The organism is Roseateles sp. PN1 (assembly GCF_038419725.1).
GTDB lineage: Bacteria > Pseudomonadota > Gammaproteobacteria > Burkholderiales > Burkholderiaceae_C > Paucibacter_A.
On sequence record NZ_JBCARA010000016.1, the window covers coordinates 1 to 55,064 of the forward strand.

57 protein-coding genes and 6 tRNA genes (1 of these 63 running past the window's edge) are annotated in these 55,064 nt (G+C 61.3%); 36 read left to right on the forward strand and 27 right to left on the reverse strand.

Features of this window, described 5'->3' with window-relative positions; all coding sequences use genetic code 11:
• The first annotated feature begins 386 nt into the window (after positions 1–386).
• Positions 387–3,557 carry a hypothetical protein gene (locus tag AABB87_RS20285; RefSeq protein WP_341973126.1) on the forward strand — a complete coding sequence of 1,057 codons (3,171 nt, stop codon included), beginning with the start codon at positions 387–389 and terminating at the stop codon, positions 3,555–3,557.
• Positions 3,558–3,657: 100 nt separating this feature from the next.
• On the opposite strand, the gene AABB87_RS20290 is transcribed toward AABB87_RS20285, so the two are convergent.
• Together AABB87_RS20290 and AABB87_RS20295 are read right to left on the reverse strand one after the other, a co-directional pair.
• Entirely contained in the window at positions 3,658–4,569 is a 912-nt protein-coding gene (locus AABB87_RS20290) for a hypothetical protein (RefSeq protein ID WP_341973127.1), read from the reverse strand.
• A 125-nt stretch (positions 4,570–4,694) separates the two neighbouring features.
• Positions 4,695–7,127 carry a sodium-translocating pyrophosphatase gene (locus tag AABB87_RS20295; protein ID WP_341973128.1) on the reverse strand — a complete coding sequence of 811 codons (2,433 nt, stop codon included), beginning with the start codon at positions 7,125–7,127 and terminating at the stop codon, positions 4,695–4,697.
• A gap of 253 nt (positions 7,128–7,380) precedes the next feature.
• Between AABB87_RS20295 and ppa the strand changes: the two genes are divergently transcribed.
• Positions 7,381–7,920, forward strand: a complete 540-nt coding sequence (ppa, locus tag AABB87_RS20300; protein WP_058719014.1) for an inorganic diphosphatase — start codon at positions 7,381–7,383, stop codon at positions 7,918–7,920.
• Between the two features lie 55 nt (positions 7,921–7,975).
• Here the strand turns inward: ppa and AABB87_RS20305 are convergent, their stop codons facing one another.
• Positions 7,976–9,088 carry a GNAT family N-acetyltransferase gene (locus AABB87_RS20305; protein ID WP_341973129.1) on the reverse strand — a complete coding sequence of 371 codons (1,113 nt, stop codon included), beginning with the start codon at positions 9,086–9,088 and terminating at the stop codon, positions 7,976–7,978.
• 71 nt (positions 9,089–9,159) lie between these two features.
• On the opposite strand from AABB87_RS20305, the gene AABB87_RS20310 reads away from it, so the two are divergent.
• Both AABB87_RS20310 and AABB87_RS20315 read left to right on the forward strand, forming a co-directional pair.
• Positions 9,160–10,848, forward strand: a complete 1,689-nt coding sequence (locus tag AABB87_RS20310; RefSeq protein ID WP_341973131.1) for an NAD+ synthase — start codon at positions 9,160–9,162, stop codon at positions 10,846–10,848.
• 42 nt (positions 10,849–10,890) lie between these two features.
• On the forward strand, positions 10,891–11,229 hold the full coding sequence (locus AABB87_RS20315) for a P-II family nitrogen regulator (protein WP_058719017.1): 339 nt from the start codon (positions 10,891–10,893) through the stop codon (positions 11,227–11,229).
• A gap of 4 nt (positions 11,230–11,233) precedes the next feature.
• Here the strand turns inward: AABB87_RS20315 and AABB87_RS20320 are convergent, their stop codons facing one another.
• The 4 genes from AABB87_RS20320 to AABB87_RS20335 are packed head-to-tail and all read right to left on the reverse strand — an operon-like array spanning position 11,234 to position 13,638.
• Entirely contained in the window at positions 11,234–11,785 is a 552-nt protein-coding gene (locus AABB87_RS20320) for an RDD family protein (RefSeq protein ID WP_341973133.1), read from the reverse strand.
• Positions 11,782–12,612: a DUF3106 domain-containing protein gene (locus AABB87_RS20325; protein ID WP_341973135.1), complete on the reverse strand. Its 831-nt coding sequence runs from the start codon at positions 12,610–12,612 to the stop codon at positions 11,782–11,784. The genes AABB87_RS20320 and AABB87_RS20325 overlap by 4 nt, the downstream gene beginning before the upstream one ends.
• 13 nt (positions 12,613–12,625) lie before the next feature.
• A complete protein-coding gene (locus AABB87_RS20330; protein WP_341973136.1) occupies positions 12,626–13,075 on the reverse strand; it encodes a DUF3619 family protein in 450 nt (149 codons plus the stop codon).
• The gene (locus tag AABB87_RS20335; RefSeq protein ID WP_058719020.1) at positions 13,072–13,638 is read right to left on the reverse strand and encodes an RNA polymerase sigma factor; all 567 of its coding nucleotides are present in this window, start codon (positions 13,636–13,638) and stop codon (positions 13,072–13,074) included. The genes AABB87_RS20330 and AABB87_RS20335 overlap by 4 nt, the downstream gene beginning before the upstream one ends.
• Before the next feature lie 256 nt (positions 13,639–13,894).
• Here AABB87_RS20335 and AABB87_RS20340 point away from each other — a divergent pair, with 256 nt between their 5' ends.
• The 7 genes from AABB87_RS20340 to pbpG all read left to right on the forward strand — a co-directional run bounded on the left by AABB87_RS20340 (position 13,895) and on the right by pbpG (position 23,091).
• Positions 13,895–15,688: an acetolactate synthase 3 catalytic subunit gene (locus AABB87_RS20340; protein ID WP_341973137.1), complete on the forward strand. Its 1,794-nt coding sequence runs from the start codon at positions 13,895–13,897 to the stop codon at positions 15,686–15,688.
• A 158-nt stretch (positions 15,689–15,846) separates the two neighbouring features.
• Positions 15,847–16,338, forward strand: a complete 492-nt coding sequence (gene ilvN / locus AABB87_RS20345) for an acetolactate synthase small subunit (protein ID WP_058719022.1) — start codon at positions 15,847–15,849, stop codon at positions 16,336–16,338.
• A gap of 55 nt (positions 16,339–16,393) precedes the next feature.
• Positions 16,394–17,410: a ketol-acid reductoisomerase gene (gene ilvC / locus AABB87_RS20350; protein ID WP_341973139.1), complete on the forward strand. Its 1,017-nt coding sequence runs from the start codon at positions 16,394–16,396 to the stop codon at positions 17,408–17,410.
• Between the two features lie 87 nt (positions 17,411–17,497).
• Complete coding sequence (gene pssA / locus AABB87_RS20355; protein ID WP_341973141.1) at positions 17,498–18,340, forward strand: CDP-diacylglycerol--serine O-phosphatidyltransferase; 843 nt, start codon at positions 17,498–17,500, stop codon at positions 18,338–18,340.
• A 221-nt stretch (positions 18,341–18,561) separates the two neighbouring features.
• Positions 18,562–20,253 (forward strand): 2-isopropylmalate synthase, encoded by a 1,692-nt coding sequence (gene leuA / locus AABB87_RS20360; RefSeq protein ID WP_341973142.1) that lies wholly within the window; start codon positions 18,562–18,564, stop codon positions 20,251–20,253.
• Positions 20,254–20,318: 65 nt separating this feature from the next.
• Complete coding sequence (locus AABB87_RS20365; protein WP_341973143.1) at positions 20,319–21,860, forward strand: 2-isopropylmalate synthase; 1,542 nt, start codon at positions 20,319–20,321, stop codon at positions 21,858–21,860.
• Between the two features lie 172 nt (positions 21,861–22,032).
• Positions 22,033–23,091 carry a D-alanyl-D-alanine endopeptidase gene (gene pbpG, locus AABB87_RS20370; RefSeq protein WP_341973144.1) on the forward strand — a complete coding sequence of 353 codons (1,059 nt, stop codon included), beginning with the start codon at positions 22,033–22,035 and terminating at the stop codon, positions 23,089–23,091.
• A 94-nt stretch (positions 23,092–23,185) separates the two neighbouring features.
• Here pbpG and AABB87_RS20375 read toward each other — a convergent pair whose 3' ends face one another.
• Positions 23,186–23,956 carry an IclR family transcriptional regulator gene (locus tag AABB87_RS20375; protein ID WP_341973145.1) on the reverse strand — a complete coding sequence of 257 codons (771 nt, stop codon included), beginning with the start codon at positions 23,954–23,956 and terminating at the stop codon, positions 23,186–23,188.
• A gap of 111 nt (positions 23,957–24,067) precedes the next feature.
• Between AABB87_RS20375 and AABB87_RS20380 the strand changes: the two genes are divergently transcribed.
• Positions 24,068–25,204, forward strand: a complete 1,137-nt coding sequence (locus AABB87_RS20380) for a TIGR03790 family protein (RefSeq protein WP_341973146.1) — start codon at positions 24,068–24,070, stop codon at positions 25,202–25,204.
• Between the two features lie 33 nt (positions 25,205–25,237).
• Here the strand turns inward: AABB87_RS20380 and hpnE are convergent, their stop codons facing one another.
• The 3 genes from hpnE to hpnC are packed head-to-tail and all read right to left on the reverse strand — an operon-like array spanning position 25,238 to position 28,232.
• A complete protein-coding gene (gene hpnE / locus AABB87_RS20385; RefSeq protein ID WP_341973147.1) occupies positions 25,238–26,539 on the reverse strand; it encodes a hydroxysqualene dehydroxylase HpnE in 1,302 nt (433 codons plus the stop codon).
• Complete coding sequence (gene hpnD, locus AABB87_RS20390) at positions 26,536–27,384, reverse strand: presqualene diphosphate synthase HpnD (protein WP_341973148.1); 849 nt, start codon at positions 27,382–27,384, stop codon at positions 26,536–26,538. Before hpnD ends, hpnE begins: the two co-directional genes overlap by 4 nt.
• On the reverse strand, positions 27,381–28,232 hold the full coding sequence (gene hpnC, locus AABB87_RS20395) for a squalene synthase HpnC (protein WP_341973149.1): 852 nt from the start codon (positions 28,230–28,232) through the stop codon (positions 27,381–27,383). Before hpnC ends, hpnD begins: the two co-directional genes overlap by 4 nt.
• Before the next feature lie 218 nt (positions 28,233–28,450).
• Here hpnC and AABB87_RS20400 point away from each other — a divergent pair, with 218 nt between their 5' ends.
• From AABB87_RS20400 to AABB87_RS20460, 13 genes are all read left to right on the forward strand, one after another.
• Positions 28,451–29,611: an efflux RND transporter periplasmic adaptor subunit gene (locus AABB87_RS20400; protein WP_341973150.1), complete on the forward strand. Its 1,161-nt coding sequence runs from the start codon at positions 28,451–28,453 to the stop codon at positions 29,609–29,611.
• 17 nt (positions 29,612–29,628) lie between these two features.
• The gene (locus AABB87_RS20405; protein WP_341973151.1) at positions 29,629–32,775 is read left to right on the forward strand and encodes an efflux RND transporter permease subunit; all 3,147 of its coding nucleotides are present in this window, start codon (positions 29,629–29,631) and stop codon (positions 32,773–32,775) included.
• Positions 32,776–32,978: 203 nt separating this feature from the next.
• Positions 32,979–33,065: transfer RNA gene (locus AABB87_RS20410), tRNA-Leu, on the forward strand.
• A 23-nt stretch (positions 33,066–33,088) separates the two neighbouring features.
• Positions 33,089–34,405 carry a trigger factor gene (gene tig, locus AABB87_RS20415; RefSeq protein ID WP_058719035.1) on the forward strand — a complete coding sequence of 439 codons (1,317 nt, stop codon included), beginning with the start codon at positions 33,089–33,091 and terminating at the stop codon, positions 34,403–34,405.
• Between the two features lie 325 nt (positions 34,406–34,730).
• Entirely contained in the window at positions 34,731–35,339 is a 609-nt protein-coding gene (gene clpP, locus AABB87_RS20420) for an ATP-dependent Clp endopeptidase proteolytic subunit ClpP (RefSeq protein ID WP_058719036.1), read from the forward strand.
• 118 nt (positions 35,340–35,457) lie between these two features.
• Entirely contained in the window at positions 35,458–36,726 is a 1,269-nt protein-coding gene (gene clpX / locus AABB87_RS20425; RefSeq protein ID WP_058719037.1) for an ATP-dependent Clp protease ATP-binding subunit ClpX, read from the forward strand.
• A 122-nt stretch (positions 36,727–36,848) separates the two neighbouring features.
• Positions 36,849–39,257 (forward strand): endopeptidase La, encoded by a 2,409-nt coding sequence (gene lon, locus AABB87_RS20430; RefSeq protein ID WP_058719038.1) that lies wholly within the window; start codon positions 36,849–36,851, stop codon positions 39,255–39,257.
• 207 nt (positions 39,258–39,464) lie between these two features.
• Positions 39,465–39,540, forward strand: a tRNA-Gly gene (locus tag AABB87_RS20435).
• Positions 39,541–39,615: 75 nt separating this feature from the next.
• Positions 39,616–39,689, forward strand: a tRNA-Cys gene (locus AABB87_RS20440).
• 10 nt (positions 39,690–39,699) lie between these two features.
• A tRNA-Gly gene (locus tag AABB87_RS20445) sits at positions 39,700–39,775 on the forward strand.
• 66 nt (positions 39,776–39,841) lie between these two features.
• Positions 39,842–39,917 (forward strand) — tRNA-Gly (locus AABB87_RS20450).
• An 88-nt stretch (positions 39,918–40,005) separates the two neighbouring features.
• Positions 40,006–40,092: transfer RNA gene (locus AABB87_RS20455), tRNA-Leu, on the forward strand.
• Between the two features lie 145 nt (positions 40,093–40,237).
• On the forward strand, positions 40,238–41,248 hold the full coding sequence (locus AABB87_RS20460) for a tyrosine-type recombinase/integrase (protein ID WP_341973153.1): 1,011 nt from the start codon (positions 40,238–40,240) through the stop codon (positions 41,246–41,248).
• On the opposite strand, the gene AABB87_RS20465 is transcribed toward AABB87_RS20460, so the two are convergent.
• From AABB87_RS20465 to AABB87_RS20540, 16 genes are all read right to left on the reverse strand, one after another.
• Positions 41,245–41,430: a helix-turn-helix transcriptional regulator gene (locus AABB87_RS20465; protein ID WP_341973154.1), complete on the reverse strand. Its 186-nt coding sequence runs from the start codon at positions 41,428–41,430 to the stop codon at positions 41,245–41,247. The two genes, AABB87_RS20460 and AABB87_RS20465, sit on opposite strands and share 4 nt — an antisense overlap.
• Positions 41,427–41,726, reverse strand: coding sequence for a hypothetical protein (locus tag AABB87_RS20470; RefSeq protein ID WP_341973155.1), 300 nt, complete (start codon positions 41,724–41,726; stop codon positions 41,427–41,429). The genes AABB87_RS20465 and AABB87_RS20470 overlap by 4 nt, the downstream gene beginning before the upstream one ends.
• Positions 41,723–42,040 (reverse strand): hypothetical protein, encoded by a 318-nt coding sequence (locus tag AABB87_RS20475; RefSeq protein WP_341973156.1) that lies wholly within the window; start codon positions 42,038–42,040, stop codon positions 41,723–41,725. Before AABB87_RS20475 ends, AABB87_RS20470 begins: the two co-directional genes overlap by 4 nt.
• Complete coding sequence (locus AABB87_RS20480; RefSeq protein WP_341973157.1) at positions 42,034–42,288, reverse strand: hypothetical protein; 255 nt, start codon at positions 42,286–42,288, stop codon at positions 42,034–42,036. The genes AABB87_RS20475 and AABB87_RS20480 overlap by 7 nt, the downstream gene beginning before the upstream one ends.
• A gap of 240 nt (positions 42,289–42,528) precedes the next feature.
• Complete coding sequence (locus AABB87_RS20485) at positions 42,529–43,101, reverse strand: hypothetical protein (protein WP_341973158.1); 573 nt, start codon at positions 43,099–43,101, stop codon at positions 42,529–42,531.
• A gap of 441 nt (positions 43,102–43,542) precedes the next feature.
• Positions 43,543–43,776, reverse strand: a complete 234-nt coding sequence (locus AABB87_RS20490) for a hypothetical protein (protein ID WP_341973159.1) — start codon at positions 43,774–43,776, stop codon at positions 43,543–43,545.
• 157 nt (positions 43,777–43,933) lie between these two features.
• Positions 43,934–44,149, reverse strand: a complete 216-nt coding sequence (locus AABB87_RS20495; protein WP_341973160.1) for a hypothetical protein — start codon at positions 44,147–44,149, stop codon at positions 43,934–43,936.
• Complete coding sequence (locus AABB87_RS20500; RefSeq protein ID WP_341973161.1) at positions 44,146–44,415, reverse strand: hypothetical protein; 270 nt, start codon at positions 44,413–44,415, stop codon at positions 44,146–44,148. The genes AABB87_RS20495 and AABB87_RS20500 overlap by 4 nt, the downstream gene beginning before the upstream one ends.
• Positions 44,412–44,864, reverse strand: coding sequence for a hypothetical protein (locus AABB87_RS20505; RefSeq protein ID WP_341973162.1), 453 nt, complete (start codon positions 44,862–44,864; stop codon positions 44,412–44,414). The genes AABB87_RS20500 and AABB87_RS20505 overlap by 4 nt, the downstream gene beginning before the upstream one ends.
• Positions 44,865–44,875: 11 nt before the next feature.
• Positions 44,876–46,093, reverse strand: coding sequence for a hypothetical protein (locus AABB87_RS20510; RefSeq protein ID WP_341973163.1), 1,218 nt, complete (start codon positions 46,091–46,093; stop codon positions 44,876–44,878).
• Positions 46,094–46,107: 14 nt separating this feature from the next.
• Positions 46,108–46,860, reverse strand: a complete 753-nt coding sequence (locus tag AABB87_RS20515; RefSeq protein ID WP_341973164.1) for a hypothetical protein — start codon at positions 46,858–46,860, stop codon at positions 46,108–46,110.
• A gap of 217 nt (positions 46,861–47,077) precedes the next feature.
• Complete coding sequence (locus AABB87_RS20520; RefSeq protein ID WP_341973165.1) at positions 47,078–47,329, reverse strand: hypothetical protein; 252 nt, start codon at positions 47,327–47,329, stop codon at positions 47,078–47,080.
• Entirely contained in the window at positions 47,326–47,841 is a 516-nt protein-coding gene (locus tag AABB87_RS20525; protein WP_341973166.1) for a hypothetical protein, read from the reverse strand. Before AABB87_RS20525 ends, AABB87_RS20520 begins: the two co-directional genes overlap by 4 nt.
• On the reverse strand, positions 47,838–48,071 hold the full coding sequence (locus tag AABB87_RS20530) for a hypothetical protein (RefSeq protein WP_341973167.1): 234 nt from the start codon (positions 48,069–48,071) through the stop codon (positions 47,838–47,840). Before AABB87_RS20530 ends, AABB87_RS20525 begins: the two co-directional genes overlap by 4 nt.
• Positions 48,072–48,208: 137 nt before the next feature.
• A complete protein-coding gene (locus AABB87_RS20535) occupies positions 48,209–48,412 on the reverse strand; it encodes a hypothetical protein (RefSeq protein ID WP_341973169.1) in 204 nt (67 codons plus the stop codon).
• A 15-nt stretch (positions 48,413–48,427) separates the two neighbouring features.
• Entirely contained in the window at positions 48,428–49,054 is a 627-nt protein-coding gene (locus AABB87_RS20540) for a LexA family transcriptional regulator (RefSeq protein ID WP_341973170.1), read from the reverse strand.
• Between the two features lie 64 nt (positions 49,055–49,118).
• Here AABB87_RS20540 and AABB87_RS20545 point away from each other — a divergent pair, with 64 nt between their 5' ends.
• The 11 genes from AABB87_RS20545 to AABB87_RS20595 form a co-directional block, all read left to right on the forward strand.
• On the forward strand, positions 49,119–49,322 hold the full coding sequence (locus tag AABB87_RS20545; protein ID WP_341973171.1) for a transcriptional regulator: 204 nt from the start codon (positions 49,119–49,121) through the stop codon (positions 49,320–49,322).
• A complete protein-coding gene (locus AABB87_RS20550; protein WP_341973172.1) occupies positions 49,323–49,556 on the forward strand; it encodes a hypothetical protein in 234 nt (77 codons plus the stop codon). It begins immediately after the preceding gene.
• Positions 49,557–49,725: 169 nt separating this feature from the next.
• Positions 49,726–50,130, forward strand: coding sequence for a hypothetical protein (locus AABB87_RS20555; RefSeq protein ID WP_341973173.1), 405 nt, complete (start codon positions 49,726–49,728; stop codon positions 50,128–50,130).
• 151 nt (positions 50,131–50,281) lie between these two features.
• A complete protein-coding gene (locus tag AABB87_RS20560; protein WP_341973174.1) occupies positions 50,282–50,491 on the forward strand; it encodes a hypothetical protein in 210 nt (69 codons plus the stop codon).
• A 262-nt stretch (positions 50,492–50,753) separates the two neighbouring features.
• Positions 50,754–51,023, forward strand: coding sequence for a hypothetical protein (locus AABB87_RS20565; RefSeq protein WP_341973175.1), 270 nt, complete (start codon positions 50,754–50,756; stop codon positions 51,021–51,023).
• Between the two features lie 136 nt (positions 51,024–51,159).
• The gene (locus AABB87_RS20570) at positions 51,160–51,945 is read left to right on the forward strand and encodes a hypothetical protein (RefSeq protein WP_341973176.1); all 786 of its coding nucleotides are present in this window, start codon (positions 51,160–51,162) and stop codon (positions 51,943–51,945) included.
• Entirely contained in the window at positions 51,942–53,270 is a 1,329-nt protein-coding gene (locus AABB87_RS20575; RefSeq protein ID WP_341973177.1) for a replicative DNA helicase, read from the forward strand. Before AABB87_RS20570 ends, AABB87_RS20575 begins: the two co-directional genes overlap by 4 nt.
• A gap of 31 nt (positions 53,271–53,301) precedes the next feature.
• Positions 53,302–53,613 carry a hypothetical protein gene (locus AABB87_RS20580; protein ID WP_341973178.1) on the forward strand — a complete coding sequence of 104 codons (312 nt, stop codon included), beginning with the start codon at positions 53,302–53,304 and terminating at the stop codon, positions 53,611–53,613.
• Positions 53,614–53,625: 12 nt separating this feature from the next.
• On the forward strand, positions 53,626–54,135 hold the full coding sequence (gene ssb, locus AABB87_RS20585) for a single-stranded DNA-binding protein (RefSeq protein ID WP_341973179.1): 510 nt from the start codon (positions 53,626–53,628) through the stop codon (positions 54,133–54,135).
• 12 nt (positions 54,136–54,147) lie between these two features.
• A complete protein-coding gene (locus AABB87_RS20590) occupies positions 54,148–54,570 on the forward strand; it encodes a hypothetical protein (RefSeq protein ID WP_341973180.1) in 423 nt (140 codons plus the stop codon).
• Positions 54,567–55,064 carry the 5' portion of a recombination protein NinG gene (locus AABB87_RS20595; RefSeq protein WP_341973181.1) on the forward strand. Its footprint extends 81 nt past the window's final position, so 498 of the gene's 579 nt are visible here — the first part of the coding sequence; its start codon is at positions 54,567–54,569; the stop codon falls past the right edge of the window. Before AABB87_RS20590 ends, AABB87_RS20595 begins: the two co-directional genes overlap by 4 nt.

Genomic DNA, 55,064 nt, shown 5'->3' on the forward strand with positions numbered 1-55,064 from the left:
TGAAAGTAGGTCATCGTCAGGCTAATATTAAGCAAAACCCCCAGCTCGCAAGAGTTGGGGGTTTTTTGCTTTGGGGCGCCGCTGTTACTTTTGCTCTTGGTATTCAGTCGCCCCGGCTGTGTTTGGTCATCTATCGTTTTGATGGCCTAAAGGTGCTTCACTTCATATCGCTTAAATGGCCTACTCGGGCGAACTGGGGTAGCCTTCTCGGCCGTACCTGCATAATCGGTTCATAGTTCAGCCGCCGCGTCTACAACGTGAAATTTGGGTCTGCCCGTTGGCGGTAGGGGCACGGCCGGGCCGCGTTGGCGCGGCAGTGCCAGCGAGCTGCGGTTTCGTCTTATTGGGGCATTGAGCGAAGTTGGCTCAATGATGAGGAGCGTCAAGTGAGGTTGATTCGAAGCGATGTCGTGGGGGCGTTGATATCGATGGCGATGGCCATGATGTCTTTGTCGAGTTCAGCGGATCAACCAACGCCGGTGCAGAAGTTGGGCACACGCTTGGAAGTGCTGGATGACTTCAAGGCCGTCTCGCTGCCGCAGGCGTCGACAAAGGCCAGCAAGGCGGCGAGGGCGCCTGTTGCAAGTTCTCCGTGGACTGCATCGGGCTCTGAGCAGGTTCGAGCCAGTTTGCGCCACGAGGTCGGTGGCGGCCTGTGCCTGGACTATGACTTTGGCGGCGTTGTCGGCTCCGTTGTGATGCGACGTAACTTGGCGGTGAACTGGCCTGAGCGCTTCGAGTTGCTGACCAAGTTAAAGGGTACTGGTGGGCCCAATGATTTGCAGATCAAGCTACTTGATGGATCTGGCGAGAACGCCTGGTGGGCCAACAAGCCAGCTACTGTTTTGCCGTCCAAATACAGTGAGCTGAAGCTACGCAGCAGGCAAATTGAGTTCGCTGGTGGGCCGGCGAAAGACAAGCGCTTGCGTGGCACGCAAAGCATTGAGTTTGTCATTTCCTCTGGGACCGGCGACCGAGCCGGTGGCAAGGGCTCATTGTGTTTGGCGAATCTCAGTTTGATCGAACGGGTGCCTGAGCCAGTCAATGCGCTCGAGCCCAAGGTGCTGGTGGACAGCGGTTTCGTCGATTTCGATTTTCATAGTCCGCGCGAGTTCAATGGTTTGGCCTTGCGCTGGCCGGCGTTTGCTCGCGGTATCAATTACGAAATTTTGTCTTCCCAGGATGGCAAGGCTTGGCAGTCATTGCGCACCGTCAAGGGCAGTGACGGTGGCTTGGATGCCGTCTATTTGCCCGACAGTGAGTCACGGTGGTTGCGCATCAAATCTAGTGTGATGGCGCAACCCTTGCTGGAGCTTCGCTCGGCTACGCAATGGCCGAGTATCAATGCTGTCTTGGCGAACTTGGCCCAGGATAGACCTCGGGCCGAGGTGCCGCGTGGTGATGTTCCGCGAGCCTGGTTAGGTGAGCAGAACTATTGGACGCTGGTGGGTGTGGATGGCGGGGGGCAGCGTTCGGCGCTGATGAGCGAAGACGGCGCTTTGGAGGTCGGACGCGGCGCCTACAGCATCGAGCCTGTTGTGAAGTTGGACGATGGGACGGTAGTCAACTGGGCTAACGTGGCAGTGACGCAGAGCCTGCGCGATGGCTATTTGCCGCTGCCCTCGGTGCATTGGCAACATGCGGCGTTCAGCCTAGACGTGGAGGCTGCAGCTGATGGCCCGCGCCAGTCGCCCAGTTTGTTGGCGCGCTATGTTCTGCGCAACACGAGCGAGCGCAAGCAGCTCTACACCCTCGCACTGGCTATTCGCCCTTGGCAGGTGAACCCGCCGCAGCAGTACCTGACGATGCCGGGCGGAGCGAGCGCGGTGCGCAGCCTGCGCTGGCAGAACAATGAACTGCTGGTGAACGGTGCGGCGGGGCCTCACTCCACCGAAGCGCCGCACGTCATCACTGGCCTGCCTTTTGACGGGGGCTTGAGTCTCAAGGCTTTGCTGAGCGGCGCAAGTCTTGGCAGCCTGAACGATCCGCAAGAGTTGGCCTCGGGCATGTTGCAGTTTCGCTTTTTGCTCGCCCCAGGCGAGTCCCGCACCTTGGGTTGGGTGGCGCCATTGGGTGGTTCCGACGTCAAAACCAGCAGAGTGTGGCAGCTGGGAGCAGCGGAGTTGGCCCAACGAATGGATCTAGCGGCGGCACTTTGGCGCGAGCGTCTCAATCGCGTCAGCATCCAGGCGCCAGCCCGCGCGCAGCCCATCGTCAACAGCGTGCGCAGCTCACTGGCCCATATCTTGATGTCGCGCGACGGCGTCGTGCTGCGCCCCGGCACACGGTCCTACCCGCGCAGTTGGATACGCGAAGGCGCGATGATGGCTGCGGCCTTGTTGCGCATGGGCGAGTTGGAGTCCGCGCGCGATTTCGTTGACTGGTATGCCGATCGAATCTTCGTCGGTGGCAAGGTGCCTTGCTGTGTGGATGCGCGCGGGGTCGACCCTGTGGATGAATACGACAGCCAAGGGCAATACCTTTATGCCGTGGCGGAGGTCTGGCGGCACGGTCATGACCATGACTTCTTGCAACATCACTGGGCGCGTGTGCAAGCCGTGATGGCCTGGATGGAGAGCCTGCGGCAGCGCGAGCGCAAGAGCAATAACCGCCAAATTGAGCGGGCCCATTTGTTTGGCCTGATGCCGCCATCGATCAGCCATGAAGGGTATGCGGACAAGCCGGCCTACTCTTACTGGGACGATTTCTGGGCCCTGCGTGGCTACAAAGATGCGGTCATCATGGCGCGCGGCATGGGCCAGCATCAGCAGGCTGAGCAATGGGCGGCGCAGCGAGATGAGTTTCAGGGTGAGTTGATGGCCAGCATTGCCGCAACGGCCAAACGCTTCCATATCGACACCATTGCCGGCGCCGCAGACCGAGGGGATTTCGACCCGACCTCGTCTTCAATCGCGCTTGACCCGGCGCAGGCGCAAGACGCGCTGCCAGCCAGCTTGCTGTCGGGCACCTTTGAGCGCTACTGGAGCGAGATGAATGCCCGCAGCGAAGGCCAGCGCACGTGGACGGACTACACCCCGTATGAGTTGCGCACGGTGGGCGCCTTCGTGCGTCTTGGCCAGGCTGAACGCGCGCATGCCATGCTGGATTTCTTTTTCAAATATCAGCGCCCGGCGGGCTGGAATCAATGGGCCGAGGTGGTGCTGCCGGAAGCGCGCGAGCCGCGCTTTCTGGGCGAGATGCCGCATGCCTGGGTGTCATCCGACTTTATCCGCGCGGCTTTGGACATCTTCGCTTTTGAGCGCGAAAAGCCAGGTCAGTTGTTGATCGGTGCGGGTTTCAAGCCAGATTGGCTGAGCCAGGGCGATGTGACCGTGCGCGGGCTTGCCACGGCTTACGGGCCCTTGAGTTATGCGCTTGAACGCACGGATTGGGGTTGGCGCTTGACGCTGGAGCAAGCCGGTGCGCCGACTCGCCTGGTTTGGCCTGGCAGCATGAGCCTGCCGCGCGCTGCAGCGGATGGCAAGCCCTTGCTGTGGGAGGGGCGTGAGTTGCCGCTGCCGGTGGCGCCGGCCACCATTTCACTCTCGGCGGATTGAGGCTTGCTGGGCCAGATTGGGCCAGTCGAGCGGCGAGCTTGGTTGATAGCGTGGCGAGGCCATGCCGACAGGCCCGCTTAGGCTTAGGGCTAACGCTGGTTTACAGCGTCTGCTCAGCCGGCGCGCTGCGCCTAGCTTGCTGGCTGCTTGCGGCGCCAGCCATGGGGGCCACACCCATGCGTTCCACGCGGCGGCGCAAAAAAGCTTGGGCCAGGCTGGATTCAGGCAGCAGGCGCTGGCCGATGTAGAGCTCGCGGCGGCGTTCTTGGATTTGGCTACGCAGGCGGTTGGCCATCACGCACAGGGGATCCAGGCCCTTGAGTTCGGCCTGCGCAATGGCTTGCCAGAGCTGATGCATGGGGTGAGCTTGCAGGGCGATCAAATGCGCTTGCACCACGCGCAGCCGCCCCTGCACCATTTGCTCGCTGCGGGTCAGCCAGGTCTGCATGGCATCGGCGTTGCCGCCCATCACCCGCAAGGGGCTTTCGCCCGCAGCCAGTAGCAAGGCCTCAAGCTGCGTGCGATTGTTGGCGGCATAGGCCTCATTGACCGTCATCATGGCCTGTTCGCGGCGCTGGCGCTCGACCGTGCTGGCGGCAAAGTCCGGGTGCATGCGCATGGCTGCGCGGCGATACAAGGTCTTCAAGCTGGGCGGTGCCAACTCGACCTGGCCGGCTTCCGGCGGGGCCGGCAGGGCCGTGCCTGTGGGCAGCTGAGGCAACACCGGCAGGGCGGTGGCCTGCGGGGCGCGTGGCAAGGGCACTTCGATGCCGTTGCGGCGCAAAGCCTCGGCGAGGTAATGGGTGGCGCAATGCAGCTGCGACTCCAGCGCGTCCAGTTCCAGGTAATGCTCGCCCAAGTTGCTGGTGTAGCGATCCACGAATGCCTGGACCTGCTCGCGCAGCGTGACGAAGGTCTGCTCCTGTTGAGCCAGAAAGCGATGCAGATCATTCAGCTGGCTGCGGCGGCGTTCTAAGCCATGGCGGGACAGCGCGGAAGAGGACATCGACATGTGGGGCTGTTCGGGCTGCATTTTCGGATGGGCTGATTGTGGCCTGTTAGTGGGGCGCTTCAAAGTAGAAACAGCCCGCATGCGGGCTGTTTATTCCATCGTCTGAACCTGAGTCCCTCGGCAGCTCAGGGCTGCAAGCGTACTTCGACGCGGCGGCCCTCGGCGGCGTCACCGCTGCCGGTCAGCACTTCGGGCTTTTTCAGCTCGATCTTGTCCTCAGCGATGCCGGCGGCTTTGAGCGCGTCGCGCACCGCAAAGGCGCGCTGCTTGGCCAATTCCTCATTCTTGGCCGGGTCACCGCTGGCGTCGGTGTAGCCGCTGAGAATCACCTGCTTGCCCGCCGCAGCGCCGCTGACGACGGCCGCCAGCGCGCCTGCCGCATCCGCCGCCAACTCTGCCTTGCCGCTGGCAAAGTAGAAGGCGACCGAACCGTCGGCATTGGTGCGCAGGCTGGGCGCATCGGCCAGCACGGGCGCGGTGGCAGCATGCGGGGCTGCTGCCACGGGTTTGGTACTGACGGTTGCGGGCAGTAGCGGCACGATCAGCAGGGCCACGATGTTGATGATCTTGATCAGTGGGTTGACCGCCGGGCCGGCCGTGTCCTTGTAAGGGTCGCCCACGGTGTCGCCGGTGACGGCGGCCTTGTGTGCTTCCGAGCCCTTGCCGCCATGGTGGCCGTCCTCAATGTACTTCTTTGCGTTGTCCCAGGCGCCGCCGCCGGTGCACATCGAGATGGCAACGAAGAGGCCTGTGACGATGGTGCCCATCAGCAAGCCACCCAAGGCGGCCGGGCCTAAGAGCAAGCCAACTAGCACCGGCACAACGACGGGCAGCAGCGAGGGGATGATCATCTCCTTGATGGCTGCCGTGGTCAGCATGTCGACGGCGGTGCCGTATTCGGGCTTACCGCTGCCGTCCATGATGCCTTTGATGTCGCGGAACTGGCGCCGGACTTCCACCACCACCGCGCCAGCCGCCCGGCCCACAGCCTCCATCGCCATGGCGCCGAACAGATAGGGGATCAGGCCGCCAATGAACAGGCCGACGATCACCTTGGGGTCGCTCAAATCAAAGGCCACCGAGATGCCGCGGCTTTCCAGCGAATGGGTGTAGTCGGCGAACAAGACCAGCGCGGCCAAGCCCGCCGAGCCAATGGCATAGCCCTTGGTGACGGCCTTGGTGGTGTTGCCCACGGCATCCAGCGGGTCGGTCACATCGCGTACTTCCTTGGGCAACTCGGACATCTCGGCGATGCCGCCAGCGTTGTCAGTGATGGGGCCGTAGGCATCCAGGGCCACCACGATGCCGGCCATGCTGAGCATGGAGGTGGCCGCGACGGCGATGCCGTACAGGCCGCCCAGTTGATAGGCGCACAAAATGGCCGCGCAAACAAACAGCACCGGCCAAGCGGTGGAGCGCATCGACACGCCCAGGCCGGCAATGATGTTGGTGCCGTGGCCTGTGGTGGAGGCCTGGGCGATGTGTTGCACCGGCGAGTACTGCGTGCCGGTGTAGAACTCAGTCACCCAGACCAGGGCGGCCGTCAGCACCAGGCCCACGGCGCAGGCGCCGAACAGGCGCAGCTGCGTGCCTGCGCCCAGGGCGTCATCCGGGATGACGGCATTGGTGACGAAGTAGAAGGCGATCAGGGACAGCAGACCCGCCACCGCCAGGCCTTTGTACAAGGCCGGCATCACATTCTTCATCCCTGGCGAGGCCTTGACGAAGTAGCAGCCGATGATGGAGGCGATGATGGACACGCCACCCAGCATCAGCGGGTAAAGCACCGCTGCCATTGGCGCGTTGGCCACCATCAAGGCGCCTAGCGTCATGGTGGCGATCAGGGTGACGGCGTAGGTTTCGAACAAGTCGGCCGCCATGCCGGCGCAGTCGCCGACGTTGTCGCCCACGTTGTCGGCAATCACGGCCGGGTTGCGTGGGTCATCCTCGGGGATGCCGGCTTCCACCTTGCCCACCAAGTCCGCGCCCACATCGGCGCCCTTGGTGAAGATGCCGCCGCCCAAGCGGGCGAAGATCGAGATCAGCGAGGAGCCGAAGGCAAAGCCCAGCAGCGGCTTCAGGGTGGCGGCGTCAACCTTCTCGCCGCCGCTCAAGTACCAGAAGAACAGGCTCACACCCAGCAGGCCGAGGCCCACCACCAACATGCCGGTGATGGCGCCGCCCTTGAAGGCCACGTCCAGCGCCGGGCCAATGCCCTTGGTCGCGGCTTGAGCGGTGCGTACATTCGCCCGCACCGACACATTCATGCCGATGAAGCCGCAGGCGCCGGACAAGAACGCGCCCAGCACAAAGCCAACGGCCGTGATGTAGTCCAGAAACACGGCGATCAACAGAGTCAAGACCACGCCCACGATGGCAATGGTTTTGTACTGCCGCGCCAGATAGGCGGCGGCACCTTGTTGAATCGCCGCAGCGATCTCCTGCATGCGGGCATTGCCCGCGTCCTGGCTCAAGATCCAGCTTCTTTGAATGAAGCCATAGAGCACCGCGGCGAAGCCGCAGGCCAAAGCAAAATACAGCGCCAAACTCGTCGACATGTAGCTGTCTCCCGTTCTAGTGATTGCCGTAATGGATGGAATGTCCGTATGCAAATAGGCCTGCGCCTTTTGGGGTCAGGTCACGCCACTTGAGCTTAAGGGATGGGCTTGCGGCAATGCAATTGAGGCGTGTGGGTGTTTACCCAATGTGTGCGGGTAAACAAGGGTGTGTGGATTGGAATCATCATCACGTCAGTTCTGGGCAAGGCCTGCCCTTAGAATCCGGGTTTCCCCTCGGCAAATTGACAATCCCATGAGCCTGCACAACGTGACCCCTGGCGCCAAGGCGCCCGAGCAATTCAACGTCATCATCGAGATCCCGATGAATGCCGATCCGATCAAGTATGAAGTGGACAAGGAGAGCGGCGCGCTCTTCGTCGACCGCTTCATGACCACGGCCATGCACTATCCGTGCAACTATGGCTACATCCCGCAAACGCTGTCTGACGACGGCGACCCGGTGGATGTGCTGGTGATCACCCCCTTCGCGCTGACCCCTGGTGTGGTGGTGACTTGCCGCGCCATCGGCGTCTTGCAGATGGACGACGAAGCTGGCGGCGACGCCAAGCTGCTGGCCGTGCCCATCGACAAGATCTTGCCGATGTACACCCACTGGCAAAAGCCTGAGGACGTCAACAAGATGCGCCTCAACGCGATCCAGCATTTCTTCGAGCACTACAAAGACCTGGAGCCCAATAAGTGGGTCAAGGTCAAGGGCTGGGAAGGCCCAGAAGCCGCCAAGGCCGAGATCGTCTCGGGCATGGCCGCCTACCAGGCCGCTAACAAGGCCTAAGCCTTTGTTTCAAGCCTGTCCAGTAAAAGCGCCGCGCGAAAGCACGGCGCTTTTTTTATGGCTCGGGCTTGAAGGGCAGGTGGGATTCCAACTCATTGACGTAGCCGCGCATGGCCTGGCCTTCTTGGGCCAGAAAGTCTGCCACCGCATCGCTGAAGCCGGCATGCGCCAGCCAATGGCTGGACTGGGTGGGTACCGGCAGCAGGCCACGCGCCATCTTGTGCTCGCCCTGGGCCCCGCCCTCGAAGCGGCGGTAGCCTTTGCTAATGCACCATTGCAGCGGTTGGTAGTAGCAGGCATCGAAGTGCAGGCAGGAGATGCTCTCCAGTGCGCCCCAGTAGCGGCCGTAGGCTGCGCCGGTGCTGGGGTCAATCGCGATCAGTGATGCGGCGACCCGCTCGCCATCCTCCCGCTTGGCGATGAAGAGCAGCCAGTTGGCTGCCATGTGCTCGCTCATCTGGGTGAAGAAATCGCGCGTTAGGTAGGGGGTGCTGTGGTGTGCGCGGTAGGTGAGTTGGTAGCAGCGGTAGAAAAAGTCCCAGTCAGCCGGCGTGATTTGCCCGCCTTCGCGGGCTTCAAAAACAATGCCGGCCTCGCGCACACGGCGCTGCTCTTGCTGGATCTTTTTGCGCTTCTCACGTTGCATCGAGGCGAGAAATTCCTCGAAGGATGCGTAGGGCAGGGGCTGGCGGTTTTGCCAATGAAACTGCACGCCATGGCGCGCCATCCAGCCCTGATGCTGTGCGGCCGCGTGGTCTTGCTCGGTGCCAAAAAGCAGGTGGGCGGATGAGAGCTTTTGCTGGCTGGCCAGCGCCTGCAAGCCTTGCATCAAGGCGCTGCGCGCGGCGTCGTCGCTGGCCAGCAAGCGGCTGCCCGGCACCGGCGTGAAAGGCACCGCCACCAGCAGCTTGGGGTAGTAGGCCAGGCCATGGCGCTGGTAGGCATCGGCCCAGGCCCAGTCAAACACATATTCGCCGTAGGAGTGGCTTTTCAGATAGGCCGGGCAGGCGGCCACCAGGGTCTCGTCCAGCCACACGCTGATGAACTGCGCGAGCCAGCCACTGGCGGCCACGGCACTACCTGATGCATGCAGGGCCCGCAGGTATTCCAGGCGCATGAAGGGGGTGGGCTGGGCGGCGGCGGTGAGCAGTGCGTTCCAGGCGTCCATTGGCAGCGCGTGCGGGTCGCTGTGAACCCGAATGACATAATCGTGCGGCCTCGTATTCAATCCAAATCCTCATGTCCGTCAAAGTCGCGCTGGCGCAAATCAATGTCACCGTCGGTGACATCCAAGGCAATGCCCAAAAGATGGTCGAGTGGGGCCGTCGCGCGCACGCCGCAGGCGCCCGATTGTTGCTCACGCCAGAGCTGAGCCTGTGTGGCTACCCCCCGGAAGACCTTTTGCTGCGTCCGGCTTTCATCGAGGCCTGTGATGAGGCCTTGCGCTGGATCGCCCATGAGCTGCGCGATTGCGTGGGCCTGCATCTGGTGGTGGGCCACCCCCATCAGCAGGCCGGTGCGGCCGAGCAGCGCAGCAAAAGCTGGGCCGTGCCGGCCCGCTTCAATGCCGCCTCGGTGCTGGCAGGGGGACAGGTCTTGCAGACCTATTGCAAGCGTGAATTGCCCAACTACCAGGTGTTTGATGAGCGCCGCTACTTCGTCTCCGGCCGTGATGCCGGCGAAGCGCCGGTGGTGTTCGATGTCGATGGCCTGCGCTTTGGCCTGACGATTTGTGAAGACGCCTGGTTTGCCGAGCCGGCGCGCGCCGCCAAGGCTGCTGGCGCCCAGGTGCTGTGCGTCCTCAATGCCTCACCCTTCCATTTGGGCAAGGTCGAAGAGCGCGAACAGCGCATGGCCGAGCGGGTCGCCGATGTGGGCCTGCCGCTGCTGTATTCGCACCTGGTCGGCGGCCAGGATGAGGTGGTGTTTGACGGCGCCTCGTTTGCGCTGGACGCGCGTGGCCAGATCGCGGCGCGCGCGCCGATGTTTGAAGAAGCCTTGACCCTGGTCGAGGTGAGCGCCGACGGCAGCGTTGAGGGTCAGGTCGTGCCCCTGCCGGAAATGGAGGCGCAAGCCTGGGCCGCCCTGGTCACCGGCGTGCGTGATTACATCGGCAAGAACGGTTTTCCCGGCGCCATCATCGGCTTGTCCGGCGGCATCGATTCGGCCCTGGTGCTGGCGATTGCCGTGGATGCCCTGGGGGCCGACCGCGTGCGCACGGTGATGATGCCTTCGCCCTACACGGCCGATATTTCCTGGATCGATGCCCGCGATATGGCCGAGCGCCTGGGCGTGCGCTACGACGAGAAATCGATCGTGCCCATGTTCGAGGCCTTCAACGCCGGCCTGGCCGATGAGTTCGCCGGCCTGCCGCTGGATGCCACCGAAGAGAATATTCAGGCACGCATCCGCGGCACTTTGCTGATGGCCTTGTCCAATAAATTCGGCGCGATTGTGCTGACCACCGGCAACAAGAGCGAGATGGCCACCGGCTACTGCACGCTTTACGGCGATATGGCTGGGGGCTTTGCGGTCATCAAGGATGTAGCGAAGACCTTGGTGTTTCGCCTGGCTAACTGGAAGAATCAGCAGCCCACACGGCGCGCCGATGGCAGCATTGGCCCGGTGATCCCGGAGCGCATCATCACGCGCCCGCCTTCGGCCGAACTGCGGCCCGACCAGAAGGATCAAGACAGTCTGCCGCCTTACGAGGTGCTGGACGGCATCTTGGCGCTCTACATGGAGCAGGATCAGTCCATCGCGGACATCATCCAGGCCGGCTATGCCCCGGCCGATGTGGAGCGCGTCACCCGCCTGATCAAGATCAACGAATACAAGCGTCGGCAGGCGCCGGTGGGCATACGCATCACCCACCGCGCTTTCGGTCGTGATTGGCGCTACCCAATCACTTCAAAGTTCCGTGCTTAAATCAAGCAAGCCTTTTTATTGACCATTCGGAGACCCAAGTCCATGAAGCAGATCACCGCCATCATCAAACCATTCAAGCTCGACGAAGTGCGTGAGTCACTGGCCGAGGTGGGCGCTTCCGGCCTGACCGTTACCGAGGTCAAGGGTTTTGGCCGTCAGAAGGGCCACACCGAGCTGTATCGCGGCGCCGAGTATGTGGTCGACTTCTTGCCCAAGGTGAAGGTCGAGGTGGTGGTCAAGGACGAGGATGTGGAGCGCTGCATCGACGCCATCCTGAAAGCCGCCAAGACCGGCAAGATCGGCGACGGCAAGATCTTCGTCACGCCGGTGGAGCAGGTGGTGCGTATCCGCACCGGCGAGACCGACGAAGACGCGGTTTAAGCTTTTAGCGAGTGCTGTTCAGCGCGTGTTTTTCAGCGCGCTTGATCGGCAGCTGAGTGATCAGCTGCGTCCCACACAGCACGTCATGCAAAAACTGTTTTTGCGGCAGCAGCAATGCCAGCACGGCATAGGCGGCAATGCCGGCGAGCAGGGCGCCCATGATGGCGCCGGTGCTGTGCAGGCCTGAGGCCCAGGCGCTGAGCAGCGCGGGCACAAACCACAGATAGCTCAGCACATAGCGCGCCAAGGCGCGGGCTTGGCTTAAGGCGCGACCTTGGCTGTCCACCACGCGGATATGCCAGGCCTTCATTGCCACCGTCTGGCCGCCGCGCGACCAAAACCAGGCGAAATAAATGCCCAGCACCGCGAATAAAAAGGCCTGCAAGGCATGCTGGCCCTGCATGGCGTGGCGTTGTTGGGTCATGGCCGAGAAGAAATAGCCCGCCACAAAAACCACGCCGAAAAGCAGCACGCCTTCATACATGAAGGCGGCCATGCGGCGCGCCAGACCGGGCCGCTCATAGGGGGCGGCAGTTGTCGTCTCAGTGGAACTCATTGCTGGGGCGGTGGCGTGCGTTTGGGCAAGAGGGTCTTGCTGTCCACCAAGCTGGGGTCGGCAAACACCTTGGTCTGACCGGCTTGCTGATGGCTGGGCTGGCTCAGGCGCTGGTTGATGAGCACCGTGCTGGCGCCCGACTTGGCCTGCACCACGGCCGGAGCCACCGAACGATTCGGCAAGCCCTTGCTGGTGGAGGGAATCAGGTTGGATTTGGCTTGCTGCTGCTGTGCGCCGGCAACTGGCTGGCCGGGTGCTGCATTGCGCTTGATCTGCTTGCTCACTGCCTTTTCGGTCAAGGCTTGGCGTTGCTCTGGCGTCAGGGCCTGGTAGGCCTCCCATTTGGCTTGGCGGGCGTCTGGTTTGAGCTGCTGAGCATCTTGGAAGCTCAGGCGCGCTTGCTGGCGCTCGGCCGGGCTCATGCGGGCCCAGCTGTGCATGCGTTCTTGCAGGCGGGCCTGCTCCACCGCGGGCAGGGCTGGGTAGCGGGCCGCAATCTCCAGCCATTTGCTACGGCCGAAGTCGTCTATCGTGTTCCAGTCCCGCTCCAGGGGCTGCAAGGCCGCCTGCTGGGCTGGGTTCAGGCTCTTCCAGGCCGGGGCCGGCAAGAGCGGCGAGCTGGTGGTGCGCGGAATGGGCGTTGGCTTGGCTGTGGCTGGGGCAGATGCGGCCAAGCTAATGGCTGGCGCCGCTACCGGGGCCGCGCTGGCGGCGGCGGTAATGCCGGCTGGTGGCGCCGCCACGGGTGCAGAGGCGCTGTCACTGACCTGGGCCCAACTCAGCCATGGCGTGAAAACCAGTGCGAAGGCGATAGCTGACTCTCTCATGCAAAACCCATCATCACTGTTGTTCTTCGCTCAGGTATTCCGTGAAGCCGGGGTCGCTGTAGGCGGCGGGCGGCAGGTGGTCGGCCAGCAAGGCGGTGTCGACCTCGGCCGAGGCATTGATTTGCTGGTACCACTGGCTTTCCTGAATCAGCGCCAAGCCCAGCACCAACATCAGCAGGGGCAAAACAGAGGCGAACTTGAGCCAGCGCGGCGAAGGGCCGCCGCTCAAGCCCAGAGTGGCGCCCATTTGCACGGTGTTCTGCACCGTTTTGGGCGCCAATTGCACCTGGGCGGCACGGGCCGAGCGGGCGCGCAGCATGGCTTGGTCGCGGGCGACGCGCAGGCGCTCGGAAATATCGTGGGGCAGGGTGTCGTTCGCCTCGCTCAGGCTGGCCGCCACGCTGAGGCCAAAGCGTGCCACGCGGGCGTCCAACTCCTGCGCGAAATGTGTTGTTGTATTCATAGTGTGATCCCCTTGGCCTTGAGCGATTTTGCCAATGAATGAGTGGCGCGCGAGCAGTGCGTTTTCACGCTGCCTTCCGAGCAACCCATGACGGCGGCCGTCTCCGCGACGTCCAACTCCTCCCAGTAACGCAGCAGGAAGGCTTCCCGTTGACGTTCGGGCAATTCAGCCACCTCGGCTTCAATCGCATGCAAGATTTGCACCCGCGAAACCTCGTCGGCCGCGCTGAGCGCGCCCAGGGCGCCGTCCTGGCCCTCCAGCATCTGCATGAGGTCAAAATCGCTGTCGGGGTCGTTGGATTCGAAGTCCGACATGTTTTGCATGACGGCTGTGCGCGTCTTGCGGCGCCGGAACCAATCCATGGTCGCGTTCGACAAGATGCGCTGAAACAACAGCGGCAACTCGGCCGCCGGGCGGTCGAAGTATTTTTCCGCCAGCTTGATCATGGCGTCTTGGACGATGTCCAGTGCGCCATCATCGTCACGCACCAAATAGGCGGTGCGTTTGAAGGCGCGGCGGTCCACGCTCTTCAGGAAGTCGTTGAGTTCTTTGTCGGTGGCCAAGGAGGGAAATGGGCGAACCCGATGCTGGCAAATGTGGGCGCAGTATCGCATTCCGAGCGAATTGACTAGCCACTCCAGCCGGAGCTGTGCGAACTCGGTGCATAATGCTGCTTCGCACAATGAATTTTCTGGTCTCAAGCTGGCTGCCCAACCGGGGCGCCATGTTTTTTGATTGCGCAGGTTCCGAGTCCACCTCACAAGGGTGCGAGTAGGAGCACCGATGGTTTTTCGTTAGAGAAATTCACAAAGGTTTTATATGGAATTGCAAAGCGCGGACTTCAAGCGTGCCTCCGCGGCACAGTCGCACATTACTTCCCCCAATTTTTCGACCTCGTCTGAGCTCAATGGCTCCGAAGCGTTGATCCGTTGTCTGCAGTCCGAGGGTGTTCAGTACCTTTGGGGCTACCCAGGCGGCGCGGTGCTCTACATCTACGACGCGCTCTTCAAGCAAGAGACCATCCAGCATGTGCTGGTGCGCCATGAGCAAGCCGCCGTGCACGCCGCAGACGGCTATGCCCGTGCCACCGGCAATGTCGGCGTGGCGCTGGTGACCTCGGGCCCTGGCGTGACCAATGCCATCACCGGCATCGCCACCGCCTATATGGACTCGATCCCGATGGTGATCGTGACCGGCCAGGTGCCGACACCCGCCATTGGCCTGGACGCTTTCCAGGAATGCGACACCGTCGGCATCACCCGGCCTATCGTCAAGCACAACTTCCTGGTCAAGGATGTGCGTGATCTGGCCGTGACGATGAAGAAGGCCTTCCACATCGCCCGCACCGGCCGCCCCGGCCCGGTGGTGGTGGACATCCCCAAGGATGTCTCGATGGCCAAACTGCCTAATTTCGCTTATCCGCAGCATGTGGAGATGCGCAGCTACAACCCGGTGCGCAAAGGTCACTCAGGCCAGATCCGCAAGGCCGTGCAGTTGCTGCTGCAGGCCAAGCGCCCTTATATCTATTCGGGCGGCGGCGTTATCCTGGGCGAGGCCTGCGCCGAGTTGCGCGAGCTGACCGATCTGCTGGGCTACCCGGTCACCAATACCTTGATGGGCCTGGGCGCCACGGCGGCCAGCGACCCCAAGTTCCTCGGCATGCTGGGCATGCACGGTACTTTCGAAGCCAATATGACCATGCAGAACTGTGATGTTCTGCTGGCCGTGGGCGCGCGTTTCGATGATCGGGTGATCGGCAACCCGGCGCACTTCGCTTCCGTTGAGCGCAAGATCATCCATGTGGACATCGACCCTTCGTCGATCTCCAAGCGGGTCAAGGTTGACATCCCCATCGTCGGCGATGTGAAGGATGTGCTGCAGGAATTGATCTTCCAGATCAAGGAAGCACGCGCCTTGCCGGATTCGGCCGCCATCAACGCTTGGTGGAGCCAGATCAATGAATGGCGCCGCAAGGATTGCTTGGTCTACAAGCCGTCCACCGAGGTCATCAAGCCGCAGATGGTGGTCGAGACCCTGTGCCGCCTAACCAAAGACCGCGACACCTACATCACCTCCGATGTGGGTCAACACCAGATGTGGGCGGCGCAGTACTACCGCTTTGAGCAACCACGCCGCTGGATCAACTCCGGCGGCTTGGGCACCATGGGTGTGGGCCTGCCCTACGCCATGGGCATCAAACTGGCCAAGCCGGAGTCGGATGTGTTCTGCGTGACGGGCGAAGGCTCGATCCAGATGTGCATTCAGGAGCTCTCCACCTGCCAGCAGTACAAGACGCCGGTCAAGATCGTCGCCTTGAACAACCGCTATCTGGGCATGGTGCGGCAGTGGCAGGAGCTGGACTACGAAGGTCGCTACTCCCATAGCTATATGGAAGCGCTGCCCGACTTCGTCAAGCTGGCCGAGGCCTACGGCCATGTGGGCCTCTTGGTGACCCGGCCCGAAGATGTGGAAGGCGCTTTGAAAGAGGCCATCCGCTTGAAAGATCGCACGGTCTTTCTGGACATCCGCACCGACCAGACCGAAAACGTCTGGCCCATGGTGCAGGCCGGCAAGGGCATTTCCGAAATGCGCCTGGGGTCCGAAGACCTCTGAGTCTTGTGAGTAGGGCTGGGGCCGCTGCGTTACCGCGCACGACCAATGGCCCGACAAACAAGATTTCGAGTTCGGGTACCTACTCCCATCAATCGAAGAGCGTGGCCAAGAACCGGCAGTTACCGCTGCCGGTTTGAAGAGCGCGAAGGACGAGTCAAATGAAACACATCATTGCATTGCTGATCGAGAACGAGGCAGGCGCGCTGTCGCGCGTCGTGGCGCTGTTTTCGGCCCGTGGCTACAACATCGAGAGCCTGACGGTTGCCCCCACGGAGGACGCCTCGCTGTCGCGCATGACCATCGTCACCACCGGCTCGGACGAGGTGATCGAGCAAATCACCAAGCATCTGAACCGCCTGATCGAAGTGGTCAAGGTGGTGGACCTCACCGAAGGCCACTTCACCGAGCGCGAGCTGATGCTGATCAAGGTGCGCGCCGTCGGCAAGGAGCGCGAGGAAATGAAGCGCACCAGCGATATCTTCCGTGGCCGCATCATCGATGTGACCGAGAAGACCTACACCATTGAGCTGACTGGTGATTCGTCCAAGCTGGATGCATTCATCAACTCGATCGACCGGGCCTCCATTCTGGAGACCGTGCGCACCGGTGCCAGCGGCATCGGCCGCGGCGAGCGCATCCTGCGCCTGTGAACTTGAATTCCCCGAATTTTTCTACCCAACACACCGTTTTACCCTGGAGCACGACATGAACGTTTATTACGACAAAGACGCTGACCTGAGCCTGATCAAGGGCAAGAACGTCACCATCATCGGCTACGGCTCACAAGGCCATGCCCACGCACAAAACCTGAACGACAGCGGCGTCAAGGTCACCGTCGGTCTGCGTCGCAGCGGCGCGTCCTGGGCCAAGGCCGAGAATGCCGGCCTGAAGGTTGCCGAAATCGCCGACGCCGTGCGCGCCGCCGATGTGGTGATGATTCTGTTGCCGGACGAGCAAATCGCCGAGGTCTACAAGAACGAAGTCGAGCCCAATATCAAGCAAGGCGCTTCGCTGGCCTTCGCCCACGGCTTCAATGTGCACTACGGTCAAGTCACGCCCCGCGCCGACCTGGACGTCTGGATGGTGGCGCCTAAGGCTCCCGGCCACACCGTGCGTGGCACCTACACCCAAGGTGGCGGCGTGCCTCACCTGATCGCCGTCTACGCCGACAAGACCGGCAAGGCCCGTGATCTGGCCCTGAGCTACGCCTCGGCCAACGGCGGCGGCAAGGCTGGCATCATCGAAACCAACTTCCGCGAAGAAACCGAAACCGACCTGTTCGGCGAGCAGGCCGTGCTGTGCGGTGGCGCCGTGGAACTGATCAAGGCTGGCTTCGAGACGCTGACGGAAGCCGGTTATGCGCCCGAAATGGCTTACTTCGAGTGCCTGCACGAGCTGAAGCTGATCGTCGACCTGATTTATGAAGGCGGTATCGCCAACATGAACTACTCGATCTCCAACAATGCCGAGTACGGCGAGTACGTGACCGGCCCGCGCGTCGTCACCGAGGCCACCAAGGACGCCATGCGTCAGTGCCTCAAGGACATCCAGACCGGTGAGTACGCCAAGAGCTTCATCCTGGAAAACAAGGCCGGCGCACCGACCCTGCTTAGCCGCCGCCGCCTGACCGCCGAGCACCCCATCGAGCAAGTCGGTGAGAAGCTGCGCGCGATGATGCCTTGGATCAAAAAGAACCGTCTGGTTGATCAATCGAAGAACTAAGCCCTGAGTTAATCAGTGCCAAGAGCCGCGTGCGCCAGCAGGCCACGCGGCTTTTTCCATGGCCCGTCTGCTGTATCCTTGCGCCCCATGACTGAGCCAAAGACCTCCGTCGATCTTCCCGAAGACGACAACACCGAATTCCAAGAGCCCCTGCGCCCGCGTCGCAAGGGCATTTACATCCTTCCCAATCTGTTCACGCTGGCGGCCTTGTTCAGCGGTTTCTACGCCATCGTGATGGCGATGAACGGGCGCTTCGAGCAGTCCGCTTTTGGCATTTTCAGTGCCATGGTGCTGGACAGCCTGGACGGCCGCGTGGCCCGTATGACGAACACCCAAAGCACCTTCGGCGAGCAGATGGACAGCCTCTCCGACATGGTGTCTTTCGGCGCCGCGCCGGCCCTGATCATGTACATCTGGGGCCTGCAAGGTCTGGGCAAATGGGGCTGGTTCGCCTCCTTTGTGTATTGCGCCGCCGCGGCCTTGCGCCTGGCACGCTTCAATACCAATCTGGCCGTGGTCGATAAACGCTTCTTCCAGGGCTTGCCCAGCCCGGCGGCGGCGGCCATTCTGGCCGGCCTGGTGTGGGTGATGGATGAGGCGGGCTTTAAGAATGTGCATGCCCAGCCGACTCAGGCTTGGCTGGTGTTTGCGGTCACCCTGTATGCCGGCCTGACCATGGTCACCAACGTGCCGTTCTACAGCTTCAAGGATGTGAGCTTCAAGCGCTCGGTGCCCTTCATCGTGATCGTTGCGATTGCGCTCTTGATCGCGGTGATCAATATCGACCCGCCGCGGGTGCTGTTCTTCTTGTTCTGCGTTTACGGCCTGTCGGGCTATGCCGTCTACACCTACAAAAAGCTCAAGGGCAAGCCGGTCAGCGTGATTGCGACCTCGACGGATGAGCCTGATGAAAAGGGCTTGCATCAATAAGCTTGAGCGCCAAGCGCCTGGGCTCTCGCGTGCTATATTTGACGCTATGAATTTCTCGTTGAACATGCTCGGTCTACTACTAGGAACCCCACGGGTTCGGTGATCGCGCGCGTCTCTACAAGAACGTCAATCTGATCTCAACGGCCCGTATGCAATCTGCAGCGGGCCGTTTCTTTTTTCGTGTCTGTGGGTTGCAAATCAATCACTCTGGAGCATTCCCCATGTTGAAGCAGCCACAGAACAAGTACCGCGCTTTTGCCCCCATCGCCTTGCCCGACCGGACTTGGCCCGATGCCCAGCTGACGCAGGCGCCGCTGTGGCTGAGCACCGATCTGCGCGACGGCAACCAAGCCTTGATCGAGCCCATGGATCCGCAGCGCAAGCTGCGCATGTTCCAGATGCTGGTGAAGATCGGCTTCAAGGAAATTGAGGTCGGCTTCCCCTCCGCCTCGCAGGCTGACTTTGATTTTGTGCGCCTGCTGATCGAGCAAAACCATATTCCCGAGGATGTGACGATCCAGGTCCTGACGCAGGCGCGCCAGCCCCTGATTGAACGCACCTTCGAATCGCTGATCGGCGCGCGCCGTGTGATCGTGCATCTCTACAACGCCGTGGCGCCGGTGATGCGCCGGGTGGTGCTGGGTCTGGATGAGGCGCAGATCGTCGCCCTCGCCACCCATCACACCCGCATGGTGCGTGAACTGGCTGCAGCACAGGCGGGCACCGAGTTTGTGTTCCAGTACTCGCCCGAGATGTTCTCTGGCACCGAGCTGTCTTTTTCCAAGCAGGTGGTGGACGCGGTGACCGAGGCCTGGGGCGCGACGCCCGAGCGCAAATGCATCATCAACCTGCCCGCCACGGTGGAGCATTCCACGCCGAATATCTTTGCCGATATGGTCGAGTGGATGGATCGCCATCTGGCGCGGCGCGAGGCCATCATCTTGTCGGTCCACCCGCATAACGACCGCGGCACCGGCACGGCGGCGGGCGAATTTGCGCTGATGGCGGGTGCAGACCGCATCGAAGGCTGCTTGTTCGGCAATGGCGAGCGCACCGGCAATGTCGATCTGGTCAATATTGCTTTGAACCTCTACACCCAGGGCGTACACCCGCAGCTGGATTTTTCGGACATCGACGAAGTGCGCCGCTGTGTCGAGCATTGCAATCAACTCAGCGTGCATCCGCGCCATCCCTATGTGGGAGATCTGGTCTACACCTCCTTTTCGGGCTCGCACCAAGATGCGATCAAGAAGGCCTTTGCCGCCCGCAAAGAAGGCGACATCTGGGACATGCCCTATCTGCCCATCGACCCCAAGGACTTGGGTCGCAGCTATGACGCGGTGATCCGGGTCAACAGCCAGTCGGGCAAGGGCGGAATTTCTTATTTGCTGGAAACCGAGTACGGCCTGGAATTGCCGCGCCGCCTGCAAATCGAATTCAGCCAGGTGGTGCAGGCGGTGATGGACGATGCCGGCAAGGAGCTGTCCGCCGCCGACCTGTGGGGCATTTTTGAAGGCGAATACGGCCTGGCCAGTACCAGTGTTCAAGCGCAGCTCAATGAAGCGGCGGGCGGCGTCGCCAGCCTGCGCGGCCAAGCTCAGGTAGCCGGCCAAACGCTGCAAATCGACGGACAGGGCACCGGCCCCATCGATGCCTTTGTGGCCGGCTTGAGCAGCCAGCTCGGCGCCGCGGTGCGTGTGCTGGACTATCACGAACATGCCATTGGCAGCGGTGCCAATGCCCGCGCCGTGGCCTATCTGGAATTGCGCATTGGCGAGGGCTTGACCCTGTTCGGCGTGGGCGTCGATGCCAATATCGTGTCTGCCTCGCTCAAAGCCGTGGTCTCCGGCCTGAACCGGGCGGCCGGCAAAGGCCAGCTGAGCGTGGCGCGCGCCGCCATCGCGGTCGAGTGATCGAACGCGCGCTTCATCGATTGAATCAATAAACCTCCGCATCCGCGACTAAAGGATCTCCAGCCATGAGCCAGCAACTGATCATTTTCGACACCACCTTGCGTGACGGCGAGCAAAGCCCCGGCGCTTCCATGACCAAGGACGAGAAGCTGCGCATTGCCCGTCAGCTGGAGCGCCTGCGGGTGGATGTGATCGAGGCCGGTTTTGCCGCCTCCAGCATCGGTGACTTCGAGGCCGTCAAGGCGATTGCCGATGCGGTGCGCGAAAGCACGATCTGCTCGCTGGCACGCGCCAATGACCGCGATATTGCCCGCGCCGCCGAGGCGCTCAAGGGCGCGGCGCGCTCACGCATCCACACCTTCATTGCCACCAGCGAGTTGCATATGGAGAAGAAGCTGCGCATGACGCGCGAGCAGGTGCTGGAGCAAGCCATTCTGGCCGTGCGCTTCGCCCGCAACCTGACGGATGACGTGGAGTTCTCGCCCGAAGATGGCTATCGCTCGGACCCGGAGTTTCTGGCCCGCGTCGTCGAGGCCGTCATCAAGGAAGGCGCGCGCACCATCAATATCCCGGACACGGTGGGTTACGCAATCCCCGAGCTGTACGGCAATTTCATCAAGACTCTGCGCGAGCGCGTGCCCAATTCGGATCAGGCCATCTGGTCGGTGCATTGCCATAACGACCTGGGCATGGCGGTGGCCAATTCCTTGGCCGGCGTGCAAATCGGCGGTGCGCGTCAGATCGAGTGCACCATCAACGGCCTGGGTGAGCGGGCGGGCAATTGCTCGCTGGAAGAGGTGGTGATGGCGGTCAAGACCCGGCGCGACTATTTCGGCCTGGACTGCAATATCGACGCTTCCCACATCGTGGCGGCTTCGCGCTTGGTTTCGCAGACCACCGGTTTTGTGGTGCAGCCCAATAAGGCGGTGGTGGGGGCGAACGCCTTTGCCCATGCCTCGGGCATCCACCAGGACGGCGTGCTCAAGGCGCGCGATACCTACGAAATCATGCGCGCCGAAGACGTGGGCTGGGCCGCCAACAAAATCGTGCTGGGCAAGCTGAGCGGCCGCAATGCCTTCAAGCAGCGTCTGCAAGAGCTGGGCATCGCCCTGGAGTCGGAAGCGGAGGTGAATGCCGCCTTCGTGCGCTTCAAGGATCTGGCCGACCGTAAGAACGAAATCTTCGATGAAGACATCATCGCCTTGGTGATGGATGAGTCGGTCACCGCCGAGCAAGAGCATTACCGCTTGGTGGCCCTGGCGCAGCGCTCCGAAATGGGCGAGCGGCCGCACGCCAGCGTCGTCTTCGCGGCCGGTGAGGCGGAGCACCGCACCGAGAGCGATGGTAACGGCCCGGTGGATGCCGTGCTCAAGGCGATTGAGTCGGCCGCCCAAAGTGGCGCCGAGATGTTGCTCTATTCGGTCAATGCCATCACCAGTGGAAGCACAGAATCGCAAGGCGAGGTGACAGTTCGCTTGCAGCATGCCGGCCGCGTCGTCAATGGCGTGGGCGCTGATCCTGACATCGTGGTCGCGTCCGCCAAAGCGTATTTGAGCGCGCTGAACAAGCTGCGCAGCAAGTTGGAGCGTGTGGCGGCGCAGGGCTAGGGAAGTCCCGGCCCCAATTTGTCGTCGGTCGGGCTGACATGTGCGTTAGATTTGGGGTCGTCGATGAACACGTATTTGGACGAGGCTTGACTTTAAGAGCCGCGTTTAAGCGATTGATCTTGCGTGTGTTTTCCTGATCACTTAAACTGAGTGATAGTCGCTGGGGACCGAGTTGAAGAACATTTATTCATTGTTGTCGCGCACCGTCTTGTGCGCCGCTTTGGCGGCCACGGGTTTGGTGGCGCCCGCGCAAGCCGAGGCGACGCGCGCCAAGTCCAAGGTTTCCACGGCGGCCAAGTCTGATGCGAAGAAGCCGCAGGTCAAAAGCGTACGCAAAGCCAAGACCACGGTTCAAGCGCGCTCCGGCGCTCGCAAGGCTGCTGTTGTTGGCGCTGCCGCTGTCGTTGCGGCCAAGCCGACCTATGGTCAGTTGTATGGTTTGCATGCAGTTGAAGACCCGCTGGATCTGAAGTCCAGCGTCGCGCTGGTCTTGGATCAAGACACCAATGAGGTGCTGTTCTCCAAGAATCCCTCGGCCGTGTTGCCGATCGCCTCGATCACCAAGCTGATGACCGCCTTGGTGGTGGTGGATGCCGGCCAGGCCATGGATGAGAAGCTGGCGATCACCGACGAAGACATCGACTCGGAGAAGGGCACCCGCTCGCGCCTTTCCATTGGTACCACGCTGACGCGCGGCGAGATGATGCACTTGGCCCTGATGTCTTCGGAAAACCGCGCCGCCAATGCCTTGGGGCGCAACTATCCCGGTGGCTTGAGCGCTTTTGTGGCGGCCATGAACCAGAAGGCTTTGAGCCTGGGCATGACCGACACACATTATGTTGAACCCACGGGCCTGTCCAGCCGCAACCAGTCCAGCGCCAAGGATTTGGCCGCCCTGGTGAAGGTGGCGCACGATGTGCCGCTGCTGCGTGAACTGTCCACCTCGCGTGAATATCAGGTCGCGCTGGGTCGACGCCAGGTCAACTTCCACAGCACCAATGGTTTGCTGAGCAATCCTGGCTGGGATATCGGCCTGCAGAAAACCGGTTTCATCAACGAGGCGGGTCGCTGCTTGGTGATGCAGGCCCGCATGGCTGGCCGCAAGCTCATCTTGGTGTTTCTGGATTCGACCGGCAAGTATTCGCGGATTGGCGATGCTGAGCGGGTGCGCAAGTGGATCATCAGCAACCCTGCTGAGCTCAGTCACAGCAAGATCAAGGTAGCGGGCTGAGCGCTAGCCTCAGTGATTCCGCTGGCCGCGGAGTCCCCAAATAAAAAGCGCGCTCAATGAGCGCGCTTTTTTGTGTGCACTTGACGCTTACGGTTCAGCCGCCTCGGTAGCCCAGCTCGGCCGAAATTTGTGCGGCGGTTTCCTTTAGTCGCACCATCCAAGATTCCTCCAGCCGGTCGGCCGGGGCGGAGATCGACAGGCCAGCAATTAGCTTGGCTTGGTCGTCGTAAATGCCGGCGGCCATGCAGCGCACGCCGAGCTCCAGTTCTTCATCGTCGCGCGCCACGCCGCGCTGGCGCACCAGGGCCATTTCGCGCTCCAGCGCTTGAATATCGGTGAGGCTGTTGCGGGTGTGGCCGGCTAGGCCGGTGCGGGCCGCATAGCTGCGCACGCGCGCCGGGTCATCGCTGGCCAGAAAAAGCTTGCCCACCGAGGTGAGGTGCAAGGGCGCGCGGCCACCCACGGCGCGCACCACCTGCATGCCCGAGCGTTCGCTGTAAGTGCGCTCGATGTAGACGATTTCGTCGCCTTGGCGAACCGAAAGATTGACGGGCTGGTGGGTGAATTTGTGCAGCTCGCGCATCGGCCCGATGGCGGCGTCGCGCACGTCCAGCCGGGCTTTGACCAGATTGCCCAGCTCCAGCATGCGCATGCCCAAGCGATAACTACCGGCTTCGGGTCGGTCAACGAAGCGGCCAATCGCCAAGTCGTTGAGAATGCGGTGGGCCGTGGAGGGGTGCAGGCCGGTGCTGGCGCTGATTTCCTTCAGCGAGACCGGATCCTGGTGGCTGGCCAACACATCCAGCAGCGAAAACATGCGCTCCAACACCTGGATGGCAGGCGTTTTTTCCTCTGTGTTTTTCATGCGCTGATTGTGCGGGAGATTTCTTTGTTTTGTATTGCGAAAAGTAGATTCGCCCCTCGATATGGTGACCGCTCCGCAACAGCTTGGCGGCAGGCGGCAGGCCGGGCCTTGATGCTGCTGGCGGGCCTGCTGGCGCTGGCGCTGGTTGTGACGCAGGCGCAGGCGCAAACGCCATCAGCATCAGCGCCGGCCGGCGGGGCTACCCCCGCTGCCACCCTGCCTGCCAGTGCGGCGCCAAGTCAAGCTGCAGCGGCGTCCACTTGGTTGCGCATGCCCCGCTTGCAAGGTCGCATCACGGCGGCGGAGCTGGGCTTGGTGATCAACACGGCCGACCCCTACTCGGTGGCCGTGGGCGAGTATTACGCCCGCCGGCGCGGCATTCTCGAAGCTCATGTGCTGCGGCTGCAATTGCCGGTGCGAGCCAGTCTGACGCTCGATGAGTTCGAGGCCTTGCAGGCGCAGATCAAAAGCAAGCTCGCTCCCGAGGTGCAGGGCTTGGCTCTGGCCTGGACCCAGCCTTTCGCCGTGGTCTGCAACTCCATCACCGGCGCGCTGGCGCTGGGCTATCAGGCGGAGCTGTGCAGCAATGGCTGCGCGCCGTCCAAGCCCTCGCCCTATTTCAGCTATCAGGGCGCCAAGCCTTTTGGCGATCTGGGCCTGCGGCCGTCCATGCTGCTGGCGGCGCGCACCGTGGAGAGTGCACAAGCCCTGATTGAGCGCGGCATTGCGGCCGACCAAAGCCTGCCTGGCTTCCTCCCTGCCAATGCCTATTTCGTCAACACGGCGGACGCGGCGCGGAATGTGCGATCCACCTTGTTCCCTCCGGCGAGTTCCTTGCGCGGCCTGGGTGTGGAGGTGCACACGCCGGTGCACAAAGAGCTGCCGCCGCTACGCCGCACCTTGATCTACCAAACTGGGCTGGCGGTGGTGCCAGGTCTTGAGCAGGTGGATTGGCTGCCGGGCGCCCTGGCCGATCACCTGACCTCCTTTGGCGGTCAGCTGGAGCGCCGCCCCGACAGTGGCCAGATGAGTGCACTCGATTGGCTGGAGGCGGGCGCCACCGCCAGTTACGGCTCAGTCAGCGAGCCCTGCAACCATCGCCAGAAGTTCCCGCATCCTCAAGTCTTGCTACTGAGCTATGTGCAGGGCTTGTCGGCCTTGGAGGCCTACTGGCATAGCGTGTTGTGGCCCGGGCAGGGCGTGTTCATCGGCGAGCCTTTGGCGGCGCCGTTTGCGCCGAAGTTCTAGTCGATCTCAGCCCATATCGCTGCCGCTGAGGCGCTAACGCAAGGCCTGTGCGGCAGCCGCTTGCCCAGCACGCACCGCACCCTCCAGCGTCGCGGGGTAGGGGCCGGCGACATAGTCACCCGCGGCCCACAAGCCCGGCGCAATCGCCATGGGCGGGCGCGCCAGGCCCGGTGTGCAGGCGAAGGTGGCGCGCTTTTCGGCCAGTACGCGGTAGACGGTTGGCGGCGTGGCCCAGTCGAATTCCTGAATGGCTTGCGCCAGGGTGCAGCGGCCGCTCTCGGCCAAGCCATGCTCGACCCATGGCGCGGCACCGCTGATGACGAAAGCGAACAGCCCCGGCTGGGTGCCCAACTGCCCTAGATCGAAGGCGAACTGCGCGGGGGCTTGCGGGCCTTCTTGCAAGGCCACCATCGGTGCCGGCAAGCGGCTGCCCGGGCTGTGCAGGTAGACGGTTAGGATGGGCTCGAAGCGTAGGGCTTGGGCCTGCTGTGACCAGGCCGGCGCAATGTCGCGGCAAAGCCGGGCTGCCTCTACCGAGGTGCATGCCAGCACGACTTGGTCGAAAAACTCACCGTCCAGACGCCAGCCAGTACCCTCGGCCTGCAGCCTTTGCGCGCGCTGACTCAGGCGCAGCTCGGCGCCATGCGCGAGCAGCCAGTTCTGCGCCGGCGTTGCCAGCAGGGCGCTGAGGGGCAGGCGCGGCAGCAGCAAGTCGGCGCTGCCCGGGCCGCTGAACAAGGCGTCGCGCAGCACGCGCAAAAAGATGCTGGCGCTGGCCTGCGCTGCCGGGGTGTTGAGGGCAGCCACGCACAGCGGCTCAATCAGGCTTTCGCGCACGCAGCCGGGCAGATCAGCGCACAGGGTGCTAACGCTCCAGTCCGGCGGACACTGGAAGCCTTTGAGCAGCCAACGGCCGGCGGTCATCAGCAAACTCAGGCGCGCCGACAAGGGCCAATCCCGGTTGGCCAGCACCCCGCGCGTGAAACTGATCAGCGGGGCGCCGCCGGGCAAGCGCAGGCCTTCGTGGCGCGGGTAGCGCAGACGCAAAGGCGTGCGCAAAAAAGCGTGTTCGGGATCGACCCCCAGGGTCTGCAGCAAGGCCAGGCTGTGGGTGTAGGCGCCGATCAGGATGTGCTGGCCGTTGTCCAGCAGCGCGTGCTTGTCGTCAGAGGCCAGGCTGCGGGCGCGGCCACCCAACTGAGGGGCCATCTCCAGCAAGCAGACCTCGGCGCCGCCCTGGACCGCGCTGACGCCAGCTGCCAGCCCGGCCCAGCCGCCGCCGATGATGGCGAGCTTGCGCCGGCGCTGCTGTTGATGCGGAGGCGTTGGGCTCAACGGCCCGTCCAGTTGGTGCGCATGGCGATCCAGAGCTTGCGCACCGGGGTCAGCGAGATGCGTTGCTCCAGCACGCGGAAGTTTTCCGCCTCAATCTCGCGCAGCAAGGCGCGGTAGATATTGGCCATCATCAGCCCCGGCTTTTGCGTGCGGCGGTCGGCCTCGGGCAGCAGGGCAAAGGCTTCGTCGTAGAGGCGGTGGGCGCGCTCGGCCTGGAACTTCATCATGGCGGTGAAGCGCTCGCTATAGCCCCAGGGCTTTTGGCGCTGCAGGATTTCATGCGCCTTGACCTCGAACTGCTGCAGCTCCGACACCGGCAGGTAAATGCGGCCCCGGCGGGCGTCGTCGCCAACGTCGCGGATGATATTGGTCAGCTGCATCGCCTGGCCCAGCTTGTGGGCGTAGGCGGTGGTTTGCGGCTGGGTCTGGCCGAAGATGCTGGCCGCCACTTCGCCCACCACGCCGGCCACCAGGTGGCAGTAGCGCTGCAGGCCGGGGAAGTCGAGGTAGCGGGTCTGCTCCAGATCCATCTGGCAGCCGTCGATGACGGCGTTCAGGTGCTCCAGGCGGATGCCATAGCTCTGGCAATGGGGCATCAAGGCCCGCATCACCGGATGCTGGGGCTGGCCGGCGAAGGCGCTGGCGGCTTCCTTGCGCCACCAAGCCAGCTTGGTCGCGGCCACGCCGGCGTCTTGTGTTTCGTCCACCACATCGTCCACCTCGCGGCAGAAGGCGTAAAAGGCGGTGATGGCGGCGCGCCGGGGTGGCGGCAAAAACAAGAAGGCGTAGTAAAAACTAGAGCCACTCTTGGCTGCCTTGTCCTGCACGTACTGCTCGGGACTCACGAGGTTTCCTTCTGGTTGGATTGGGGGCGCATCAGCATGGCGCGAAGCAGCAGTCGCGGCGCGTCCAGCGGGCCGATTTGAGGCCGCTGAGTCAGGCTGGCAAATTGCATGGCGCGGATTCTCTCAAGAATGCGCAGCCCGCCTTGCACGACCAGGCGCAATTCCCAGCCGGCGCGGCCTGGAATCTGGTGAACCAGGGGCGCGCCTTGGCGCATCAAGTCCTCCGCCCAGGCGCATAGCTCGGCAATCAGGGCGCGCGCGGCGGGGCTGTCTTGGCATTGGCGCAACTCATCTTCGGTCAGGCCGTGGCGCAGCAGGTCGGCGCGCGGGGCGTAGACGCGGCCGCGCGGTCCGTCGCGGCTGAAGTCTTGCCAGAAGTTGATCAGCTGCAGGCTGCTGCAGATGGCGTCGGAGCGCTGCAGGGCCAGGGCGTCATCAATGCCGTAGAGATGCAGCAGCAAGCGGCCCACCGGGTTGGCTGAGCGGCGGCAGTAGTTCAGCAGCTCGGGCCGGTCGGCGTAGCTGCTTTGGTGCAGGTCTTGCTCGAAGGCGTCGAGCAAATCGTCAAGCAGGCGCAGGGGCAGCCGATATTGCAGGCTGGCGTGGCGCAGCGGCTCAAACACTTGGGCGGCCCAGCGCGGCGAGCAGGCTTGGCCTTGGAAGATGGCATGCAGGTCGGCTCGGTAGGCCTGCAAGTCGGCTTGGCGTTGCGCGGTGCTGACATCGCCTTCATCGGCCAGATCGTCGGCCGTGCGCGCGAAATGGTAGATGGCCGCGATGGGTGGGCGCAGCGGCTTGGGGCACAGCCAGGAGGCGACGGGAAAGTTTTCGTAGTGGTCAATGTTCACGGGCGAGATTGTGTCGGGGAATTGGGCCGGTCAGCGGCTTGGCTGCCTGTCAAGGCGCATTTACGCCTGAGTTGGCTGCGCGAACTGCTGGTTTGACAGGCACTAGCCCCTTGCATACATTACTGACCAATCAGTCAATAAGGGTTCTGGCCCCGCATGACGCTGCCTTTTTTGGGTGGCGCTGATGCGCGCCTGAGCTCTGCATCTCGGGGTTATCCATGTCTTTGCGATCTTCCAGGTTCTTGCGCTTGGCGCCTGTTTTCAGCCTGAGCGTGCTGCTCGTGGCCTGCGGCAAACCAGAACCGGCGGCCGAACCCGAACGGGCCGTGCGCACCCTGGTGCTGCGGACGGCGCCGGTGGGCGCAAGTTTTGAGTACGCGGCCGAAGTGCGCGCGCGGGTCGAGTCCCGCCTGTCCTTCCGCGTGGGCGGCAAGCTCTTGTCGCGCAAGGTCAATCTGGGGGATGCCGTTAAGCCGGGGCAATTGCTGGCGCAGCTCGACGCGCAGGATCTGGTGTTGGCCCGCAGCGCCGCCGATGCTGCCGTGGCCGCCGCTAGAACGAATCGCGATCAGGCCGCCGCCGACTACAAGCGCTTCATTGATCTGCAGCAGCAGGGCTTCATCAGCGCTGCTGAGTTGGAGCGCCGCAATAGCGCCTTCAAGGCCGCGCAATCGCAGTTGGATCAAGCCAGGGCGCAGGGCGAAGCGCAAGGCCATCAGACAGAGTACGCCAGCCTTCTGGCCGATGCGGCGGGCGTGGTGACGGGGGTGGATGCGGAGCCGGGCATGGTGGTCTCGCCAGGGACGCCGATTGTGAGAGTCGCTCAAGACGGGCCGCGCGATGTGGTGTTTGCCGTGCCTGAGGATCAGCTGGACCAGTTCCGCGCCGCCGCCAGCCAGCCCGGGGCTTTGAAGTTCACGCTTTGGGGTACGAGCCAGCCGCCGCGCGACGCGGTGTTGCGGGAAGTGTCGGCGGCGGCCGATCCGGTCACGCGAACCTTCATGGTCAAGGCCGATGTGGGCCGCCTGGACACCAAGCTGGGCCAGACAGCCACCGTGACCCTGCAATCGCCCAGAGTCGAGCAAGTCATCAAGCTGCCTCTGGCCGCTTTGCGCCAGGATCAGGGCAAGAGTTCGGTTTGGGTGCTGGACCCAGCAAGCATGACCTTGAAATCGCAGCCGGTGCAAGTGGGCGGTGCCGATGGCAATGAGGTGCTGATTGCTGGCGGCTTGGTGGCTGGCCAGGAGGTGGTGGTGGCGGGCGTGCATGTGCTCAAGGCTGGCCAGAAGGTTAGCCGCTATGTGCAACCGGCTGCGGCAGGTTCGGCTGTGCCAAATATCCCAAGCGCTCCAAACGCGGCCCCTGCGGCTTCCAAGTAAGCCTGGAGCCCGCCTTCATGAGCATCAAGCCAGTCAAATCAAGCAAGCCCGCGGGCGCCGGTGGACGCCGGAGTTTCAATGCCTCGCGCTGGGCCCTGGAGCATCCGGCGCTGACGCGCTATCTCTTGGTCGTTTTCATGCTGATGGGCTTTGCCGCCTATTTCCAGCTCGGCCAGGATGAGGACCCACCCTTTACTTTGCGCCTGATGGTGGTGCAGGCTTTCTGGCCAGGCGCCACCGCCGAGCAGGTGGCCGAGCAGGTCACCGACAAGATCGAGAAGACCCTGCAAGAGGTGCCTTACGCCGACCGGGTGCGCAGCTACACCAAGCCGGGTGAATCGCTGACCATCTTCCAGCTCAAGGAGCACACGCCGGCGGCCGAGGTGCCCAATGTTTGGTACCAGGTGCGCAAGCGGGTTGGGGACATGACGCACACCTTGCCGCAAGGCGTGATCGGGCCGGTCTTCAATGACCAGTTCGGCGATGTCTACGGCAGCATTTTTGCGCTGTCGGCGCAGGGCTTCTCGTTTGAGGAGTTGCGTGCTCATGCGGACCGCGTTCGCTCGGCCCTGCTCAAGGTGCCCGATGTGGCCAAGGTCGAGCCCTTTGGCGTGCAAGCCGAGAAGGTGTTTGTCGAAATCTCGCAAAAGCGGGTCGCCACCATGGGCCTGGACTTCAACCAGGTGATTACCCAAATCGGCGCGCAAAACGCGATCGAAGGCGGCGGCGTTCTGGATGCCGGCAGCGGCAATTTGCAGGTGCGGGTGCAGGGCCAGTTCAAGTCGGTGCAGGCGCTGAAGGACTTCCCGATCCGCGCCGTCAATGCAACGACCGGCCAAGCCAGCAGCCTGCGTTTGTCGGATATTGCTGAGGTCACGCGCGGCTACGCTGACCCGCCGGCCGTCATGGTGCGGCATCAGGGCAAGGATGTGATTGCGCTGGGCGTGTCTATGGCCAAGGGCGGCGACATCGTGGCCATGGGCAAGGCCTTGCAGGCGACGGCCACGCAGATCCGCGCCCAGTTGCCGGCCGGCATCGAACTGGAGCAGATTCAGGATCAGCCCCGGGCCGTGACCCGTTCGGTGAACGAATTCATCAAGGTGTTGATCGAAGCGGTGGTGATCGTGCTGGCGGTTAGCTTCATCTCGCTGGGTCTGCACACCAAGCCGCTGCGCATCGACATCTGGCCCGGCATGGTGGTGGCCATCACCATTCCGCTGGTGCTGGCGATCACCTTTGTGACCATGTTTTACTGGGGCGTGGGTCTGCACAAAATCTCGCTAGGCTCCCTGATCATCGCGCTGGGCTTGTTGGTGGATGACGCCATCATTGCTGTCGAGATGATGGTGCGTAAGCTGGAGGAGGGCTACGACAAGATGACAGCGGCCACCTTCGCCTACGACGCCACGGCCATGCCCATGCTGACCGGCACCTTGATCACTGCGGCCGGCTTCTTGCCCATTGGCCTGGCCAAGTCGCAGACCGGTGAGTACACCTTCGCCATCTTTGCGGTCACCGCCGCGGCCTTGGTGATCAGCTGGCTGGTGTCGGTCTACTTCGTGCCCTATCTGGGGGCCTTGCTCTTGCGCACCCACAAGTCCAACGAGGGCGGGGAGGCGCATGAACTCTTTGATACGCCGTTCTACAACCGCTTCCGCAGCCTGGTGCGCTGGTGCGTGCTGAATCGCTGGAAGACCATCGGCTTGACCGTGCTGACCTTTGCCCTGGGCTTGGTGGGTATGGGCCGGGTGCAACAGCAGTTCTTCCCGGATTCATCGCGGCCGGAAATCCTGGTTGACCTGAGCCTGCCCGAAGGCTCCACCATTTTGCAAAGCCGCGAAGTCGCCAAGCGCTTCGAGGCCCGCATGCTCAAAGAGCAGGGCGTGGAGTCGGTCAGCACCTGGATCGGCAGCGGCGTGCCGCGTTTCTACTTGCCGCTGGATGTGATCTTCCCGCAGGCCAACGTCAGCCAGGCCATCATCCTGAGCAAGGACCTGCCCGAGCGTGAAGAGTTGCGCAAGCGCCTGCCGGCCTTGGTAGCGGCTGAGTTCCCCGAAGTGCGGGCGCGTGTGAAGCTGCTGCCCAACGGGCCGCCGGTGCCTTACCCGGTGCAGTTCCGTGTTGCCGGGCCGAATGCGCAAGAGGTGCGCCAATGGGGTGACCAAGCCAAGGTCATTCTGGCCGCCAACGCGAATATGCGCGGCGTCAATGACAACTGGAATGAGCCGATCAAGGTTCTGCGCCTAGAAGTTGATCAGGACAAGGCCCGCGCTCTGGGTGTGAGCAGCCAGGCGCTTGCGCAGGCTGCGCGCACCATGTTCTCGGGCAGCACGATCGGCCAGTACCGCGACGGCGATCGCCTGATCGACATCGTGCTGCGTCAGCCCTTGAATGAGCGCAATGCAATCAGCGATATCGGCAATGCCTATGTGCCCACGGCCAGCGGCCGCTCCATTCCACTGGCGCAGATTGCCAAGGTCAGCTTTGCCTGGGAACCCGGCGTGCTGTGGCGCGAAGCGCGTGATTACGCGGTGACAGTGCAGGGCGATGTCGCTGAGGGCATGCAGGGCGCTACCGTCACTGCTCAGGTGTGGCCGCAGTTGCAGGCCTTGCAGGCCAAGATGCCGGTGGGCTACAGCATCTCGGTGGCCGGCGCGGTGGAAGAAAGCAGCAAGGGCCAGGGCTCGATCGCGGCTGGTGTGCCGATGATGCTGTTCCTCATCTTCACCTTGCTGATGCTGCAACTGCAAAGCTTCTCGCGTGCGATGCTGGTGTTCCTGACCGGCCCGCTGGGCATTGCTGGTGTTGCCGCGGCCTTGCTGATCTTCAATCAGCCCTTCGGCTTTGTGGCTCTGCTGGGCGTGATTGCCTTGATGGGCATGATCATGCGCAACTCGGTGATCCTGATCGACCAGATCGAGCAAGACCGCGCACGCGGCGTGCCCGATTGGTCGGCTGTTGTTGAGTCAGCAGTGCGGCGTTTCCGTCCCATCGTGCTGACGGCTGCCGCTGCTGTGCTGGCCATGGTGCCGCTGTCACGCAGCGTGTTCTGGGGCCCGATGGCCGTGGCCATCATGGGTGGTTTGATCGTGGCCACTGCGCTGACTTTGCTGGCGCTGCCGGCCATGTACGCGGCCTGGTTTCGTATCAAACGGCCCGAGTAAAGAGTTGAAAAAGGGTCCGAAAAAGGGCCCCAAAAAAGCGGGCTGACGCAGATTTCCGATCCGGGGTTTCACCTGGTCGCGAAAATCGGCTCCGCAAGTGGCTACAATCCACGGTTTGCCGAAATGCCGCAGGCTTGCTCGGTTGTGTTGGTGCCAGAAGTCTGGCGCCAATCAGCCGGAAGAGCGGGCCTGAAATCCTTCTAGCGCGGGTGGCGAAATTGGTAGACGCACCAGGTTTAGGTCCTGACGCCTTCACCGGCGTGCCGGTTCGAGTCCGGCCCCGCGCACCAGATAACTTTGTATTGAGTCAACTATGGCTGTCACCGTCGAAACCCTCGAAAAGCTCGAACGCCGCATCACGCTCACGCTGGCGGCTGCTGACATCAACAGCGAAGTCGAGCAACGTCTGAAGAAACTCGCTCGCACCGTCAAGGCCGATGGCTTCCGCCCCGGCAAGGTGCCGATGAGCGTTGTCACACAACGTTATGGCTACTCCGTCCAGTACGAAGTCATGAACGACAAGCTGGGTGAGGCCTTCTCGGCCGCCGCCAACGAAGCCGCGCTGCGCGTGGCCGGCGCGCCCCGCATCGCCCAGAAGGACGAGTCGCCTGAAGGCCAGATGGCTTTCGACGCCACGTTCGAGGTCTACCCGGAAGTGAAGATCGGTGATCTGGCTAACGCCGACGTCGAGCGCGTTGTCAGCGAAGTGACCGAAGAAGCCATCGACAAGACGGTTGAGATCCTGCGCAAGCAGCGTCGCAGCTTCGCCCAGCGTGGCGCGGCCGATGTGGCCGGCGACACCGATCGCGTCACCATCGACTTCGAAGGCAAGCTCGATGGCGAGCCCTTCCAAGGCGGCAAGGCCGAAGGCTTCCAATTCATCATCGGCGAAGGCCAGATGCTGGAAGCGTTTGAGAAGGCTGTGCGCGGCATGAAGGCTGGCGATTCCAAGACCTTCCCGCTGGCTTTCCCTGAGGATTACCACGGCAAGGACGTCGCTGGTAAGGAAGCCGACTTCCTGGTCACGGTCAAGAAGATCGAGTCCCAGCATCTGCCGGAAGTGAACGAGGCTTTTGCCAAGTCCCTGGGCATCACCGACGCCAGCGTTGAAGGCCTGCGCGCCGACATCAAGAAGAACCTTGAGCGCGAAGTGAAGTTCCGCGTGCTGGCTCGCAACAAGGGCGCCGTGATGGACGCTCTGGTCGCTGCCGCTGAACTCGACGTGCCCAATGCCCTGATCGCCGGCGAGACCGAGCGTATGGTGGCTGCTGCCCGTGAAGACCTGAAGAAGCGTGGCGTGAAGGATGCTGACAAGGCTCCGATCCCCGAAGAAATCTTCCGTCCGCAAGCCGAGCGTCGCGTGCGCCTGGGTCTGGTGGTGGGTGAGTTGGTTCGCTCCAACAACCTGCAAGCCAAGCCTGAGCAGTTGCAAGCCCATATCGAAGATCTGGCTCAGAGCTACGAGAAGCCCGCCGAAGTCGTGCGCTGGTACCTCAGCGACCGCAATCGCCTGGCCGAAGTGGAAGCCGTTGTGGTTGAAAACAACGTCACCGACTTCGTGCTGGCCAAGGCCAAGGTCAGCGACAAGGCTCTGCCTTTCGACGAACTGATGGCTCAACAAGCCAACTGATCCTCACCCGATCATCAGCTTGAAGAGAGCGCCGTACCGCAAGGGCGGCGCTTTTTGCTTTTTGGCTCAGAACTCTTGTCCGAAATTTTCGCGGCGGAGGACGGCGAGCTGATTTGGGCTTGGGGCAGGGTGCCGATGGCAGCGGTCGATGCAGGGCTTGATCCTGTGGTATTGCGCGCATTGGCGCTTGTGCCCTGGGCTCGGTTTCGGGCTTAGCTGGATCGTGCCAAGTTGCGGATAAGCTCCAAATACAAAGGGTCAGGTCTTGTGGCGACATAATCAGCCCCAACACCTGATCCATAGAGACTTTCTTCAGAGGACCTACATGAGCGCGCTGGAAATCAACAATCTGGGCATGGTGCCCATCGTCATCGAACAGTCGGGCCGCGGCGAGCGTGCCTACGACATCTACAGCCGCCTGCTGCGCGAGCGCATCATTTTCTTGGTAGGCCCCGTCAATGACGCGGTCGCCAACTTGGTGGTGGCGCAAATGTTGTTCCTGGAGAGCGAGAACCCCGACAAGGACATCTTCTTGTACATCAACTCGCCTGGCGGCAGCGTCTCGGCCGGCATGTCGATCTTTGACACCATGAACTTCATCAAGCCCGAGGTTTCGACCTTGTGCATGGGCATGGCCGCCAGCATGGGCGCCTTCTTGTTGGCTGCCGGCGCCAAGGGCAAGCGCTTTGCGCTGCCCAATGCCAAGGTGATGATTCACCAGCCGCTGGGCGGCACACAGGGCCAGGCCACGGACATCGAGATTCATGCGCGCGAGATTCTCAAAACGCGTGAACAGCTCAACCGCATCCTGGCTGAGCGTTCGGGCCAGACCCTGGAGAAAATCCAGGCCGACACCGAACGTGACTACTACATGTCCGCCGCCGAAGCGCAAGCCTACGGGCTGGTCGATGGCGTGCTTGAGAAGCGCCCCTGATCCGCTGAATTGCCGCTTCTAACAGCGAGCGTAAGGGGGCCCTTTTCAAGCTAAGGGCCCCGTATGCGTTTGAACTATCATCACAGCAGGCATTAACGCCTGAAAGACAAGCAGATCCATGGCCGAGAAAAAAGGCAACTCCAGCGAAAAAGTCCTGTACTGCTCCTTCTGCGGCAAGAGCCAGCATGAAGTGAAGAAGTTGATTGCTGGCCCGTCGGTATTCATTTGTGATGAATGCATCGAGCTGTGCAACGACATCGTGCGCGACGAAGTGCCTGCCGACACGCCGGCGGCGCGCGCCAGCAAGTCGGACTTGCCCGTGCCCAGCGAGATCAAGGCCAGCCTTGACCAGTATGTGATTGGCCAGGACGTTGCCAAGCGCACGCTGTCGGTGGCGGTTTACAACCACTACAAGCGCCTGCGCCATATGGCCGGCACCAAGGACTCGGTCGAACTGGCCAAGAGCAATATTCTCTTGATCGGCCCCACGGGCTCCGGCAAGACCTTGTTGGCTCAAACGCTTGCTCGCCTGCTCAACGTGCCGTTTGTGATCGCCGATGCGACCACGCTGACCGAGGCGGGTTATGTCGGTGAGGATGTTGAAAACATCATCCAGAAGCTGCTGCAGAACTGCAATTACGACGTCGAGCGCGCCCAACGCGGCATCGTCTACATCGACGAAATCGACAAGATCTCCCGCAAGGCCGACAACCCCTCCATCACCCGCGACGTGTCGGGCGAAGGCGTGCAGCAGGCCTTGCTGAAGCTGGTGGAAGGCACGATGGCCTCGGTGCCCCCGCAGGGCGGCCGCAAGCACCCGAATCAGGACTTCTTGCAGATTGACACGACCAATATCTTGTTCATCTGCGGTGGCGCCTTCGACGGCCTGGAGAAGGTCATTCAGAACCGTTCCGAGAAAACCGGCATTGGCTTCGGAGCCTCGGTGAAGAGCAAGGACGAGCGTCGCGTGTCCGAGATCTTCCGCGAGGTGGAGCCGGCTGACTTGATCAAGTTCGGCATCATTCCCGAGCTGGTGGGTCGCCTGCCTGTGGTGGCGACCTTGGGTGAGTTGACCGAAGACGCGTTGATCCAGATCCTGACCGAGCCCAAGAACGCCCTTGTCAAGCAGTACCAGCAATTGTTCGCGATGGACGGCGTGGAGTTGGAGATTCGTCCCTCGGCCCTGACCGCCATTGCCAAGAAGGCGCTGGCGCGCAAGATCGGCGCACGTGGCCTGCGCTCCATCATGGAGCTCTCGCTGATCGACACCATGTTCGAGCTGCCCGCGCTGGACGGCGTGGCCAAAGTGGTGCTGGATGAGCACACCATCGACGAGAACGCCAAACCTCTGCTGGTTTACCGAGAGCAAGCCAAGGCCAGCGCCTAAGCATCAATCAACCAATCTATCTAGCCCCGAATGAACAGGTGAATCACCGCCTGTTCTGTTTTGTTCGGCGTCTTGCAATTGCCCGCTCAGCCCGCAGCTAGGGCTGAGAAAGAGAGGTTTACATGTCTGGTCATCCCGTTCTGCCTGCGGAACTCATCACGCTGCCGCTCTTGCCCTTGCGCGATGTGGTGGTGTTCCCGCATATGGTGATCCCGCTGTTCGTGGGGCGCCCGAAGTCCATCAAGGCCCTGGAAGCGGCGATGGAAGCTGGCCGTCAAATCATGCTGGTGGCGCAGAAAGCTGCTGGCAAGGATGAGCCCAAATCGGACGATATGTTCGAAGTGGGTTGCGTCTCCAGCATCCTGCAAATGCTCAAGCTGCCCGATGGCACCGTCAAGGTGCTGGTGGAAGGCTTGCAGCGCGCCACCACGCAAACCATCACCGACGGCGAAGAGCATTTCGTCGCCGAGGTCATGCCCATCCCGCCCGAGCCGGACACCAAACCCGAGATCGAGGCCCTGCGCCGTGCTGTAACGCAGCAGTTTGACCAGTACGTCAAGCTGAACAAAAAGATTCCTCCCGAGATCCTGACCTCCATCGGCGGCATCGATGACGCCGGTCGTCTGGCCGACACCATTGCTGCGCATCTGCCGCTCAAGCTTGATGCCAAGCAATCGGTGCTGAACTTGTCCGAGGTCGGCAAGCGTCTGGAGACGCTGCTGGATCTGCTGGAGCATGAGGTCGACATCCTGCAGGTGGAAAAGCGCATCCGTGGCCGCGTCAAGCGCCAGATGGAAAAGAGCCAGCGCGAGTACTACCTCAACGAGCAGGTCAAGGCGATCCAGAAGGAACTGGGCGACGGCGAAGAAGGTGCGGATCTGGAAGAGCTGGATAAGAAGATCCAGGCCGCCAAGATGCCCAAGGACGCCCGCAAAAAGGCCGATGGCGAGTTGAAGAAGCTCAAGCTGATGTCGCCGATGTCGGCCGAAGCCACCGTCGTGCGCAACTACATCGAGACCTTGGTCAATCTGCCCTGGAGCAAGAAGACCAAGATCAAGCACGATCTGGTCAACGCCGCTCAAGTGCTGGACGAAGATCACTATGGTCTGGACCGGGTCAAGGACCGCATCCTTGAATACCTCGCGGTGCAAACCCGCGTGGACAAGGTCAAGGCGCCGATTCTTTGCCTGGTCGGCCCTCCAGGCGTGGGCAAGACCTCGCTGGGGCAGTCCGTGGCACGCGCCACCGGCCGCAAGTTCGTGCGCATGGCCCTGGGTGGCGTGCGTGACGAAGCCGAGATTCGTGGCCACCGCCGCACCTATATCGGCTCCATGCCGGGCAAGGTGCTGCAGAGCTTGTCCAAGGTTGGTACGCGCAATCCGCTGTTCCTGCTGGACGAGATCGACAAGCTGGGCATGGACTTCCGTGGCGACCCGTCTTCGGCCCTGCTGGAAGTGCTGGACCCCGAGCAGAACCACACCTTTGGTGACCATTATGTGGAGGTCGACTTCGACCTGTCCGACGTGATGTTCATCGCCACTTCGAACTCGATGAATATTCCGCCAGCGCTGCTGGACCGGATGGAAGTGATCCGCCTGTCGGGCTACACCGAGGACGAGAAGGTCAATATCGCCCAGCGCTACTTGTTGCCCAAGCAGTGCAAGAACAACGGCGTGCTGGACTCGGAGATGGAAGTCACCGAATCCGCTATCCGCGGCATCATCCGCTACTACACCCGTGAAGCCGGCGTGCGCTCGCTGGAACGCGAAGTCTCCAAGATCTGCCGCAAGGTGGTGAAGGGCATCGCGCTCAAGACGATCGAGGGCAAGGCCGTCGTCACCGAAGACAACCTGAACGACTTCCTGGGCGTGCGCAAGTACGACTTCGGCCGCGCCGAGAAGAAGAATCAGGTCGGCCAAGTGGTGGGTCTGGCTTGGACCGAAGTGGGCGGCGATCTGCTGACCATCGAAGCCACGGCCATGCCGGGCAAGGGCAATATCATCCGCACCGGCTCGCTGGGCGATGTGATGAAGGAATCGGTCGAGGCCGCTCGCACGGTGGTGCGCTCACGCGCCCGCCGCCTAGGGATCAAGGACGAGCTCTTCGAGAAGCGCGATGTGCACGTCCACGTGCCTGACGGCGCCACGCCCAAGGATGGCCCCAGTGCAGGTGCAGCCATGACCACGGCCTTTGTGTCGGCTCTGACGGGCATTCCGGTGCGCGCTGATGTGGCCATGACGGGTGAGATCACCCTGCGCGGTGAAGTCACTGCCATTGGCGGCTTGAAAGAGAAGCTGTTGGCTGCGCACCGCGGCGGCATCAAGACGGTGATGATTCCCGAGGACAACGTCAAGGACTTGCAAGACATCCCCGAGAACGTCAAGAACCAGCTTGAGATCGTGCCCGTGCGTTGGATCGACCGGGTGCTGGAAGTGGCCCTGGAATCCATGCCTCAGCCCCTGCCGGATGAAGAGCCCGCCGTGGCGGCCAAGCCCGGTGATGTGGTGGCCGCGCCTGCGGCTACACATTGATCGCGGTTTGAGGTTCGAGCCGGGTTGAAGTGGAGAGATTGAAAGATTTTTGAAGAAATCTCTCAAAAGCTTGCAAAGGCACTTAAATCCGGCATACAATCTTGGTCTTGCTTCGAAACGCGCAAGTTTGTAAATAAGTCAAAAACTTAGGTTCTTGATAAATGAGCAAATACTACGCGGCAAGAAGTGAGATGTCGTCAAGACAATGCGGGAATAGCTCAGTTGGTAGAGCGCAACCTTGCCAAGGTTGAGGTCGCGAGTTCGAGTCTCGTTTCCCGCTCCAAAATTTGAAAGAAAGGAAGCTCAGGCTTCCTTTTTTAGTCGGGGTTTCACCAAGCCCCAGACTAACGGTTCTTAAGGCGCGATAGCAAAGCGGTTATGCCCCGGATTGCAAATCCGGTTAGTCCAGTTCGACTCTGGATCGCGCCTCCAAGAAATCACTGCGGGAATAGCTCAGTTGGTAGAGCGCAACCTTGCCAAGGTTGAGGTCGCGAGTTCGAGTCTCGTTTCCCGCTCCAGAGAAATTTGGAAAAATTTGTAGTACCAAGCATGGCAGTGAGTCGAAAGTCTCATTCGCTAGCATTGCGGGAATAGCTCAGTTGGTAGAGCGCAACCTTGCCAAGGTTGAGGTCGCGAGTTCGAGTCTCGTTTCCCGCTCCAAATATGAAAAGGGAAGCCATACGGCTTCCCTTTTTCAGTTGGAGAATCACCTTTGCGATGCGGTGATAATCTCGCGCAAAGCTCGCCCGCCCGGGTGGTGAAATTGGTAGACGCAGCGGACTTAAAATCCGCCGACTTAACGGTCGTACGGGTTCAAGTCCCGTCCTGGGCACCATGATATAAGCCAGCATTGAACAGCAGCCGGCAACTTTCCCCGGCGTAGGCCATCAGAAATAGGCCAGCATCTGGCATCATTCGACCCCCTAGGACTGCATCGCTTGCCCGCACCACGCCCGCACGCGATCCCGCACGGAGTTGGAATGGCTTATTTTCGGAAACTGCCCTCGGGCAATTGGCGGGCAGAGATAGAGCTTCTGGACGTTCGGGACTCGCTCGGCGGCTTCCCTACGAAGCGCGATGCGCAAGAGTGGGCAACATTCCGCGAACAAGAAATCCGCGCCGGGAAGGCAGGGAAGTTCCCAGACAAGACCCTGGCCGAAGCCTTGCTGCGGTACGAAAAGGAAATCAGCCCCACCAAAGAAAGCGAGCACTTCGAGGTCTTGCGGTTTGAAGCGCTAAGGCGAAAATTCCCCAAGCTGGTGGAAATGCGCCTGGTTGATGTGAAGCCCGATGATCTGCAAGAGTGGGTTGATGCTCGGCTTGAGAAGGTGAAGCCGGCGACGGTGCGGCGCGAGTCGAATTCGTTCTCCAACGTCTGGACAGTTGCAGCCAAGGTCTGGAAGTGGTGCCCGCTGGAATCGCCATGGTCATTCGTTAGGGTTCCGAGCGACGGCCAGCCACGCGAACGGCGCATACCCTGGCAGGAAGTCAGGCGGCTATGCCGGGCGCTGGGCTATATCTCTGGCAAACCGCCTCAATCCATGCAGGCAGAGGTCGCCTATGCGTTCCTGATCGCGCTCAGGACGGCCATGCGATCCAGTGAAATCCTTGGCCTGACTACCGAGGCAGTGAACCTCGAAACCCGCGTGGTCAAGCTCGACAAACACAAGACTTTGCGTTACACCGGCAGGCCGCGATTCATCCCATTCAGGAAGCCAGCAAAACGGCTCTTGGCGGCCATGATGGCGGGGCGGGCAGTGAAGCTATTCACCGTATCGGACGATAGCCGCGCCGCCCTGTTTGTCAAAGCCAAAAAGCGGTGCGGCATCAAGGGCCTGACCTTCCACGACAGCCGCGGCGAAGCGCTGACGCTGCTCAGTCGTAAGGTGGATGTGCAGACCCTGCAGAAGATCAGCGGGCACGCTGACATCAACGTGCTCATCCGACACTATTACAGAGAATCCCCGGAGCAAGTTGCCGCCCGGATCTAGGCCGGCTGGCTGGCCTTGGAACGCCACCGCAGCACTTCGTCATACCGCCAGCGGCGCGACTTCGGGCTGAAGTTCACCACGGGCTGCGGGAAGCCTTTTTTCTTGGCTATCCGGTCTGTGAAGTGCTGGCGGGTGACTCCGAGAAGCTGGGCCACTGTGCCGGCGTCGATTTCGTTGCTCATTTCTTGGTGTCCTCCGCTATCACGTTGCGCAGGCCGGCCACGCAGGACTCGGCTGCGGTCTTGGGTGCGCTGGCCCGGGCGCGGATTGCAGCTGCATGTGCGGCTTCTGCCTCCAACTGCGCCCGATCAAATTCAGCCTTTGCCATGTGCAGTTCTGAGTCCTTCATGGCCAGCACGCATTCAATTATTTCGGCGGCGCGGTGGTGCCTAAGAAGCTCCCGGATTGCGGGGGGGAGTGGTGGCTTGGATTCACGGATCAAGCGTGCCAGTTCGCTTTCGCTGGGTATGGTGCTCATGGCTTGGCTCCTTGCTGTGGCGCAGCCGCAAGCATCAATGCCCACACCCCGGCCACTTCATCATCGTCAACTGGCCTAAGCCGAGATGACTCTTCGCCGTACTCGGACCACCGCCCGGCATCAATCATTTCGGCGGTTGGATATACCGGCACACGCTGCCAGCCCGGCGCCTGTTCTTGCTGCGGCTCGGCAAGTGCGGCGCGCAGATCGGCCATCAGGTCAGCAGTCGGCCCATGCTTTGCCCATTTCCATTGCGGGCTATCCCAGCGGTCTAGGACGGCTTGCGCGGCTTGCTCCAATTTCGTTTTTACCATCCCTGAAATTCCTCCATCCTGTCGAACGCGGCTTTGGTCATCGAATCGACCTCGACCTCGTACTTTCCGCCGCCTTCGATCACATCGACCAAGCCACTCAGTGGGACGGTGCATACATTGCCGTCAACGCTGACGCGGGCTACTCGGATCATGTGGCGGTTGCCGTAGGCGTGGCCGTTGATAATGGCTGTGCCCATGAACTCGTCCGGTCCAAGCAGCGGGGCGGCTTGCTTCAGTTCGGTGCTCATCGCTTCCACCTCCGGTATTGATCGGCAACCCAGAAAAGAAACGAATTGCGCTTGTGATGCAGGCTGCGCTTGATGTGGCGGACTTTCATGACTTATCGCTTTCGATCTTGATTAGCACATCAGGCCGCGCCATGACTACGCGCAGCTCTGTTGAGGAAACCAGCCTGAACTTTTCGCATCGCCGTACCGCAAGCCAGCGGATCACGAACAGCGGCAAGATTTCAGTCCAGCGGGCCAGCATCACTTCGCCCCCTTGGTGCCGATGCAATCAAGCTCAATGCTGATCGACTCAAACTTGCTTTCACTCACGCCAGCTTCTGCACAAGCGAGCGCGATCTGGTCTAGCGTGTATAGCGGCTCTGCCTGCTGTGGTGCTGCCTGGGGTGCGGCAGCGATGCCAATAGCCAATAGTTGCGCTTGCGTCATCGGCCACGCCATCAATACGTGGCCGGACTTCTCAACCAAGCTCCAACCTTCCGGCACTCCCTGGGCCTGTACTGGCTGCGCCATAGCTTGTGCAATTGCAGCATCGACCGCACGCTTCATCGCCGCATTGAGTTGGCCGGTCTCTTGCAATCCTTCGGCCTTCATCGCTGCGTCAATAATCATCCAGACAGCTTTGTCGCTTGGCGCGTGGATGACGGGCTGCGCTGCCTGGGTGGCGATTGCTGCGCGGGACTCGATACGATCAAGCAGCGATTGCACGCGGCCATAGAACTGGCGTCGGCTCAATTCGTCGCTCATTGCCATTGCATATGGCATGCGCAAAACGCCGCTGTCCATGAAGCTGACCAGATCGTCGGCATCAGTCAATGAGGGCTGCGCCTGTGCGAGTGCTGTCGAAAATGCAATGTTCCCAGGGGCGTCAATCGGTGAGCCGGTGAGGCGACCAATGATTCTGCTGTGGTTGCGCGAATAGCGATGCCGCCCCTGCTAATCGGCCATCGTCTCGTATTCCGTCCCTGCGTTTGAAATAGACACAAGTTTTATGACTTGCCCGTCAAGCGTTGGATATTCGCGGCCGAGAACTAGCATCGGCGGCAGATCGGCGGGGTGTTGTGTGCTCATTTTTGGCCTTTCGAATTTGCTTCAGCGTGCTTGTCCCGCTTGTGGTCAGCGAGCGCTTGAGGGCTGGTGAAGTGGCACCCGCAGTGGCAGCCAATACGGGCTGGCTTTGGCCTTTTGATTGGCGGGCCATCACCAATGTCAACCCCGAAACGCTCCAGGGTGTAGAGGCGTGCGTACTCGCCCATGTCAGGCCTTCCAATTGGTTTTCAGCTCGTAGACGATGACGGGGAAGGCCTTGGCCTTATCTGCAGCCATGAAGCACTGCCCCCTGTGCATAACGTGGCCCTTGGCATCTACGGTGATGTAGTAGCCTTTGGGAACTCCGCAATTTGCATAGCGGCTTTGCGCCTTGTTCACCCAGTCTTGATGGCTCTCGAATCGGAATAGCTCGCGCTCCACGTTGATAGTGATGTTGCTCATCGCTGCTGCCCCTGCTGCTGCGCCCTGGCGCGTTCCTGCTCCAATTGATGCCAAGCTGCATCACTTACGGACTGCTGTTCTTGCTGCTGCCGGCGTGGCTCAAGGTGCTGCCACTTGGCGTCGGCCTTTGCTCGGGCTGTTTGGCGTTGTGATGTCTTCATGGCTTCTCCCTGTGGCTATCTCTGATCGCCTGAGCCAAGATGAACAGGCCCTCAACATCAGTAAGCGCTGCCTCAAATCGAGCCAGTGCCAGTTGCCGGAGATGCCGAAGGGCGTGGCGCTCTGGCATTTCTACCGTGATGGTGTCGCCGAATTTAGACAACTCGGACAGCACAAGCACGGCGCGGTCGGCAATGCTGCTTCGTTCGCTCATGGCTGCTCTCCCTGTGCCGCTGCAATAGCTGCGCGAGACTCAAGCTCCTCGGTGCTGATGCCGTGGCAAGCGTTCCAGCAGGCCACCAGACGGCGTGCGTTTCCTATCGCTTCTTCAACAGTCGGGAAGAATCCGCTATTTGGGTGCCCCGCTGTGCTGCCGACCAATGCGCCGCCATCAGTTCCGATCATTCGGAAGTCTTCCTTGATGATGGTTGGCCCCTCTTCAGAAATCCGAAGCCTTCCTGAGGTGTGAGCGGCGCTCATGGCTTGGCCCCTTCAAACAGGTCAGCGGTCTTGGTGTCGGCTGGCGGCTGTTCTGTCAGCTCAAGAGGCGCCCACAATTTCAAGAGGTAATTCAGCCGCGTCTGCAGATACGCGATCACCGCAGGCTCATCGGCACGGCAAACTTCCACGATGCCGGTGGAATGGAACCCATTGCGTTGATGCATGAAAAACAGCGACAAGCGGCCATTTCGGTAATTCACATCGCCATTGAACGCAGGTAACTCCTCGCCTTCGATGTCGTAGTTGACCTCCGACCAATCCCACCGGAACAGTAAATTCATGTCCAGATCAGCATCAGCCATTGAAGCCAGGAAGTCGCTCCAAGACTTGTATTCGTTGATGGTCTTGTGATGCGCTTGGGTATGGAAGTAGCCGCCCTCAGCACAGTAGTAGGGGTGGTCAACTTCCCAAAGGTGTTTGGTGCTCATGGTGTTCTCCGTCAGGCGGCAAGCGCCGCAATGGTTTCGCGCTCGGTCGCTTCGTCGATGGCCTCATTGCACTTAGCCAGGGTGGCGCCGTCGGTCACGAAAGGAACCGCCAGAATCAGCGCATCAAGCAACTTCTGCGCGGCGTTGTGCAACCGGAGCTGGGCGGCTTCTTGTGCCGCGATGGCAGCAGCACGGCGGGCGCGCTCTTGCTCTTCGGCGGCACGGCGTGCGGCTGCTTCGGCCTCTTGTGCGCGGCGATGCTCGGCGGCAATGGCGTCTAGCTTGGCCTGCTCGGCGGCGCGTGCTTCGCGGGCGATGCGGTCGGCCTCGGCGCGCTCTGCCGCGGCCTTGGCATCATCAATAGCCTTCTGCTGAGCTGCCAAGGCGGCGGCCTGGGCTTCCAAGGCGCGCTGTTGTGCGGCGATGGCTTCAGCGGCTGCACGCTGTTCGGCGGCGATCCGCTCGTTCTCCAAGCGCTGCGCCTCAATTGCGGCGGCGGCTTGCTTGCGGCGCTCTTCTTCGGCTGCGCGCTCTTCGGCAAGACGCGCTTGCTCGGCTTCATCCCAAAGCTTGGCTTTCAAAGCCGTTTCGAGTTTGACAATGCCTGCCGCCCATGCCTCTTTGGCCTGCTCGATCATTTCTTGAAACACTTCGGGGTCAGGGCGCGTCTCGTGCATTTGCACCGACAGGGCGCGAACCTCGACGGAAGTCTTGCTGCAGGCGATCAGCACGTTCTGCCCAATCTCGGCCAGCGCCTCTTGAATGGCGATGATGCGGCCGGCCTCGGCGTTGATGCGGGCTTGCTTTACCGCCTCGCGGCGGGCGTCCTCGGCCTTGATCTGCTGGTCTACCGGCTTCTCGCCTTCTTCCAGCTTCTCAGTCAGCCATGCGGCGCGGGCGTCAATGCTCTTGCCAAGCGTCAAGATAGGGGCCTTCGCCATCTTGCGGCTTTTCTCGACCAAGATTCGAGGATCGCGCCAGGCGGCCCGGTGCTCGATAGCGTCCTTGTAACCCTTGGGTGTCTCGACGGGGTAAACCACGTCCTTGGGGTATCGAGCCTCTAGCTCAGCTAGGCCGGCCGAAACGCGGTCAAACTCGTTCAGCGCAGTCTTCACGCGGTCCAAGTCTGCGGTGATGGCAAGTGCGTTCCGGTCTTTTGCAGCAGTCACTGCGGGGGCTTCGTTGCCGGGTTCTTCAAAGCCAATGGAATCATCAAGTTCGATGGTCATTCTGTTCTCCTAGATTAAAAAGGCACGTCTTCATCAGCCAAATCTGGCGGCGGCGGGGTGTTGTTGCTGCGTTTGTTTCCGGTGTCTTGTTGGGCTGCTGGAATCTTTGCGGTCGCCATCTTGTCGGCCTGGGCAATCAAGAATTCGTCCTCGGCCGCTTGGTCGCCGCGTGCCCGGGCCTCTTCAATGGCTGCTTTTGTCCGAGCCTTGAGTTCGCCGATATTGGCGGCGTCTCGAATGCCAAACAGGCAGGCCGCAAACCACTTCTCGCCCTCATTGCCGCCGTGAATGTCAGCCTTGCTCCACAACTCCAAAGCCAGCCCAAAGCGAATGGCGGCATTGCGCAGGGCGTCGCCAATCACTTCCTTCTCGCGTGCCCCGGCGTCCATGTGCGCCTTTTTGTCAGCGCTCCCATAGCCGATGCGGGAAACGCCGCACACCGTCAGACGAATCCAAAGGCCTCCGCTTTCGTCAAACATTGGCAACCCTGCAGCGGTGTAGCCAAGCGGCTCCCAGTTCCAATACGGGTCAGCATCAAGAAGCAAATGCGTTGCGGCTGCGTGCCCCACATATGACAAGTGGCGAACCTTTGGGTGGTGCCATCCGCCGCAGATATTGCAGTTGACCTTTTCGCTTGCCGGGCACTCGTTCTGGGCCTTGGTCCCTTTCGGGAGTTGGCTTACCAAGTGATCCGGCACCGGTTGCCGAAGCAGCGACAGGCCGGCGTTGTTTACCGCCGCCGACTCTTCGCGGGTTGTGGTGTTCATCAATCTCTCCGTTAAATTTGGTGGGACGACCCGCCGCGCTCGGGCCTCGCCGGGGTGTTTCGCTCGCGCTTGATGTGCGACCCGGCTACCTGGCCTGCATGAGTGGCCAGCCGTCCCGTTGATCAGTTCAGAATCGCCGGCAGTGCCGCGGCAAGTACAAGGCCAAGAGCAAAGGCCACGCGGCCCATCGCGCTCAGCATCAGTTCAAGGTCTTTGCTCATAGCCGCACCAGGATGTGAGCGCTGAGCAGGGCGACCAGCACGACAACAAGGCCGGCGCCCATGCCACGCCAGGGCATCGAAGCCTTTGCAGGCTCAGCCTGATACACCGACTCCGGGCTATCAAGCTCACCAGGGCACGTGTCACAGATGCCCATAGCGTCCTCTGCCATCAGCAACTTGCCAGCCTCCATGTGCGGCAAGTGCCAGGGCTCGCAGTCGGCGGGTAGGGGTTTGGCTTGGTAGTTCATGCTGCAATCCCCGCTGTATCGTCAACGGCTTTGCACTGCTCAGCAGTCAGCTCAATACGCGGCGGCTCCAGATACACACGCTGGCCAGGAAGCGGCACAAAGCGGGCCGGGTCGCTGGGCTTGGCTGCGTCGGACCATTCGCGGGCCAAGTCGTCGGCGTAGTAGTCGGCGAAGTCGTCGGCGATGGAGTCAACCAACTTGGCAGCGCGGTCAGCAAGAGAGTCAGGAAACTTGCGGCCGGCCAGCTCGCCGATGATCTTCAGCATCTCGACGAAATGAGCGTCACCCTTGGGGAATGACAGCCGGTCATTGACAAGATCCTTTACAGACCAAGTGACGCCAGCGCCAGGAATCCGAATCACGCGGCTGAGTGGCTGAGCGGCCAAGATGTCGGCGGTCAGGTTCAGGCGCAGCGTTGTGCGGGCCTTGCCGATCAATGCGTCAAGGGCTTGGCCGTCTTGCTCTTCCCAGTTGCGGCGCTGTGCCGGGGTGACGTATTCGCGGGCATTCATGCTGCAACTCCTTGGCGGCTGTTGATCGAAGAGAGCCACAGAGCACCAGCCGAACGAGCCTGCTCAGCAGTTTCAAATTGCTGACGCTCAGGATTGAAGCCACAGCCTGGAGTCCACAGAGACAAATCAGCAAAGCCGCTGTACTCAGTGACCGAAGCGCGATAGCGGCGGTCTGTGGATTCGAGGTGCTGAACGCCAAGATATGGCGCTGTCCATTTGCTTGTTCCCATCGCTTGCTCCTGTGTTGTGAGGCGATGGAAGTAGTATTCCTAAAAGAATGCAGTGCGTCAAGCGTAAAAGAATAAATATTTTCAACAGACGTAAAAAAGCCCGCTCGGGGCGGGCTAGTTCTTCGGTGGCTAGCTTGTCATCGTGGGCGGGTGTTGCGCTCGATGTCCTGCAGCTTCTGGCTTGCTTCTCGCGTGTCGATAGAGATTTGGCGCAGTTGCTCTTCTTGTTGGTAGCTCAGGCCCGATGGCATCGCTCTATTGATCGCATGCAACTCGTACCCGATCCACACCAGAGCGACAAGCATGGCTGCACGCCACGCCAAAACAGCTTTCTCTTTCATCTCTCCCCCCTGTCGTTAGATTTCTTCCCAGCCGCGCATGACTGCCCGCAGAACGGCAATGACGCGCAGGCCATCGGCCACGCTGTGAAGCGTTCGATAGGCAGGGTTTGCGGCGTGCGCCTCCCATGCTCCACCAGGCGCTTCCCTGTACTCGCGCAGGTAGACAGCCCCGCTTGAGTCTCTGACCAGCACGCCAGCGCCAGGCCGGGCCGAGAGGTCTGTCTTGAATAAGCACTCTGTCCCGGCGCGAACACGCGGCGCCATCGCGTCATCTGGTACTGCTATAGAGAACGTGCCCTTTGGGTCTTCGCTCATCAACTGCTCCCATAAAAGTGAGGGCACAGTTTCAAAGCGTATCTGGCTCATAGCGTGAGCCTCCACCCCCGGAGTCAGCGGGGTCATCTGGGCTTTTGGAGAGGGTTCTCCATTTTCTTCCTGCCCTAGCTCAAGCCATGCCGCCGAGACATTGAGGGCCGCAGCAAGCCGAGCAATGCCGGTGGTCTGAAGGATCAAGCCCTTCTCTATTTTGGAAATGTCGGGCTGCCTCATGCCGGCCAGTTCGGCCAGCTTTCCCTGAGTCATCCCAGCCTGTGCGCGGGCAAAAGCGAGCCTTTGCGCGAGTGTTTCGATTGGTCTTGCCATCGCATCATTTAATCGCACTTGCATATTCCTATGGGACTGGCACAATAGTCGCAAAGGAATAGATATGGAAGCAAAAGACTTTATTGCCGCAATCCTCCAGTCCGGGCTGACTCAATGCGAGATCTCGGAGCGAACAGGAATCCCGCAACCAACCATCAGCAAGGTTGTGCGCGGAGATGTCTCCGACGTGCTTTCGCGGAACTACCGAAAGCTGCAGGCGCTTCATAAGAAGGTGTGCCGCCGCAGCAAAGCCAAGGCGGAGGCATAAATGGATGCGCTCTCTGCGTCCATCGTTGTTCTGCTCGTTTTGGCGCAGGTTCGCAACATCCTGGCCCAGCTCTGGGTGCACCGCGCAATCAAAGAGGCTTTTGAGCTCAATTGCGCCGACATAGATGCGGGCATTTACGAGCATGGCCAGTGGCGATACGACCTGATTCCAAGCCATGTCGCCTTGATGTTCGACCTGACCCAGTGGCGCTATCGCAGCCCATTCGAGGCCTGAGCCATGGCCGCTCATTTCCGCTTCATCCCAGCTTCTCGGATTGCCTTTGCGTCCAGCTCCAAAGTTTTGGCAGCGCTGTGGAAGCAGCGGGCCAGGAACTCGGCTAGCGCCTTGCTGGCCCAGATGTGGTTGGTGTGCGGTGTGTTCATGCCCTCACTGTCCGTTTTTTTTGCTCCCAAGCGATAGGAAAGCAATGGAAACCAATGGAAAGCATTGGCAAGCTGAGATGCCATTTCTCGCAGTGGTCAAGGCGCCAAGCCTGATTTCCGCTGACCTTGCGGCCCGGCTTTCTGACCTTGGTGCATTGCGCCTGGCGGTGCAGGAAAGCGGCCACGACGACTACGAGATTGCCGATTCAGTCGGCATCAGCCACGGCTACATGAGCAAGGTGCTGAAGGGCACGGCAGGCCTGTACGGCAAGCGCCTCGTCAAGTTCATGCGCCAAACCAACAACCTCGCGCCGCTGCAATGGCTGGCCGAGCAAATGGGGTGCGATGTGGTGCAGCGCGATAGCCGGTCGGCTGAAGTCGCGGCGCTCAAGGCCAGGCTTCAAGAGCTGGAGCGTGCCGCATGACCCCCCGCAAGGTCTGCGTCCTCTGCGGCAGAGAAGGCCACCGCAGCCACGCCTGCCCATTACTAATTCCACCGCCCAAGAAAAGCGAAAACCCCGCACTGCGTCAACAGGGCGAGGTTTCTATCACCGCCGCAACCAAGGAGAAAACGGCATGAATGAACGAATGATAGCCGATGAGCTGCGCCAAAAGCTATACATGGCCGCGATCAACTGCCCGCACACGATCACGGACAAGAAGATCCAACTCAGCTTTGACTCAAGCAAGCCCGGCGGCAATGCACTAAATCAGCTCAGCCTTCGTCTTGAAGCTGCCGCCAAGGAAGTGCTTGCCGCGTACTCAAAGACGCCGGAGGCCGCATGAGCAAGTACATCAAGCCGCCAGCCTCTCATGAGTGCAAGTGGCGCAGCGGCCCGCCTCCGTCGATTGGGTGGTGGCCTGCGAGTGTGTGCCGCGATTCAACCACGCTGCGCTGGTGGGATGGCCTTTCTTGGTCGTGGCCTGTTGATGCCATATGCGACTCAAAGTCGGTCGCCTTTGCTCCGGAGCTAAAAGATCGAAACAACATGAGTATTAAGTGGACTAACCGCTGGTGGCTGAAAGGCGGTGAAGCATGAAGACCGCCATGGCCTCAACGAGTTTGGACGCCTACCGCAAGCACGATTTCAGCGGCGCCAAGGCCGTGATCGTCCAGTCCATGCAGCCTGGCATCAAGTACACGCGCCGCGAGCTGGAGAAGCTGACCGGCCTGCGCACTGGCACGGTCACTGGCCGGGTCTTTGACTTGATCGACTCCGGCGCAATCGAGTCTTGCGGCAAGAAGGTATGCAGCGAGTCCGGCGAGATGGTCGAGGCTTTGAAGCTGCCGGCCAAGCAAGGGGAGCTGGCCCTATGAACCCCCATCAACTCTATTGCGCCGCGAAAGCCGCCTGGCTGGCCGCAAACCCGTCAGCAAGCCCCGAGCAGATCGAGGCTGAGGCGCGGCGCATTGCAGAAAGGCTGGGACTCTGATGTCTGGAGACTGGATCAAGATGAGAGCCGACCTTTTCACGCATCCGAAAGTTGTCCGCATGGCGTCCGCATTGAAAGCGGACGGTCGTCCTGACGTTATCCGAGTTGTTGGCGGCCTTATGTCCGTCTGGTGTCTGTTTGACGCGCACTCTGCCGATGGTGTTCTTGAGGGATACACCCCTGAGTTGATCGATGATCACCTTCGCTGGGTCGGCTTTGCTGGGGCCATGAACGCTGTTGGTTGGATCGAGCAAACCGAGTGTGGTTCCTCTATGAAATTGCCCGACTTTGATAAGCACAACGGGCAGTCAGCAAAGCGCCGCGCACAGGACTCAGATCGCAAGCGCGAAGACCGCAAAAAGTCCGCATCAGAAGCGGACGAAAAGCGGACTAGAGAAGAGAAGAGAAGAGAAGAAGAAATACAAGAAGAACCTAACGGTTCTAGTCGTTTGGCTGCGCCCTCCGACATTCCCGCTTGCCCTCAAGACGAAATCATTGGGCTGTATCACGAGCACCTGCCAGAGCTGGCTCAGGTCAAGCTCAAGACCGAATCCCGCTCCAAGGCCATGCGTGGTTTTTGGCGGTGGGTGCTGACGAGCAAGAAGTCGGACGGTCAAAAGCGGGCTAACGATTCCGACCAGGCGCTTTCGTGGATTCGTGACTACTTCGGCCGAGTCCGCGGCAATGCGTTCCTGATGGGCCAGCAGTCCAGCGGCAGGCACGCTAACTGGCGGGCTGACTTCGATTTCTTGCTGACCGAGCGAGGCCGCAAGCATGTGATCGAGAAGACCGAGGTGTCAGCATGAGCCGCACCCAGTCAATCGAAGCCGAGCAAAGTATTCTTGGCCGCTTGCTGGTCGATAACGCCGCTTTTGATCGCGTTGGCGACCTTTTGACCGAGGCCGACTTCACGAAACCCGCACACAAGCTCTTGTATGGCACCTTGGCGCGGCTAATCAACTCCGGCAAAGGGGTTGATGTGGTTGAGGTGTTCGAAGCGCTTAAAAGCCGTTCTATCGAATCCGAAGCTGGCGGCCTGGCTTACATCAACGAACTGGCGCAGTCGGCTTATGTGACGGGCAATGTCCGCCGCCACGCCGAAATCGTCCGCGAGGCTTCGATCCTGCGCGACACGCTGGCGAAGATCGAGCAGGCGCAGGAGATTGCGATTGGATCCGGCGCATTGGCTGAAAAGCTGGACAAGGTGGCGGCTCTGTTCTCCGGCATGGACGCTGGCAATAGCTCGCGCAAGCCAAAGCCGATGAGCGATGTGATGGTGCGAGTGATCGACTCGATCAACGAGGCCGCCGAGGGCAAGAAGGTCGGCTGGCGCACTGGCATTTACGGCATTGATAGCCGGCTGAATGGTGGCCTGAAGCCTGGGAAGCTGTACGTGTTGGCGGCCCGGCCAGCGGTGGGCAAGACCAGCCTGACCATCCAAATCGAAAAGCGCATTGCTCAAGACGGCCACCCGGCTTTGATGCTGTCGCAGGAGATGGAAGACGAAGAGCTGGGCGCCCGCAGTTTGTCAGGACATGCCCGGGTGAGCTTCGGGAACATCCAGACCGGCAAGCTGAACGACGAGGAATGGACTCGCATCGCTGACGGCGTGGACGAACTCGCGCAAATCCCGTTTTGGATTGACGACGAGCCGGCGCTGAGCATCCATGCCATCAACAGCAAGGCCCGCTATGTCAAGGGGCTGGCCGTCCTTGCCGTGGACTACATCCAGCTTTGCGAGGGCGACGGCGACAACCGCACTCAGCAAGTCGGCTCCATCACTCGCGGCCTCAAGAAGCTGGCCAAGCAACTCGGCATTGCAGTGATCGCGCTGTCCCAGCTCAACCGCGAAGTTGACAAGCGACCTGGGCGCCGGCCGCAAATGAGCGACCTACGCGACTCCGGAGAAATCGAGCAGGACGCCGATGTGATCGTGTTCTTGTGGCCTCTCTGCGACAGCGAGGACGAGGCAGAACTGAGGCACATCGGCTGCGAAATCGCAAAGAACCGCCAGGGCAAGAAGGGCGCAATGGTCTTGACCCTGGACGGCGCTAAGCAACTGTGGGCCGAGTCAGCCCGAACCATTGATTCATTCGGTGGAAACACCAAGTCCCGCTCAAGTTTTGAGTAACGCCAGAACCGGCAAAACAGAAGGAAACAGCATGAAATCACATCACCGAAACCTTGCCTCCCTGAGTGTTATGGCGGCTCTCGCCATGGCTGGCTCTGGAATCGGCGGCGCGTTTGGCGTTGCAAATGAACTGCAGGCCACATCGAAAACAGCGACTGCCGAAAAGGGCGCGGCCGCGGCAGTAAAGAAGGCACAGCAAAACAAGCTGGAGCGGGCTTTTCTTGGTCGCTACGGGATCAAAAGCCGCCCGAGCTATCCGGGTTACGGCTGGTCGGTGGCGCATGACCGCCGCATGGCACGCAAGGCCCGCAACAAGGCCCGCAATCGTGCGGCCCATCGCTGAAAGGATCGAATCATGGCATCAGTAAACCGCGTCACCCTCATCGGCAACCTCGGCAAAGACCCCGAGCTTCGCTACAACCCCAGCGGCGTTGCCTTCTGCACCATCAGCCTGGCGACCACCCGAAGCTGGAAGGACAAGCAATCCGGCGAGAAGCAGGAAGAGACCGAATGGCACCGTGTCGTCTTCAACGACAAGCTGGCCGAAATCGTCGGCCAGTACTGCAAGAAGGGCAAGCCGCTCTACGTTGAAGGCCGTCTGCGCACCCGCAAGTGGCAAGACAAGGAAGGTCGCGACACCTACACCACCGAAATCATCGCCGACCAGATGCAATTGCTGGGCGGCCGTGATGACGGAGATTCGCTGCCTGGACAGGAGAAGTTCAGCCAAGCCCGCGCTCCCGCTCCAGCACCCCGCGCACCTGCACCGCGCCGACCCGGCGAGGCTGCTGGTTACGGCACGGGCGGCACGCCTGCACGCCCGGGCACGGGCTTCGACGGCATGGATGACGACATCCCCTTCTGACCGGAGCGAATCATGACCAAGTACTACCAACCAGAACCCGGCTCCGTCGCCAAAAAGGTGATGGCATTCTTTGCGCGCAACCCGACATTGCGTTTCACCACCGGTGAGACCTCGGACAACCTGCGCATTGCTTACGGACGGGTCAGCAACACCATCTGCAAACTGCGCGAGCTGGGAATCCTCAACACTCAAGGCCGTGAAGGCCACCAGTTCAATCCGAATCACGATGTGGTGATTGGGCCTGATCCGTTGAAGCTGCTCCCCGCTAGCTCCCGCAAGGCAAAGCCCCGCCTGGTTGAAGTTCTGCCCGCTCCGGCCAACCTTGGGAACCGCTGTTACGTCGACCTCAGCAAGATGGCGCCAGGACCGTTCGGCAGCATGAAGCCCGGCCAGTACGCATTTGCGCCGGCTAGCTGCGCGGCGATGGCGGCATGAAACCCAAGCGCTGCAAATTCAAAGGCTGCGGCGTGCTGTTCACCCCCCGCTCGCCAATGCAATGCGCTTGCTCGCCACTCTGCGCCATGGAAATCGTCCGCGCAAAGAAGGAGCAGGCCGACACCAAGGCCCGCCAGGCCGCACGCAAGGCAGACCGGCAGAAGCGGGAAGTCATGAAAACCATCCCTCAACTCAAGAAGGAGGCGCAAATTGAATTCAACCGATTCATCCGAGCCAGAGACAGAGCAGCCGGATTCTCCTGCGTCTGTTGTGATCGACCTCTTGAGTGGCAGCGGATCGGTGGGGCCGTGGACGCTGGGCATTATCGAAGCACAGGGAGTGCAGATCACCTTCGCTTTGACGAGGACAACTGCCACGCCCAGCGATCCGACTGCAACCGCTACGGAGCTGGCCGCGCAGTTGATTACCGCATTGGCCTCATTCGACGAATTGGGGCTGAACGCGTCGAGGCACTAGAGAACCGCAACCAGACA

What these genes read in the sequence shown, in the direction of transcription:
- AABB87_RS20290 (WP_341973127.1), bottom strand. Translation starts at nt 4,569, where the DNA reads ATGTCGATGTCCTCTTCCGCGCTGTCCCGCCATGGCTTAGAACGCCGC.
- AABB87_RS20295 (WP_341973128.1), bottom strand. Translation starts at nt 7,127, where the DNA reads ATGTCGACGAGTTTGGCGCTGTATTTTGCTTTGGCCTGCGGCTTCGCC.
- ppa (WP_058719014.1), top strand. Translation starts at nt 7,381, where the DNA reads ATGAGCCTGCACAACGTGACCCCTGGCGCCAAGGCGCCCGAGCAATTC.
- AABB87_RS20305 (WP_341973129.1), bottom strand. Translation starts at nt 9,088, where the DNA reads ATGGACGCCTGGAACGCACTGCTCACCGCCGCCGCCCAGCCCACCCCC.
- AABB87_RS20310 (WP_341973131.1), top strand. Translation starts at nt 9,160, where the DNA reads ATGTCCGTCAAAGTCGCGCTGGCGCAAATCAATGTCACCGTCGGTGAC.
- AABB87_RS20315 (WP_058719017.1), top strand. Translation starts at nt 10,891, where the DNA reads ATGAAGCAGATCACCGCCATCATCAAACCATTCAAGCTCGACGAAGTG.
- AABB87_RS20320 (WP_341973133.1), bottom strand. Translation starts at nt 11,785, where the DNA reads ATGAGTTCCACTGAGACGACAACTGCCGCCCCCTATGAGCGGCCCGGT.
- AABB87_RS20325 (WP_341973135.1), bottom strand. Translation starts at nt 12,612, where the DNA reads ATGAGAGAGTCAGCTATCGCCTTCGCACTGGTTTTCACGCCATGGCTG.
- AABB87_RS20330 (WP_341973136.1), bottom strand. Translation starts at nt 13,075, where the DNA reads ATGAATACAACAACACATTTCGCGCAGGAGTTGGACGCCCGCGTGGCA.
- AABB87_RS20340 (WP_341973137.1), top strand. Translation starts at nt 13,895, where the DNA reads ATGGAATTGCAAAGCGCGGACTTCAAGCGTGCCTCCGCGGCACAGTCG.
- ilvN (WP_058719022.1), top strand. Translation starts at nt 15,847, where the DNA reads ATGAAACACATCATTGCATTGCTGATCGAGAACGAGGCAGGCGCGCTG.
- ilvC (WP_341973139.1), top strand. Translation starts at nt 16,394, where the DNA reads ATGAACGTTTATTACGACAAAGACGCTGACCTGAGCCTGATCAAGGGC.
- pssA (WP_341973141.1), top strand. Translation starts at nt 17,498, where the DNA reads ATGACTGAGCCAAAGACCTCCGTCGATCTTCCCGAAGACGACAACACC.
- leuA (WP_341973142.1), top strand. Translation starts at nt 18,562, where the DNA reads ATGTTGAAGCAGCCACAGAACAAGTACCGCGCTTTTGCCCCCATCGCC.
- AABB87_RS20365 (WP_341973143.1), top strand. Translation starts at nt 20,319, where the DNA reads ATGAGCCAGCAACTGATCATTTTCGACACCACCTTGCGTGACGGCGAG.
- AABB87_RS20375 (WP_341973145.1), bottom strand. Translation starts at nt 23,956, where the DNA reads ATGAAAAACACAGAGGAAAAAACGCCTGCCATCCAGGTGTTGGAGCGC.
- AABB87_RS20380 (WP_341973146.1), top strand. Translation starts at nt 24,068, where the DNA reads ATGCTGCTGGCGGGCCTGCTGGCGCTGGCGCTGGTTGTGACGCAGGCG.
- AABB87_RS20400 (WP_341973150.1), top strand. Translation starts at nt 28,451, where the DNA reads ATGTCTTTGCGATCTTCCAGGTTCTTGCGCTTGGCGCCTGTTTTCAGC.
- AABB87_RS20405 (WP_341973151.1), top strand. Translation starts at nt 29,629, where the DNA reads ATGAGCATCAAGCCAGTCAAATCAAGCAAGCCCGCGGGCGCCGGTGGA.
- tig (WP_058719035.1), top strand. Translation starts at nt 33,089, where the DNA reads ATGGCTGTCACCGTCGAAACCCTCGAAAAGCTCGAACGCCGCATCACG.
- clpP (WP_058719036.1), top strand. Translation starts at nt 34,731, where the DNA reads ATGAGCGCGCTGGAAATCAACAATCTGGGCATGGTGCCCATCGTCATC.
- clpX (WP_058719037.1), top strand. Translation starts at nt 35,458, where the DNA reads ATGGCCGAGAAAAAAGGCAACTCCAGCGAAAAAGTCCTGTACTGCTCC.
- lon (WP_058719038.1), top strand. Translation starts at nt 36,849, where the DNA reads ATGTCTGGTCATCCCGTTCTGCCTGCGGAACTCATCACGCTGCCGCTC.
- AABB87_RS20460 (WP_341973153.1), top strand. Translation starts at nt 40,238, where the DNA reads ATGGCTTATTTTCGGAAACTGCCCTCGGGCAATTGGCGGGCAGAGATA.
- AABB87_RS20465 (WP_341973154.1), bottom strand. Translation starts at nt 41,430, where the DNA reads ATGAGCAACGAAATCGACGCCGGCACAGTGGCCCAGCTTCTCGGAGTC.
- AABB87_RS20470 (WP_341973155.1), bottom strand. Translation starts at nt 41,726, where the DNA reads ATGAGCACCATACCCAGCGAAAGCGAACTGGCACGCTTGATCCGTGAA.
- AABB87_RS20475 (WP_341973156.1), bottom strand. Translation starts at nt 42,040, where the DNA reads ATGGTAAAAACGAAATTGGAGCAAGCCGCGCAAGCCGTCCTAGACCGC.
- AABB87_RS20480 (WP_341973157.1), bottom strand. Translation starts at nt 42,288, where the DNA reads ATGAGCACCGAACTGAAGCAAGCCGCCCCGCTGCTTGGACCGGACGAG.
- AABB87_RS20490 (WP_341973159.1), bottom strand. Translation starts at nt 43,776, where the DNA reads ATGAGCAACATCACTATCAACGTGGAGCGCGAGCTATTCCGATTCGAG.
- AABB87_RS20495 (WP_341973160.1), bottom strand. Translation starts at nt 44,149, where the DNA reads ATGAGCGAACGAAGCAGCATTGCCGACCGCGCCGTGCTTGTGCTGTCC.
- AABB87_RS20500 (WP_341973161.1), bottom strand. Translation starts at nt 44,415, where the DNA reads ATGAGCGCCGCTCACACCTCAGGAAGGCTTCGGATTTCTGAAGAGGGG.
- AABB87_RS20505 (WP_341973162.1), bottom strand. Translation starts at nt 44,864, where the DNA reads ATGAGCACCAAACACCTTTGGGAAGTTGACCACCCCTACTACTGTGCT.
- AABB87_RS20510 (WP_341973163.1), bottom strand. Translation starts at nt 46,093, where the DNA reads ATGACCATCGAACTTGATGATTCCATTGGCTTTGAAGAACCCGGCAAC.
- AABB87_RS20515 (WP_341973164.1), bottom strand. Translation starts at nt 46,860, where the DNA reads ATGAACACCACAACCCGCGAAGAGTCGGCGGCGGTAAACAACGCCGGC.
- AABB87_RS20520 (WP_341973165.1), bottom strand. Translation starts at nt 47,329, where the DNA reads ATGAACTACCAAGCCAAACCCCTACCCGCCGACTGCGAGCCCTGGCAC.
- AABB87_RS20525 (WP_341973166.1), bottom strand. Translation starts at nt 47,841, where the DNA reads ATGAATGCCCGCGAATACGTCACCCCGGCACAGCGCCGCAACTGGGAA.
- AABB87_RS20530 (WP_341973167.1), bottom strand. Translation starts at nt 48,071, where the DNA reads ATGGGAACAAGCAAATGGACAGCGCCATATCTTGGCGTTCAGCACCTC.
- AABB87_RS20535 (WP_341973169.1), bottom strand. Translation starts at nt 48,412, where the DNA reads ATGAAAGAGAAAGCTGTTTTGGCGTGGCGTGCAGCCATGCTTGTCGCT.
- AABB87_RS20540 (WP_341973170.1), bottom strand. Translation starts at nt 49,054, where the DNA reads ATGGCAAGACCAATCGAAACACTCGCGCAAAGGCTCGCTTTTGCCCGC.
- AABB87_RS20545 (WP_341973171.1), top strand. Translation starts at nt 49,119, where the DNA reads ATGGAAGCAAAAGACTTTATTGCCGCAATCCTCCAGTCCGGGCTGACT.
- AABB87_RS20550 (WP_341973172.1), top strand. Translation starts at nt 49,323, where the DNA reads ATGGATGCGCTCTCTGCGTCCATCGTTGTTCTGCTCGTTTTGGCGCAG.
- AABB87_RS20560 (WP_341973174.1), top strand. Translation starts at nt 50,282, where the DNA reads ATGAATGAACGAATGATAGCCGATGAGCTGCGCCAAAAGCTATACATG.
- AABB87_RS20565 (WP_341973175.1), top strand. Translation starts at nt 50,754, where the DNA reads ATGGCCTCAACGAGTTTGGACGCCTACCGCAAGCACGATTTCAGCGGC.
- AABB87_RS20570 (WP_341973176.1), top strand. Translation starts at nt 51,160, where the DNA reads ATGAGAGCCGACCTTTTCACGCATCCGAAAGTTGTCCGCATGGCGTCC.
- AABB87_RS20575 (WP_341973177.1), top strand. Translation starts at nt 51,942, where the DNA reads ATGAGCCGCACCCAGTCAATCGAAGCCGAGCAAAGTATTCTTGGCCGC.
- AABB87_RS20580 (WP_341973178.1), top strand. Translation starts at nt 53,302, where the DNA reads ATGAAATCACATCACCGAAACCTTGCCTCCCTGAGTGTTATGGCGGCT.
- ssb (WP_341973179.1), top strand. Translation starts at nt 53,626, where the DNA reads ATGGCATCAGTAAACCGCGTCACCCTCATCGGCAACCTCGGCAAAGAC.
- AABB87_RS20590 (WP_341973180.1), top strand. Translation starts at nt 54,148, where the DNA reads ATGACCAAGTACTACCAACCAGAACCCGGCTCCGTCGCCAAAAAGGTG.